This is a genomic window from Vogesella oryzagri (assembly GCF_040148885.1).
GTDB lineage: Bacteria > Pseudomonadota > Gammaproteobacteria > Burkholderiales > Chromobacteriaceae > Vogesella > Vogesella oryzagri.
This window is the reverse complement of the sequence record NZ_JBEFLD010000001.1, coordinates 189679-246497: the sequence shown is the minus strand read 5'-3', so window position 1 is coordinate 246497 and position 56819 is coordinate 189679. Positions and strand designations below refer to the sequence as shown.

Genomic DNA, 56819 nt, shown 5'->3' with positions numbered 1-56819 from the left:
GCCATGTCGACCATGAAGTAGGCGCCGCATTTCTTGGCGATCTGGCCCATGCGCTCGAAGTCGAAGCGCAACGCAAAGGCGGAAGCACCGCCGATGATCAGCTTCGGCTTGGTTTCCATCGCTACACGCTCCATGTCGTCGTAGTCGATTTCTTCCTTGTCGTTCAGACCGTAAGCCACGATGTTGAACAACTTGCCGGACAGGTTGGCCGGGGAGCCGTGGGTCAGGTGACCGCCGTGGCCCAGGTTCATGCCCATCACGGTGTCGCCCGGCTTCAGGATCGAGAAGTACACCGCCTGGTTGGCCTGCGAGCCGGAGTGCGGCTGCACGTTGGCGTACTCGGCGCCGAACAGTTGCTTCACGCGGTCGATGGCCAGCTGCTCTACCACGTCAACGTATTCGCAACCGCCGTAGAAACGCTTGGCCGGGTAGCCTTCGGCGTACTTGTTGGTCAGCTGGGAGCCCTGGGCTTCCATCACCGCCGGACTGGTGTAGTTTTCCGAGGCGATCAGCTCGATGTGATCTTCCTGGCGCTGCACTTCGCCGGCGATGGCGGCGGCGAGTTCCGGGTCGTACTGGGCGATTTTGATATCAGCAAACATCGTTGACTTTCCATCAATGGGTTATGGATCGGGAAATTCTACTGCATTCCGGAGGTAGCCCGAAATGAACAAATGGCGAACGGAGCATGAATCTGTTTCATCTTCCGTTCGCCATTTCAAATACTTATTGCAAGGTACGCTGCACCGGCCAGTCGTCGGCGGTAAAGAACAGCGGGATGCCATTCTGCTGCTCAGGCTGCAGCTGCGGCACCACGCGCACATCGTTGACCTGGCATTCCAGCATCAGGATACGGAAGGTGGTTTCGATCTGCCCCACCACGTCCTGCGCAGCCAGCGGCCACACGAAGCCCCCCCAGTCCTTCTCGTTGCCGGCGGCGGAGATAGTGAAGTGCAGTTCGCCATTGTCGTGGGCAGAGATGATGGCCACCGGTTCCTCGCCCTGGTCGCGCAGCTTGCGGATCTGCGTGCTGGCAAACACCTGCAGCGCTACTTCCAGTCGCGCCTGGTTGGCCGCAACGATAGCCTGCATCAGCGGCATCGGCACGCGCGGAATCGGGAATAGCGTCACGCCGTCGGCTTTCAGCTCTTCGCCGAGAAACTTCATCAGCGGCACGCCCCAGGCACCGACGCTGCCACCCAGCTTCACCGGCGGCTCGGCGCCGTCTTCGCGGATCGCCACACCCAGCAGGTAGCGCAGGAACACGCCTTCGTCCTTGGCGGTAATGGCCGCGGCCGGCAACTCCAGCGGCAGGCCGCGCGCGGCATCGGCCAGCTGGCGGCTGTAGCGGTAGATTTGTGGGGAGCTGATGGCCACCACCGAGTCCGGATGCAGCAGCTTGCCGGACAGGAACACCTCGGCCCCCGGCGCAAACACGCCGTGCTCGCGGAAGATGGCGTTCAGGCCATCCACGTCGGCAATACGCTCCGGCAGGGTGACCTTGCTCTTGCTGCCGATCACCAGCACCACCGGCACCGCGAACACCACCGCATGGCGACCACTGTCCGGACGCTCGGCGGCATCGCGCAGCGCATCCCACAGGATCTGGTAGATCTGCTGCGAGGACACCATCGCCAGCGCCACCGACAGCGACAACAGCTCTTCACGCTCCAGCAGCTCAACCAGGCGCGCACGCAGGTTGTCGCGCCACAGCTCGCGGTCGTCCTCGGTCACTGCCTTGGCAATCGCCTCGGCGTGATGGATCAACATATTAGAAGGAGAAGATTCGGGATACTGGCGCGGATCGGGCAAAACCGGAGTGAAATCGCTCATTGCAGGGCCAAGGAATGTCGGATTCGGCAAAGGCGATATTGTCGCACAGCTTGCCGGCAGAGGGGAGGCAAGCCTCCGAATTTGCCGCACAAGCAAGCGCTCGATTTTCACTTTCAAACAAATTTGTGTTCACGGCGCGACAAAATGTTATGTTTTTTGCGCTTGTGTAAATTGTATACATTGACACCATGCACCATGATCGGGATAATCCGAACTCGTTGAGATGCAGCAATTGCTTCTTGATAGTTTCTCCTCTATTTCTCCTTTGTAGACTTGGCGCGGGCATAAAACCCCGCGCATTTTTTTTGCCTGCCATCCTGGCACCATCCATTTCAAGCACTTAGCAGACACCTGCGCCACTGTCGTTACCCGGCATCAAGCTTTTCTCCCCACCGCCATTCTCTCGCAGCAGCCTCAGCACGCACCAATGCGGCGCAGCAACATACGCCATGCACCATGCCATGACGTTGTTTCGCTTTCACAAGCAAATTTTCTAAAGTGAACAAAAAAGAACGCCGAACCCGCGCACGGGTCCGGCCAAATGCATGAAACGATCAGGGGAGGAAACGTCTGAACGACGTCCGGGTGATTGGTCAGCCGCCGTGCGGCAAAGTTCCATGCGCCGCTGATGCGGCCAACGTTGGCCGCAATATTGGCCGCCGCCGGACGGCAATGCGACAATCGGTGTTTCGCTCACGCCGCTCTTGCCGCCATGACCCAGCCCACCTTCTTCTGGCTTGATTACGAGACCTTTGGCGCGGTACCGCGCAGCGATCGCCCGTCGCAGTTTGCCGGCATCCGTACCGATGCCGAGCTGAACGAAATCGGCGAGCCGGTAATGCTGTACTGCCAACCGACCCCGGATTACCTGCCGGCGCCGGAGGCCTGCCTGCTCACCGGCATCACCCCGCAGCTGTGCGCCGAACGCGGCGTGCCGGAACACCAGTTTGCCGCCGCCATCGAACAGGAACTGGCCACCCCGGGCACCATCGGCGTGGGCTACAACTCCATCCGCTTCGACGATGAGGTGACGCGCTTCATGTTCTGGCGCAACCTGATCGACCCGTACGCGCGCGAATGGCAGCACGGCTGCAGCCGCTGGGACTTGCTGGACGTGGTGCGCGCCACCTACGCGCTGCGTCCGGACGGCATCGCCTGGCCGCGGCACGAAGACGGCCAGGTAAGCTTTAAGCTGGAGCACCTGTCGGCCGCCAACGGCCTGCTGCACGAGGCGGCACACGATGCGCTGTCCGATGTACGCGCCACCATCGCACTGGCGCGCCTGATCCGCCAACACCACCCCAAGCTGTTTGCCTTCTGCCTGTCACTGCGGCAGAAAGACAGCGTGCGCCACCAGCTGTCGCTGCATGCGCCGCGGCCGCTGATCCACGTTTCCGGCATGTTTGGCACCGCCCGCGGCAACCTGGCCATCGTGTGGCCGCTGGGCGAGCACCCCAGCAACAAGAACGAAGTCCTGGTGTGGGATCTGGCACACGACCCGTCCGAGTTGCTGGGCCTGAGCGCGGATGAGGCGCGCCTGCGCATGTTCACTCGCAACGATGCGCTGCCGGAAGGTGTGACTCGGCTCCCAGTGAAAGGACTGCACGTCAACAAATCGCCGTTCGTGGTCAGCGATCTGCGCGTGCTCAGCCCGGCCCGTGCCGCAGAACTGGGTATCGACATGGCGCAGATCGAACGCCACGCCGCCATCGCCGCCACCCTACCCCGGCTGGATGCGCTGTGGCAGCAGGTGTACCAGCGCGAAGCCGCCGCCATCCCCGACGTCGACGAAAACCTGTACGGCGGCTTTGTCAGCAACCACGACCGTCGCCAGCTGAACCGCCTGCGCCAGCTATCGGCGCCGCAGTTGGCCGCAGAACAACCCGCGTTTGACGACAGCCAGCTCAGCCGCCTGCTGTGGCGCTACCGCGCGCGCAATTTCCCGCACAGCCTGTCGGCCGCCGAAGCGCAACACTGGCAGGCCTGGTGTGCGCACAAACTAAGCAGTGGTCAGCCTGGCGGCCGCAGCCATGCCGACTTCCAGGCCGAACTGGCTCGCCTCGGCGAGCAGGCCACGCCAGCGCAGCAGGATATTCTGCAGGCGCTGGCGCAGTGGGCGGCACAGCTCCCCGGCGCCTGAGCAGCAACGAACAGCGTACAGGCCGGCAACGTTATTCATTTTCTGGATAAGCAATCTCTAAATTCGTCTAAAGAGGAATAACGCCATCAGTTAGCATGGCTGCCAGTTTATGAATCAGGCAGAAAGCACGGCATGGAGCTGGGATACGTAATTGCAGGTCTGACGGTAGGCTTTATCGTGGGCCTTACCGGTGTGGGTGGCGGGTCGCTGATGACCCCCATTCTGCTGTGGTTCGGCATCAATCCGGCCACCGCGGTGGGCACCGACCTGCTGTACGCCTGCATCACCAAGATGGGCGGCGTGGCGGTGCACCAGAAGCACAAGCAGATCGACTGGCGCATCACCGGCTATCTGGCCGCTGGCAGCATCCCGGCCTCGCTGCTGACGCTACTGGCCCTGCATGTCATGAAACTGGATACCCAGGCCGCCAACAGCCTGATCAAGGTGATGCTGGGCTTTGCGCTGATGCTCACTGCGCTGGCGATCCTGTTCAAGCCCATCATCCTGCGCCAGCTTACCCGCATGCTGCCGCAACGGCCGGCAGGCTATATGCCGGTAAAAGCCACCGTGTTTACCGGCGTGGTACTGGGCGTGATCGTCACCCTCAGCTCCATCGGCGCCGGCGCGCTGGGCACGCTGGCCATTTTTGCACTGTACCCGCTACTGCCCACCGCCCGCCTGGTGGGTACCGAGATCGCTCACGCCGTACCGCTGACGCTGGTAGCCGGCCTGGGCCATGCCAGCATGGGCAATATGGATTACGGCCTGCTGAGCCAGCTGCTGATCGGCTCGCTGCCGGGCATCTGGCTGGGCAGCCACATGACCCGCCGCGTCGCCGAGCAATGGCTGCGCCCGGCGCTGGCCATCATGATGGCGCTGATCGGCGCCAAGCTGGTGATGTAAGCGCTAGCCTACATTCCGAGAGCAAAGTATGTTCGACAAGGCCCGGCACTGCCGGGCCTTGTCGCTTTTTGCCGCCGATACTTGCCACGGAGTCGCCATGCACCACAGCCCCAGCCTGTCCGAACTATTACAGCAGGAAACCGAACTGCAACTGCCCCGCTTCAGCCACGACGCTGCCTGGCAGCTGGGCAGCCTGCTGCGCACCTTGGCCGCAGCGCAGCAGGCGGCAGTCGCCATCGAGGTCTACGCCTACGGCCAGCAGCTATTCGGCTGTGCCATGGCCGGCACCAGCGTGGACAACCTGCACTGGATCGCACGCAAGCGCAACAGCGTGCTGCGCTTCGGCCACAGCTCGCTGTACCTCGGCGAATACCAGCGCGACAAGGGCCACGAATTCGAACTACAGCCGCACATCGATGCCAGCCAGTACTGCGCACATGGCGGCAGCTTCCCGTTGCGGCTGCACGGCGGCGGGCTGATCGGCGCCGTCACCGTGTCCGGCCTGCCACAGCGGGAGGACCACCAGCTGGTGATCAGCGCGCTACGCCAGTTGCTGGCCGGCAGCTAAGCCGGCGGCCAACTGTGGCCGCGCCCGCGGCTGTGCGACAATAGCGCCCTGACTTTTTCGTGTTTGCCCTCATGAGCTCTTCTTTGCGTGCCGCGCTGCTGATGGGCCCCACCGCCTGCGGCAAGACCGGCCTGGCGCTGGCGCTGGCGCAGCACTTTCCGGTGGAGATCGTCAGCGTGGATTCGGCGCTGGTCTATCGCGACATGGACATCGGCACCGCCAAGCCGACCGCCGCCGAAATGGCCAGCTGCCCGCACCACCTGATCGACATCATCGACCCCACCGACAGCTACTCGGCGGCGCAGTTCCATGCCGATGCCAACCGGCTGATTGCCGACATCTGTGCCCGCGGCAATATTCCGCTGCTGGTCGGCGGCACCATGCTGTATTACAAGGCGCTGCTGGAAGGGCTGTCCGACCTGCCGCAGGCCGATGCCGCGCTGCGGGCAGAACTGGAAGCCCAGGCCGCCGCCATCGGCTGGCCGGCGATGCACCAGCAGTTGGCCGCGGTCGACCCCGTCACCGCCGCACGACTGGCGCCCAATGATTCGCAACGCATCGGCCGCGCGCTGGAAGTCTATCGTCTGGCCGGCGTGCCGATGTCGCAGCTGATCGCCCGTGGCCGCGACGCGGCGGCCAACTTTGCCAGCCTGCGGCTGGCGCTGGTACCGCCAGAACGGCAATGGCTGCACGATCGCATCGCGCTGCGCTTCGAACAGATGCTGGAACAGGGTTTTCTGGACGAGGTCTCCCGCGTGCGCAGCCGCTACCCCGGCCTATCGCTGGAGCTGCCGTCGATGCGCTGCGTCGGTTATCGCCAGGCCTGGGAATATCAGGACGGACAGTACGACTACGACCAGCTGCGCTATCGCGGCATTGCCGCCACCCGCCAGCTGGCCAAGCGCCAGCTGACCTGGCTGCGCGCGATGCCGGAAAACACGGTGCTGGATTGCCAGCAGCCAGATTTGCTCACCCCGGCCGCCCGGCAACTGCAGCAGTGGCTGGCTACTTGCCCAAATTAGTAACGCACGTTACTATATCGTCCATGCAAGAAAACCGCCCCGCCTGCCAGAGCTTCAATGCTTGTGAGCAGGCCACCGACACCATCGCCCGCAAGCTGCCTGGCGCGCCGCGGGAAGAAGTGCTGCTGACGCGCCTGATCCTGCACATCCAGCCCTATCTGCTTGGTTACTTCAACGAGTCGTTGAAACCGTTCGACATGAACGAAACCACCTGGATGGCGCTGCTGGTGCTGTACTCGCGGCCAGAGCAGCGCATCAACCCGTCCGAGCTGTCGGATGCGCTGGCGTTTTCGCGCACCAACGCCACCCGCGTGGTGGACGACCTGTGCCAGCGCGGCCTGATCCAGCGCCTGTCCTGCGCCGACGACCGCCGCAAGACCATCCTGATGCTGACCGAGGCCGGGCAGGCTTTTATCGCCGCGGCGATGCCGCCGCAGCGCCAGCGCATGCGCGAGCTGTGGCAGGACTTCAGCGTCGAGGAGAAGGGCCAGCTGGACAGCCTGCTACGCAAGCTGCTGTCCAAGCTGGAAAACTAGCCGGCAGGTTGGCCGCACGTACAGACGGAAACAGGACAAACGTTTGATGCGTGTCATCATGCCGCAGTAACTCAGGCAAGCCTTGCGCTTGCCTTTTTCACCCACCAATAGTAACGCAGGTGATCATTACATGCGTAAGTATAACCCGCAACGCACATTGCTTGCCGTCGCCGCCAGCCTGCTGCTGGCCGCCTGCGCCACGCCGCAGGTCGCCGCGCCGACCAGCTCGCCACTGACGGCCGAATCGCTCGGCGGCAGCATGGCGCCACAGCCCGTCGCCGCCAACTGGTGGCAGAGCATCCCGGATGCCCAGCTACAGCAACTGCTGTCCCGCGCGCTGGCCGAACACCCGTCCCTGGCGCAGGCCGATGCCCGCCTGCGCAGCGCGCGCGCCGGCAGCGAGCTGGTAGCCAGCAGCGACGGCCTGCACATCAACGGCAGCGCCAACTTCGCCCGCGAGCGCATCTCCGAGCACGCCAACCTGCCCAGCTCCATGACCGGCATCTGGACCAACCTGACCACGGTGGGCGCCGACCTGTCCTACCGCTTCGACTTCTGGGGCAAGACCCGCGCCCAGCTGGCCGCCAGCCGCGGCCAGGCGCGCGCCGCCGCGCTGGAAGCCGATGATGCCCGCCAATGGCTGGCGTGGGCGGTGAGCAGCCAGTACCTGGAATGGCGCAGCGCGCAGCAGAGCCAGCAGCTGCTGCAGGAAGATCAGCAACTGGCGCGCAAGCAACTGGCCCAGGCCGAGCAGCGACTGAAAAGCGGCCTCAGCGCCGGCGACGAGCTGGCGCAGTTCCGCGCGCAGCAGGCCGAGATTGACGAGCGCGTGCAGCGCGCCGCCATGCGCGAAGCGCAGGCACGCCACGCGCTGGCGGCACTGAGCGCGCAGCCGCAAAGCGCGATCGACGGCCTGAGCGCCGCCGGCCTGCCGCAATGGCCACTGGCCCTGCCCGCGCTGGGCACCGGCCAGCTTGGCCTGCGCGCCGACATCCTGGCCGCGCGCGAGCGGGTGGAAGCCAGCGCCCAGACGGTGAAAGCCGCCAAGGCCGACTTCTACCCGGACATCCGCCTGAATGCGTTGGCGGCGCTGTCGTCCAACGAACTGAGCGACCTGTTCAGCTACGGCGCCCGTAGCCTGCGCCTGCTGCCGGCCATCACCCTGCCGATCTTCAGCAATGGCGAACTGAACGCGCGGCTGGACGCCCGCACCGCGGACTACGACTACGCGGTGGCCAGCTACAACCAGACCCTGCTCGCCGCCATCCGCGACACCGCCGATCGCAGCAGCAATCTGCAGGCGCTGCAGCAGGCCGAAACCGCCGCTGCGGCCAACCTTGCCGCGCGCAGCGATGCCGCCCGCTCGGTACAAGGCCGCGTCAATGCCGGCCTGGCCGCACCGACGCAGGGCCTGGCCGAGCAGCGCCGCCTGCTGCAGGCACGCCAGAGCACACTCGATACCCGCACCCAACGCCTGCAAGCCCAGGCTGCGCTGCTGCGCGCCCTGGGCAGCCTCCCGGCCGACAAGGAATAAGCACATGGAACAACAAGCCACCCCCAATAACGCCCGCCGCACCGCCCTTACCCGCCTGACCGCCGTACTGGTGGTCGCCGGCATCGTCGGTGCCGGTTACTGGTTCTTTGCCCTGCGCAACACCCAGAGCACCGATGACGCCTACGTGGCTGGCAACCTGGTGCCGGTATCCAGCCAGATCGCCGGCAACGTGGTTGCCGTGCATGCCGACGATACCCAGCAGGTGGCCGCCGGCGACCTGCTGGTCAAGCTGGAGCAAAGCGATACCCGCCTGGCTTTCCAGCGCGCCCAGGCCGAACTGGCGCAGGCCGTGCGCCAGAGCCGGCAGCTGATCTCCACCAGCAGCAAGGCCGATGCGCTGCTGGCGCAGCGCGAAGCCGATCTGCAACGCGCGCGCAGCGATCTGTCCCGCGCCGAAGGCGATCTGGCGCGGCGTGAACAGGCCGCCCGCGAACAGGCCATCGCCCAGGAAGAAGTGCAGCACGCGCGTGATGCGGTAAATACCGCACGCGCCAATCTGGCGGCGGCAGAAGCCGCGCTGCTGGCCGGCCGCGAGGAAAAGAACGCCAGCCACGCGCTGGTGCTGGGCAGCAGTGTCGAGCAGCAACCGGCGGTGGCACGTGCCGCTGCCGCCGTGCGCGAAAGCTGGCTGGCGCTGTCGCGTACCGAAATCCGCGCCCCGATCGCCGGCACCATCGCCCGCCGCAGCGTGCAGCCGGGCAGCCGCCTGCAAGCCGGCACCCCGCTGCTGGCCATCGCTGCGCTGGACAGCGCCTGGGTAGATGCCAACTTCAAGGAAGTGCAGCTGAAGGATCTGCGCATCGGCCAGCCGGTAACGCTGCACGCCGACCTGTACGGCAGCGATGTCACCTACCACGGCAAGGTGGCCGGTCTGGGCGCCGGCACCGGCAGCGTGTTCTCGCTGCTGCCGCCGCAGAACGCCACCGGCAACTGGATCAAGGTGGTGCAGCGCGTACCGGTGCGCATCAGCCTGCAGCCGAGTGAGCTGCAGACCCACCCGCTGCGCCTGGGCCTGTCGATGAGCGTGGAAGTGAACACCCAGCAGAAGGATGGCCCGCTGCTGCAGAGCGCGCCGAAGGGCAAGCCGGTGCTGGCCACCAACGTGTTCGACCAGCGCCTGCAGGAAGCCGACCGCGTGGTAGCCGGCATCATTGCGGCCAACCTGGGCAAGTAAGGGAGCATCCGCATGGCTCATCCTCCGCTGGAAGGCCGTTCGCGCACGCTGGTCACGCTGGCGTTGTCGCTGGCCACCTTCATGCAGGTGCTGGACACCACCATCGCCAACGTCGCCATTCCCACCATCTCCGGCGATCTGGGCGCCTCCACCAGCCAGGGCACCTGGGTGATCACCTCGTTCGGCGTCGCCAACGCCATCGCGGTGCCGATCACCGGCTGGCTGGCCAAGCGCCTGGGCGAGGTGCGGCTGTTCATGATCGCCACCATCGGCTTCGTGCTGGCCTCGCTGCTGTGCGGCATCGCGCCCAGCCTGGAGCTGCTGATCCTGTTCCGCGTGCTGCAAGGCGCGCTGGCCGGGCCGATGATTCCGCTGTCGCAAAGCCTGCTGCTGCAGAGCTACCCGCCGGACAAGCGCGCCATCGCCATGGCGCTGTGGACCATGACCATCATCGTGGCGCCGATCTTCGGCCCGATTCTGGGCGGCTGGCTGTCCGACAACTGGCACTGGAGCTGGATCTTCTTCATCAACGTGCCGGTGGGGGTGGTGGCGATGCTGCTGACCTGGCGCGAGCTGCGCCACCGCGAAACCACCATCCTGCAGCTGCCGATCGACAAGGTTGGCCTCACCCTGCTGGTGCTGGGCGTGGGCTGCCTGCAGATGATGCTGGACCGCGGCAAGGAGCTGGACTGGTTCCACTCCGGCGAGATTGTGCTGTACGGCGTGGTGGCAGCGCTGAGCCTGTCCTATCTGGTGGTGTGGGAGCTGACCGACAAGCATCCGGTGATCGACCTGTCGCTGTTCAAGGACCGCAACTTCAGCGTCGGCGTGGTATCGGTCAGCCTCAGCTTCATGCTGTACTTCGGCGCCATCGTGCTGATGCCGCTGTTGATGCAGACCCAGCTGGGCTACACCGCCACCGAAGCCGGCCTGGCCACCGCGCCGATCGGCATCCTGCCGGTGCTGCTGTCGCCACTGATCGGCAAGAATGCGCACCGGCTGGACATGCGCGTGGTGGTGACCATCAGCCTGCTGATGTTCGCGTTCTGCTTCTGGTGGCGCTTTGAAACCTTCAACCCGGACATGACCTTTGCCGACATGGCCTGGCCGCAGTTCGTGCAGGGTATCGCCATCGCCGGCTTCTTCATGCCGCTGACCACCATCACGCTGTCCAATATGAAGCCGCAGCAACTGGCCAGCGCCTCCAGCCTGTCCAATTTCCTGCGCACACTGGCCGGCTCCATCGGTGCCTCGCTGTTTACCTGGCAGTGGGAACACCGCGAAGCGGTGCATCACGTGCAGTTCACCGACCGCATCAGCCAGTACGACGAAGGCACGCGCCAGACGCTGGCCAATATGCAGCAGCTGGGCATGAGCGCGGAGCAAGCGGCCGGGGTGATTGCCCGCGATGTGACACGACAGGGCATGTTCATCGGCGCCAACGAGATCTTCTGGCTGTGCGCCATCCTGTTCGTGATCGTCACCGGCCTGGTGTGGTTCTCGCGCCCGCCCAAGCCGGGTGCCGCTGCCGCACCGGTGGTAGACGCCGGGCATTGATCACACCTTGCGGCCAACGTTGGCCGCAAAAACAAAACAGGGCAAGGTCTGCAACCTTGCCCTGTTTTTTTTACGCTGCCGCCTGGCTTACACCGCGGCGACGATGCGGATTTCCAGTTTCCAGTCCGGGTGCGCCAGCTTGGCGCCGACGGTGCAGCGCACCGGGGCGTGGCCTTCGGCCACCCAGGCGTCCCACGCCTCGTTCATCTGGTCGAATTCGTTCAGGTCCGGCATGAAGATGGTGGCTTCGATGATGCGACTCTTGTCGCTGCCCAGCTCGGCCAGCACCTTGTCCACCAGCGCCAGTGTCTCGGCGGTCTGTGCGCGGGCGTCGCCCTGGCCGCTTTCCGGTACCTGCACGGTGTAAATCAGGCCATTGACGATGACGGCTTCGGACATGCGTTTGCCCGGAAGGTGACGGTGAATGCTCATGGGTTAGGCTCCTTGTCTGGTTGGCCGCATTGTACGCAATAAAAAAACGCCGGCAACCAGTGCCGGCGTTGTCGCAACCCTGCCGCGCTCAGGCGGCGGCTACGTTACGCAGATTGTGCGCGAAGCGTTGCAGCGCCTCGATGCCGCTGGCCTCGGCGCGGTTGCACCAGTCCTGCAGATCGGCCAGCAGTTCGTCGCGGGTACGCGACGAACGCTCCCACAGCCGGGTCAGTTCTTGGCGCATGGTGTACACGGTGTGCAGCACCTGGCTGCTGGCCAGTACCGCGGCCAACTGTTCGCGCTCCGCCGCCGGGGTGTCCTTGGCGTCCTGCTTCAGCCAGATCTTCATCTTGCGCGCCAGATCGGTGTTGCCCAGTTCCGGCAGGTGCAGCTTGTCCACCTCGGCGTGATACACCGCCTTCAGTTCACGCGCATAGCGCGAGGCCACGGCGTAACGGTTGGCGATGATGGCCTGCAGGTGCTCCAGGTCCAGCTGGCCGCGCGATACGCCCTGCACCAGCTTGGGTGCCACCTTGCGTACCTTGGCCAGGCCGGCGATCTCCAGCATGCGGATGTACATCCAGCCGATGTCGAACTCGTACCATTTGTACGACAGCTTGGCGGAAGTGCCGAAGGTGTGGTGGTTGTTGTGCAGCTCTTCGCCGCCGATCAGGATGCCCCACGGCAGCACGTTGGTGGCGGCGTCTTCGTTCTCGAAGTTGCGGTAGCCCCAGAAGTGGCCGATGCCGTTGATGACGCCAGCGGCAAAGAACGGAATCCAGATCATCTGCACCGCCCACACCGACAGGCCGGCAAAGCCGAACAGCGCCACGTCGATGCCCAGCATCAGCAGAATGCCCCTGCCGCTGTGTGCGGTGTAGACATGCTGTTCCAGCCAGTCATCCGGCGTGCCGTGGCCAAACTTGTCCATGATGGACTGGTCCTTGCAGGCGGCACGGTACAGCTCGGCACCTTCCCACAATACTTTCTTGATACCCAGTACTTGCGGGCTGTGCGGGTCTTCGGCAGTTTCGCAGCGTGCATGGTGCTTGCGGTGGATTGCGGCCCACTGCTTGGTCACCATGCCAGTGGTCAGCCACAACCAGAAACGGAAGAAGTGGCTGGGAATCGGGTGCAGATCCAGTGCGCGGTGCGCCTGGTGGCGATGCAGGAAGATGGTGACGGAAGCAATGGTGATGTGGGTCAGCACCAGCGCAACCACGATGTAGCCCCACCACGGCAGGTCGATCAGACCATTAAGCCATTCCATGTGATAGTCAAACCTCAGGGTTTACAGACGATTGATCATTTTACACGCAATGAAGCGGTAAAAACCAACCCAATTTCAGTGACTTGCAGTCATGACGGCCGGGCGATCATGCATAAGCCGCCGCAGGTAGGGTAAGATGCCGCTTCATTCGTCTATCCAGGCCGGACCGTGAACGTCTCCAAGCATCATCTCATTCTGGGTGGTGGCGCCCTTGTCGCCACTTTTGCGCTGTACAGCGGCTTTGCCTACTGGGCCGGCCTCAAGGCCGAGGAAACCCTGGCCGAGCAGCACCGCATGATTGCGCAATCGTCGGTGTTCACCATCAAGTCGCACAGCTACCAGCGCGGCTGGTTTTCGTCCGAGGAAACCACCGAGCTGGAACTGAACAAACAGCTGCTGGGCCCCTATCTGGGCCTGCTGCCGGAAAACCTGCGCCCGCTGCTGGCCGGCACCCTGCGCTATCACCACAAGGTGAAGCATGGCCTGCTGCCCGGCCTGTTCGATTTCGACCTGCGCCCGGCGCGCGCCATCGTGCGCACCGAGTTCGACATGAGCGACAGCACCCGCAAGACGCTGCAGCGCTTCTTCGGCGATGCCGAACCGATCACCGTGATCAACCGCCTGGGGCTGACCGGCGGTGGCGAACTGACCGTCAGCGTGCCCAAGTTCGACTACGAAGAAACCCTGGCCGGGGTGAAGATGAACTGGCAGGGCTTCAACCTGAAGGTGGATTACCAGAGCGGCTACCGCGAGTACAACGTCGAATCCACCACCCCGGGCTTTGTGCTGCAGGCCGGCCCTAAGGGCCGCTTCGCCTTCAGCGGCATCAAATACCTGTCGCAGGTGCGCCCGGGCAATACCGGCGTCAAACTGGGCACCAGCGAGCTGACGGTGGACAACATCAAGCTCAACTGGAACGAAGCCATCCCCTACAGCATCAAGCTCAATGAGCTGATCTACCTGGTTGGCCGCGTACGCGTGGGCGAATTCATCAACCCGTCCGGCGAGTTCCGCCCGTCGCACGTGGAGCTGTCCAAGCTGGGTTACCAGATCGTGACCAGCGAACAGGACGAATACGTCAACACCCGTGGCAAGCTGGACTTTGACCGCTTTGCCTACAACGACAGCGTGTACGGCCCGCTGAAGCTGGATGTGTCCGCCAGCCACCTGCACGGCCCCACGCTGGTGAAACTGGACGATGCGCTGTCGCGTCTGCCGTTCGAAGGCAAGGACCCGGCACAGCTGCGCAAGCGCTACATCGATACCATCATGCAGCAGGGCCTGCCGCTGTTGAAGAACAACCCCAAGCTGATGGTGAACACCTTCTACCTGCGCATGCCCAATGGCGAAGTGAAAGCCAACGGTAGCCTGACGCTGGCTGGGTTGCAGGATGCCGATCTGAAGAACCCGATTGCCTTCCTCAAGCGCTTTACTGCCCAGGCCAGCATCGAGCTGCCGGAGCAGACGCTGCAGAATCTGGTGGTGGCGCAGGCGCGCAACCTGTTCACCGTGGATGCCAGCGCCGAAGAGCAGCCGAACATGGACGAGGTGGACAACCTGGCACGCAGCCTGCTGGATGCCCAGCTGTCCGAGTGGGAACACCTGCAGCTGATCAAGCGCAACGGCGGCCAACTGGCCACCTCGCTGCGCTTTACCGGTGGCGAGCTGCGCGTGAACCAGCAGAAGGTGGCACTGCCGTGGCAGGAAACCGAAGAAGCACCGCCGGCGGATGCCTCGGCCGCACAGTAATCCACCCGGCAAACAAAAACCCCACCAAGTTTGGTGGGGTTTTTTGTTGCCGCCGCGCGCAGATCAGTCGGCCATCATGCTTTGCAGATAGTTCTGCAGGCCCAGCTTCTCGATTAGCCCCAGCTGGGTTTCCAGCCAGTCCACGTGCTCTTCTTCGCCCTCCAGAATGTCTTCCAGCAGATCGCGGGTCACGTAGTCCTTGGCCGATTCGCAGTAGTGGATGGCCTCGCGCAACAGCGGAATACCTTCCATCTCCAGCTTCAGGTCACACTCCAGCATTTCCTTGGTGTGTTCGCCGATGTACAGCTTGCCCAGGTCCTGCAGATTGGGCAGCCCTTCCAGGAACAGAATGCGCTCGATCAGGCGATCGGCATGCTTCATCTCGTCGATGGACTCGTGGTACTCGTGCTCGTTCAGCTCCTTCAGGCCCCAGTTCTTGTACATGCGGGCGTGCAGGAAATACTGGTTGATGGCGGTGAGTTCGTTTCTGAGAATCTGGTTCAGGTACTTGATGACCTTCTTGTCGCCTTGCATGGACGCAGCTCCTGAGGGGATTGAGTGCGTGGATTATGGCACATAGTCATGCCAGTACAAGGCGAGCGGATGCGCTGAAAATGCAGAAAGAATGAACTAAAAAGGCGTGAAGAGACTCAGGCAGCAGCCAGTTCCGGCTCGCTGATCTGCAGCAGGGTCTGCTTGCGCAGCTGGTTGGCCGCACAGGCACAGCGGCCGCAGTCGGTGGCCACACCCAGCTCTTTTGCCAGGTCACTCATACGGGTGGCACCATTGCAGACGGCAGCGCGGATGTCGCGGTCGGTGACACCGTGGCAGAGGCAGACGTACATGAATGACACCCGTATCAAGAATTAATCGCAGTACGGAAATCATAAAAGTAGATGATAACGATTGTCAATTAATATTCGAAAGCACAGCATGCAATGGAAACCGAATACCACAGTTGCCGCCATCATCGAGCGTGACGGCCGCTTTCTGATGGTGCGCGAACACACCCCGCACGGGGTGCGCCTGAACCAGCCCGCCGGTCACCTGGAATACGGCGAGACCCTGCCCGCCGCCGTGGCGCGCGAGGCTCTGGAAGAAACCGGCTACCCAGCCACCGCCACCGCGCTGGTGGGCATCTACCTCGCCGACAAGGAAGACAGCGCCGATATCACCTACCTGCGCTTTGCCTTCGCCTGCGACGCGGCGGCCGAGCCGGACGACCGCCAGCTCGACGCCGGCATCATCGAGGCGGTGTGGCTGAGCGCGGACGAGATCCGTGCCCAGCAGGCCAGCTGGCGCAGCCCGCTGGTGGGTCGCTGCGTAGACGACTACCTGGCCGGCCAGCGTCTGCCGCTATCCGTGCTGCACCACCACGGCCACTAGATCATGCGTCGGGCGTGGCTGTGGCTGCTATGGCTGGTGCTGTACGCGCTGCCGGCCGGTGCGGCCGAGCTAACCCTCTGTTACCATTACGGTTGCGATCAGCAGCGCCGGCTTGAACTGGGCGAGGATGCCCTCAGCTGGATGCAACAGCGCTTGCAGGCGGCGGACTCCGCCAGCGACGAGCGCAACGCACTGCAGGACGTGGTGCTGGCGTTCTACCAGCTGGCAGCCCAGCAGGCTCCCGTCGCCGCCGACCGTGGCGGCAACCACGAAGATGCCCGCATCCTCGGACGCATGGACTGTATCGATCACAGCCACAATGTCGCGCAGCTGCTGCAGCTGCTGGATGCGCGGCAGTGGCTGCACTACCACCATCTTGCCGGGGCCGTATTCCGCGCCCCGCTGCTGTTCAACCAGCACTACGCCGTCGGCCTGGATGCCATCGACGCCCCCGAACACTGGGTGATCGATGCCTGGCCGCGAGATTTCGGGGCACCACCACTGGTGGTGCCTCTTGCACTCTGGAAGGAAGGATTTTCCCCGTGACGGGTAAAAAACGCATTGTCGTCGGCATGTCCGGCGGTGTGGATTCGTCGGTAACCGCCTGGCTGCTGAAGCAGCAGGGCCACGAAGTGATCGGCGTGTTCATGCAGAACTGGGAAGACGACAACGACGACGAATACTGCTCCATCAAGCAGGACGCCCTGGACGCCATGAGCGTGGCCGACATCGTCGGTATCGACATGGAGATCGTCAACTTCGCCAAGGAATACAAGGACCGCGTGTTCTCGTACTTCCTCAAGGAATACTCCGCCGGCCGCACCCCCAACCCGGACGTGCTGTGCAATGCCGAGATCAAGTTCAAGGCCTTCCTCGACTACGCCATGGAGCTGGGCGCCGACTGCATCGCCACCGGCCACTACGCGCGCAAGCTGGAAAAAGACGGCATCCATTACCTGATGAAGGGCGTGGATCAAAGCAAGGACCAGAGCTACTTCCTGTACCGCCTGCAGCAGCACCAGCTGGCTCGCGCGCTGTTTCCGCTGGGCGACATCCACAAGACCGAGGTGCGCCGCCTGGCCGAGGAAGCCGGCCTGCCCACCGCCGCCAAGAAAGACTCCACCGGTATCTGCTTCATCGGCGAGCGTCCGTTCCGCGAGTTCCTGCAACGCTACCTGCCCACCAAGCCGGGCGAGATGGTCACCCCGGACGGCAAAGTGGTCGGTGAACATGTCGGGCTGATGTTCTACACCCTGGGCCAACGTAAGGGGCTGAACATCGGCGGCAGCAAGGACAGCAACGGCGAGCCGTGGTTTGTCGGCGGCAAGGACATGGCCGGCAACAAGCTGATCGTGGTGCAGGGGCACGACCACTCGCTGCTGCTGAAACCGGCGCTGCAGATGGACGACCTGTCGTGGACGCTGCCGCAGCCGCCAGCCGCCGGCGACTACGCCGCCAAGAACCGCTACCGCATGGCCGACGCCGACTGCAGCCTGTCGCCCATCGTCGACGGCAAGGCCACGCTGACCTTCCGCGACAAGCAGTGGGCAGTTACCCCCGGCCAGTCCGCCGTGCTGTACGACGGCGATATCTGCCTCGGCGGCGGCATCATCCAGTAAGCCCTGCCCTGCGGCCAACGTTGGCCGCAACGCATACGCCCAAGGCCCCGCTACGCGGGGCCTTGTTCCTTATAACGATAGCGCCGCCGATGCCAGCAGCGTGCTCCAAAAGCATAAAGGCTGTCAAAGCTAGCAATAGCAAAGGTTCTAGACCTATGGCGTAATTTTCTGTAGCGACAAATGCTCGTGATACAGGGTACTCCTCGACAGCCTTGTAGATACGACCGCTGCCGACCCATTGCTGCCGGTCAAGCAATTACCGTTAAAACGACAGTTGTCAGAGCAGTCACCAAAGTAGATAGTTCTAGTGTGCCAGCTCAGCCGTAACCGTTATTCGTCAAATTTTCGTGACGATTTGAAACGAACTCCATTCGATAGGGCCGTTAGACAGAACGAGTCTCAGCACGAAAATTTTCCCGCGCAGAATATGTCAACCGCGAAAAACAAGCAAACGCTAATTATAGCTGGCAATATGGTTAATCCAATGCCAATAAAATATTGTTGAGCGTTTTGTGCTTTATTGCCGAAGATATATTTCGCACCAAATAGGACACCACCTGGGTATGCCCAGATAGAATAAAACAGCATCCATGTAATGAAGCTACCTGTTGAGCGGGGCGAGTCAAATAACATTATCGAAAAAAGTGCCACGAACAGCCAAGGAAGCAAGGAAATAATCGCCAATAATGAAACGGCCACTGAGAGAAGCTTCAGAATAGTTCTGGATGCAGCTTGCTCATTCATTTTGTATTCCTTGTGACACAAAAGATGCAAGGTGGTCTGGTTCGCTTAAGGTAGCTAGTGAAATAGACAGCCTACATACCAGTACCTATCGAGACAACACCACTAGGTTTATGACCGCTTTTACCTATTTGAATGCGTAGATAGTTCGACTGGTTTTCGCGTAGACAGCGTTAGTTGGCTACATTGCGGACCGCTTCATGGACTGTGTCTGCCCCACTGTATTATTGTAGCACAATGGCATTAAATATATTTTGATTGAGTCATATTCGTAGTGCACACGGTAGGATATGGCCAGTTGCCGCCGAAGGTCATTGACTGTTTCCGGCCCTATGGTGCCTTTGGGGCTGAAAGATGAGCTGAGCCTCTTGTGTGCCACCAGCATAAATATGCAGCGAATAGAGCGCCAGGAAGTGCGAGAAGGCTTAATCGCTCAAAAGGCATAGCTCCGACAACCGCGCAGACTGTAGCAATTACTGGAATCGCTCTTCCAATTCGCTTTTCTATAATCCACGCCATATCCATAGCCACTAGCAATGCCCAGGCAATGACTCCGAATGGGAGAGAATATTCAAGGTAGCCAACATTTGTAGATGTTGAGGGGTCACTTCGGAATGGTCCGGCACCTGTTGCAACCAAAGCAATTGCGTTCACCGCGGCCAGATATAGCAAAATGGCGGGGTAACACAGCGCCCAAATCAAGAAAGAAACGACAAGGCGAGTAATCATCTCAAAAGTACATTTTCCTGTTAGTGAGGCGTCTGCTAATGGCCGTCAGCTGTCATGCCAGCACAATGACATGACAACGTGCTTCGGCTGAGTAGAATGCGTTAGGCTCGCGCCAGGTATCGACCCAAAGCAGCCCATGCTAAAGCCGAGAAGCAGACAGTCATCGTCGAGTTGTTCTGCTCTCGGTAACGGACGCCGGTGGTTGAACTAATTGTATGGAGGCGTGACGAGTTTTTTCAGAGCCATAATCTGCTGAGTATGGTTCTGCTCAAATGGACTGATAAGCAATGCTTCTGAGCCGCCTCGTTGGAGCGCCGTAACGGTGATAGAAGGGTTGGAGTATCGTTGGAGGAATGGGATACCGACTCCATTGAACTCCGCTACGAGCGACTTCGCAGACTCTGCCGCCGTTGCGAGCGAGCGAACGGAATGCCGTGTTTGGCCGACTCCTACGATGTTGCCTAATTGCGCGCCGACGATAGCTACCCGCTTCTTGGCGACAATAAACTCCACAGCGACGTTCCCGACTACATCGAAGTCACACTCGTGGTTCACGAACGCCAAATGAAATAGCCAGTTGGCCTGACCATCGACGCGTTTGAAGCCACGCTGGCTGGCAACGAACGTCCACCCTGGAAGAAGGGGGGCGAGCTCCTTCAGGAATGCCGCATGTAGTTCGGAAACTTTCATAGTCACCAAAAAATTAATAGTTAATTGACTGACAGTTCTGTAAATACAGCTTTAACGATTCGGGCAGAGCAAAGTTGCCAAGTTCTTCACACTATTGTCCACTATTCGGAATGACGCTCGCCCGTCCGCTACTGGCCGACAGCTGCCATGCTAACACATTGGCATCATCACCAACTTTGGCCACAAACGCCCCCTCAAACCTTGCCCTTCTGCATCATCAAACCAGGCAATCTCAAACCAAAAGAGGCCCCTCCTCCCGGGCCTCTTTGTTTAGCGCTATTGGCAACGAGCAAATAATGCCATAGCCATTACCGACTTCATTACCTCGTGACAGACTTTATTCGTTGCCGATCAAGCGTCAGCAGCGCATCGGTCATCGCCTCGGCCAGGTAGTACAGCGAGAAGATGCCGCCATAGCTCCAGGTGGCGCGCACTGCGGCAAAGCGCTGCTGCGCCACGAAGGGCATCGCCCGCCACAGCGGGGTGCCGAACAGCTTGCCGGCCTGCTCGAACGGCTGCTGGTACAGCACCACGCTGTCGCGCAGCTGCCCCAGCTGCACCACCTTCTGCTGCGTCACCCCCCAGATCGACGCCGCCGGCTGCGGCGTACCGGCGATGCCCAGCCGCTGCAGCGCGTGCAGCGGCATCGAGTTGCTGCCGTACACGTACACCACCGCCGGGCTGGCGAAGCGAATCACGTCCACCCGCGGCAGTTGCGCGCCGAAACGCTGCTGCAGCCGGCCGCGCAGGCGGGCAAAGCCCTGCTCCATGCCGGCCAGCCGCCGCTCGGCCAGCGCCGTGCGCCCGAACAGCCCGGCCAGCTGCCGGTAGATGTCGCGCGCCACCTGGGCGTTGTCGTGGTCATGGCGGTAGGCGTCGAAGTACAGCACCGGGGCGATGCGCGCCAGCTGCGGCCGCATGTCCAGCAGGCTGGGGCTGATGATGATCAGATCCGGCTTCAGGCTGGCCAACAGCTCCAGATTCGGCTCCAGCCGACCGCCGGCCGGCAGCACCGACGGCGGCAGCGCCGGGCGCACCACCCACTTGCGATAGTCGGCGGCATCGGCCACCGCCAGCGGGGTGATGCCCAGCTCCAACAGCTGCTCCGCCGCCTCCCAGCTCAGCGCCACCACCCGCTGCGGCGCACGCGCGAAGTGATGCACGCCGTCGCTATCGCTCACCGCCACCCCTGCAGCCATCCCCGCCGCCAATCCCGAACACAGCAGCAACGCTGCGGCCAACATTGTCCACACCGCCCGCGCCATCACGCCCTCCCCCGGCGCAAACGCTGCGCCAGCAACAACAAGATGAAATACCCCCCGCACAGCACCGAGGCCAGGATGCCCACCGGCACCTGCAGCGGGAAGATCAGCACCCGCCCCAGCCAGTCCGCCACCAGCAGCAGCACGCTACCCAGCAACGCCGCCAGCAGCAGCTGCGGCAGCACGCGGCGCGCGCCGAGCATGGCCGCCATGTGCGGCGCCAGCAGGCCGAGGAAGGCCACCGGCCCCAGCACGCTGGTGACCAGCGCGGTGAGCAACGCCACCAGCGTCAGCCAGCCCAGCCGACTGCGCGCCAGATGCAGGCCGCGCCCCTGCGCCACGCCGTCGCCGATGGACAGCAAAGTCAGCGCACGTTGGCCGCACAGCATCGGCAGCGCCAGCAGCAGCACGCCGCCGGAGAGCAGCAGCGCCTGTTGGCCCGACACGCGGTAAGTGGAACCGGCCAGCCAGCCGAGGATGGCGAAAGTGTCGGCGCTGCCCTTGGCCAGCGCGAACTGCAGTACCGCCTCCAGCAAGGCCGCCAGCGAGATGCCGACCAGCGCCATCATCCCCGGCGCGTACCGCTGGCGCCGTCCCAGCCACAGCAGCAGACCCAGCACCGCCAGGCTGCCGCCAAAGGCCATGAGCGGCCCGCCCTGCTGCAGCGGTCGGCCCAGCCACAGCGACGCCGCCAGCAGCGCCAGCGTGGCGCCGGCGGACAGGCCAAGGATGTCGGGGCTCGCCAGCGGGTTGCGCAGCAGCCGCTGCAGCACCAGCCCGGCCAGCGCCAGCCCGGCGCCGGCGGCGATGGCGGTGAGCGTGCGCGGCCAGCGGAACGACCACAGCAGCGCGTCCGGCCACGCCAGTTGCCAGCCGTGCACGCCCGGCGCCAGCGTCAGGCTCAGCATGGCCACCATCAGCAGGCCGGCCAGCAGCAGCGCCCAGCCCCACGGCCGCAGCGGGCGCGCCGCCGCTGTCAGCGCCAGACTCTGCTGACTGCCGCCCGGCAACGGGCGGCGGGTGAACCACAGCAGCGCCGGCGCGCCGATCAGTGCCGCCGCCGCACCGCTGGGCACCAGCTCGGCCGACCAGCCGCTGGCCAGCAGCGCCACCGCGTCGGTCGCCAGCAGCAGCAGCGCCCCCAGCAGCGCGCTGTAGAGCAGCTCGTCGCGGGCGCCGCGCGCGCCCAGCAAGCGGGCGAAGTTGGGGGTCAACAGGCCGATAAAACCGATCAGCCCCACCGCGGTGATCGCCACCGAACTCAGCCACAGTGCGGCCAACAGCATCAGCAGCAGCGCCGGCCACAGGCTCAACCCCCGGCCCTGCGCACCGCTGGCGCCCAGCCGCAGCAGGGTGAGCGGGCGCGGCGCCAGCCACAGCAGCAGCAACATCGGCGCCAGCCGCGGCAGCAGCCATTGCAGCCAGTGCCAGTCGTGCTGCGTCAGGTCGCCGGCGCCCCAGATGAACAGGTTGCGGCTGTACTGGTCGTGCAGCATCACGATGGCGGAGGCCAGCGCGCCCAGCAGCAGATTGAGCGCCATGCCACCCAGCACCAGCGGCAAGCCGCCGATGCCGTGCGGGCCGGCAATCAGCAACACCAGCAGCAGCGCCAGCATGGCGCCGGCCAATGCCGGCCACTCGCCATGGTTGGCCGCAATGTCCGGCAGCCAGATGCTGGCGCACACCAGCCCCAGCCAGGCGCCGGCGCTGGCGCCCAGCGTCATTGGCGACACCAGCCGGTTCTGCGTCAGCTGCTGCAGCAGGCTGCCGGCAAAGCCCAGCGCGGCGCCGACCAGCAGCGCCATCGCCAGTCGCGGCAAGGCGGCGAACACAAACTGCAGCTCGGTGAAATCGATAGGGGCGCGGCTCAGCAGCGCCCATTGCGTGGCCGCCGGCAGCGGGTTGCCGATCTGCAGCTGCAGCAGCGCCAGCAGCACGATGGCCAGCACGGTAAGCGGGTAGCGCCGCGGCCAAGCTTGCGGCAGCACGGCCAGTTTCAGCGTCGCCAGCATCTCAGGCCACCACCGCGACCGGACGACCGCCCTCGGCCGGCGGCAGCAGGCGGATATCGATGTCGTACAGCGCCGACAGCCGCGGCGAATCCAGCAGCTCATCCGGTGTGCCGTCGAAGAACAGCTCGCCGCGCTTCAGCGCCACGATGCGGTCGGCGTAGCGTGCCGCCAAATTGACGTCGTGCAGGATGACGACGATGCCGCGCCCCTGCTCGCGGTTCAGCGCGCGCAGCAGCGCCATCAGTTCGTACTGGTGCGCCAGATCCAGCGCCGAGGTCGGCTCGTCCAGCAGCAGCAGCGGCGACTGCTGCGCCAGCAGCATGGCGATCCACGCGCGCTGGCGTTCGCCGCCGGACAGCAGGTCGGCCAGGTGACCGGCGTGGTGGCCGATGTCGGTGTCGCGCATCGCCTGCTGCACGATGGCGGCGTCGGCCGCCTGCCAGCGCCCCAGCAGCCCGCGCCACGGGTAGCGGCCGAGGCGCACCAGCTCGGCCACGGTCAGGCCGGCCACCTCCGGCAGCCGCTGCGGCAGGAAGGCGACGCGGCGGGCGAAGTCGCGGCTGGAGTATGCGGCCAACGTTTGGCCGTCGAGGCGGATGTGGCCGCTGTCCGGCGGCAACTGTCGCGCCAGCAGGTTCAGCAGCGTGGACTTGCCGGAGCCGTTGTGGCCGAGGATCACGGTAAAACGGTGCGGGTCCAGATCCAGCGCCGGCAACGCCAGGATGGTACGGCCATCGCGACAGACGCGAATGTCACGCAGTGACAGCATCGTGGGACAACTCCTGTTTCAGCAGCGCCAGACGCGCCGCGGGTTTCAGTTTCGGGCAGCTGCTGCACAGCTCGCCGTCGCAGCGGCGGAAGTGCTGGCAGCACACCTTGCGTTCCAGCGCCAGCTTGTGGCGGCCGTCGTCCAGTGCCACCGTCATCAGCGCGCTGGCGTCGGGCTGCGCCAGGGCCGCCAACCATTGCGGCGCCAGCGCCAGCAGCCGCGCGTTGTCGAGACGCGCATCGCAGCGCTGCGCGTGCAGCAGCGCCGCCAGCAGGCAGTCGGCCAGTAGCCGGCCGGCCATCTTCGGGTGCAGCTTCACCTGCTGGTTCACCAGCGCTAGCAGCGGCTGGCTCAGCGCCTGCAGTTGGGCGCCGGCGCTGGCGATCAGCGCCGCCTCGCTGCCGCGCTGCAGCCCGGCATCCGGCAGCGCAAAACCGGCGACGAAGCCGCCGTGCTGCCGCTGCGCCATGCCGCTCAGCCGTGGCAGGCAGCCGGCCAGCTGCACCGCCAGCACCGCCAGATACACTGGCTGCCACACCAGCAGCGTCCAGCTGCGGCTGCCCCAGTAGTGCGGGCCAGCCTCGGGGTGTGCCTGCTGCCAGTGCGCGACCAGTTGCCGCACCGGCGCGGGGTTGGCCGCATCGGCGGTGATGGCGTCCGCCGCCGCGGCGGCGATGACGCCGTCCAGCCCTGGCAGCGCCCGGCTGATGGCAGCCAGCAGGCTGGTGCTGTCGGTAACGGAAAACAGTGGTGACATGCGGGCATCCGGCAATGCCGCCGCCACACCGCGCCGGCCCTCCCCCTGCCAAGCAGCAGCAGGTTGGCCGCAACGGCGTGGCGGCGGGCGGGGTTAACGCGGGGCGTAACGGGCGATCGGGTTCTGCAGCGTGCCGGCGAACTTGAGGTTCTTCGCCGGGTCGGCCAGGTCAATCATCTGCTGGTTGTTACCCAGCTGCAGCCGGTTCAGGCACGAGCGGGTGAATGCGGGCGCAAACAGGTCGTAGCGAGCAAACTTGGCCGCCAGCTGCGGCTGGCTGGCCTGGTAGTCCAGCACGCACTGCGCCACTTCGCGCCAGAAGTCCTGCTCCGGCAGCATGCCGTCCTGATCCAGAATGGCGCCGATGAAGCGGAAGATGCAGTCGAACACGTCGGTGAACAGCGACAGGATTTTCAGCGCCTCCGGCACCTCCACCGCCAGCCGCTGCACCCCGGCCGGCAGTACCGCGTCCGGGTTGAGGATGGCGCACTCCTCGGCGATGTCCTTCATGATGGCGCGCAGCGGCACATTGTTTTCCAGTTGCAGGATCAGGTTTTCGCCGTGCGGCATGAACACCAGATCGTGCGCGTAGAAGCAATGCAGCAGCGGCGTGAGGTAGGCCGTCAGGTAGCGCCGCAGCCAGCTCTTTGCGTCCAGCCCGGAGGAGCGGATCAGCGCCGGCAGCAGCGCGCGGCCATCGGCATCGACATGCAGCAGCGAGGCCATGGTCATCAGCCGCTGCCCCGGCTGCAGCAGCGGCAGCGGGCTTTCGCGCCACAGCGCCGACAGCATCTTCTTGTACGGCGTGTCCTTGGTAATGCCCTGCTCGTAGTAATGGTTGCGGAAGCCGATGGCCGCCACCTCGCGCAGGATGGTGAAGCCATTGGCCGCCAGCAGCGGGTCGCTGGCGATATGGTGCTTGATCCACTCGTTGATGGCCGGGGTGGCCAGCATGTAGTACGGCGACAGTCCACGCATGAAGCCCATGTTGAGGATGGACAGCGCGGTCTTCACGTAGCGCTTGGTGGGCTGGCTGAGGTTGAAGAAGGTGCGGATCGACTGCTGCGCCTGATAGGCATCGCTGCCGTAGCCCAGGCAGACGATGTTCTGCTGCGCGACATCGGCGGCGAAGGCGATGGCCAGCTTGTTGAACCACTGCCACGGGTGCGCCGGCATCAGCAGGTAGTCGTCGGCCTTCAGGCCACGCGCCGCCAGCTGCTGCGCGAATGCGGCCAACGTTTCCGCCCCCAGCTCCTCGTCCAGCAGCCGTTGGTAGGACAGATCGCTGATGCTGGAGAAGGTGGCCTTGTCCTTGTGCACCGCCAGCCAGATCAGCCGCAGCGGCGAGGCGGCCTCCGGCGCGTAGTTGCCGTAGTCGGCGGCGTCGAAACCGATGCGGCCGTTGTTGGCCACGAAGCACGGGTGGCCTTCCATCATCGAGGTTTCCACCGACTGGAAATCGGCGCGGGTCAGCTCGTCGGCACTGAGCGACGGCACGGTGTGCTTGTAGGCACTGCCGTACAGCGTGCTGCTGATTTCATCCAGGTACACCGGCATCATGTCGTCGCCGATGTTCAGCACCGCCTTGAACTCGATGATGAAGGCCAGCGCGTCCAGCGGCGCATCGCTGCCGGCGATCTGTTTGCCGATGGAGGCGGCGTCGATGTCCCAGTGTTCCAGCGCCAACAGCCGGGCGCGGAAGCGGTAGACGATGTCCTGCTGCGGCACCGGCAGCAAGTAATCGCCCCAGTCGCCTTGCTGCGCCTGCAGTTCGGGCTGCAGCAACAGCTCATGGGCGAATTCGGCGATGGCCTTACGCAGCAGCAGGCGGTTGACCTTGGCCCAGACCGCCGGTTGCAGGTGGGTGGCGGCGTGTTGCGGCTGCTCGAATACGGTGGTGTTCATGCAGGTTCCTTGCGTTGGCCGGCGCTTTGCCGCGCGGCCTGATGTTGTTCACGGGTGCAGAAGGCGAGATGGGCGCGCTTGTGCGGCAGATCGATCTCGTGCTGGTAGACGAAGCCGGCATGGCGGTTGATGGCGTGGATCTTGGCGTTGCGCACGTCCGGCTCCACCACCACGCGGTGGGTGGCCGAGTCGCGGAACAGGAAGTCCAGGATCACGCGCATCACCGCGCGGGTGAAACCGGGGATGCGCGTCTCGGCCGGCGCCACCAGGAAGTGCATGCCGATATCGCCGGCAGCCACCGGGTAATGCGCGGCCAGCGCGTCGTGCGCCGGCTGGTAGCACTCCAGCAGGAAGGCCGCTTCGCCGTGGTACAGCCCCAGGTAGCAGTCGGTGTGCACGCCCTGTTGCAGCGCGTGGTAGGCATCGCTCACCTCGGCCAGCGTGGCCTGCTGCATGCCCCAGTAGCGGGCATAGTCCTGCGTCACCCAGCGATGCAGCAGCGGCATGTCGTCGGGGACGGCCAGCGGGCGCAGGCTGAAATCGCCCACACCGGGCACCCGGGACTGGAACACGTTGGCCGCAGACGCGGCGCGACGTTCAGGGTTGGATAGCGTCATCAGAGGTTCCTCAGGCGGTGGCGAGCTTGCGCGGCGTCGCCGCCAGTAAGGGATAGGCCAGCGCGGTCAGCAGCAAGCCGCCGGCGGCCACCAGGAAAGGCGCGGCCAGGCCGTGACCGGCCACCAGCGTGCCGGCGGCGAACGACGAGAGCAGCACGCCCAGGTTCTGGCAGAAGTTGATCTTGCTGTAGTCGGCGGCGTAGCTCGCCGGCGTGCCGAGCTGGAACAGCTGCACATCCAGCTGCACGGTGAGCTGGAACAGCGCCCAGCCGAACAGGCAGCGGCCAAGCAGCAGCGGCAGCGTGTCCGGCAGTGCCTGCAGCAGCAGCCCGACCGTACCGAGCAGCAGCATCGCCGGCAGGCTGCCCAGCGGTGCCTGGCCGCTGCGCGCGCGGCGGCGGTTGTGCCACAGCCCCAGCAGTGCCATCGCGGCCGGCACGGCGAACACCACGGCGGCGAGCCGGCTATCGGCGATGCCGCTCACCGCCTGCCAATGCTGCGCGAAGAACGCGCGCACCAGGTAGGCGCTGAAGTAGAACAGCAGCATCAACCCTCCTAGCTGGTAGACGCGGCGCAGGCGTGCGGCATCGTCCGCTGTAGTGGCCGGCGCGGTCTGGGCCGCCGAAGCTGCCGCAACCCGCGGTTGCCGCCACAGCAGGTACAGGCAGATGGCGATCTGCAGCGCATCGCCGGCCGCCATCAGCAGGAACACCTGCCCGCCATCCATGCCCTGCAGCACCAGCCCGCCTAGCAGCGCACCGGCGATGCCGCCGAAGTGCACGATCACCGACAGCAGCCCGACCGTGGCGGTGTGCTCGCCCTCGTCCGACAGGCTCATCACGTAGGGGTAGACCAGCAGGTAGCTGCCCTTGAACGCGATCATGGCCAGCGACAGCAGCCAGAAGCCGGCCAGCGACGTGGTCCAGTAGCAGTACAGGCACAGCAGCCCGGCCGCCAGCTGGGTGAGCACCAAGAGCGGCAGCAGCGGCAGCAGCCGCGCCACCCGCGCCCACAGCGGCAGCGCGAACATCACCGTCAGGCACATCGCCGCCACGTAGGCGCCGACGTGCTGCGGGTCGTTCACACCGAAACGGGCGGTGAAGAACTGCGGATAGAACGGCAGCAGCATGGCGTCGCTGACCACCGCCAGCGCGGTGATCAACAGCAGGAACGGCTTCAGCTTCATGCGCTCAGCCGCTCCGCCACCCGTGGCGCCGCTTCCGGCACCGCGAACTGCTGGAAGGCGATCTGGCGCTCCACCGGGTAGTGCTCTACCCCGGTCATGGTGCGGATCAGCCACGAGTTGCGGTAGCACGCCATGCCCAGGTCCGGCGTCACCAGACCATGGCTGTGCAGCTCGGCGTTCTGCACGAAGATCTCGCTGCCGGCGTGGTCGACGCTGTAGTTGCGGCCAACGTCGAAACGGCCGCGGGCGTCGCGCTTGATGCGACTGGCGATGGGCTGCAGGAAGGCCGGCTCGCGGTAGCTGTAGCCGGTGGCCAGCACCAGTGCCTCGGTCGTGAGTTCGAAATGCGCATCCTGCTCCACCTGGTGCAGCGCCAGCCGGTACTGCCCGGCGTCTTCGTCGTAGCGGCACGCGGTCAGCGCGGTATTGGTCAGCAGCCGGGTGTCGACCTCGCCCTGCAGGCGCTTGTTGTAGAGCAGATCGTAGATGGCGTTGATCAGCGCAATGTTGATGCCCTTGTACAGCCCCTTCTGCTGCTGCATCAGCTTGTCGCGCTTGCTCAGCGGCAGGCGGTGGAAGTAGTCGATGTACTCCGGCGAGGTCATCTCCAGCGTCAGCTTGCTGTACTCCAGCGGGAAGAAGCGCGGCGAACGCGTCAGCCAGTTCAGCCGGTAGCCGAAGCGGTCGATGTCCTGCAGCAGATCGTAGTAGATCTCCGCCGCGCTCTGGCCGCTGCCGACCACGGTGATGCTGCGCTGCCGCTGCAGCTCGGCCTTGTCCGTCAGATAGCTGGCGGAATGACCGACGCGGTCGGCCACCGCGTGGCAGCACGCCGGCAGGTAGGGCACGGTGCCGGTCCCCAGCACCAGGTGGCGGCCCCGGTACTGCTCGCGCGCGCCGCTCTTGGTGTTGACGCCGTGTACCAGGTAGACACCGTCGACATACTCCACCTTCTCGACATAGCGCTGCCAGCGCAGGCTGGATAACTGGCTGGTCACCCACTGGCAGTACTGGTTGTACTCGTGGCGCATCATGAAGAAGTCTTCCTTGATGTAGAAGCCGTAGATGCGCCCGCTGGTCTTCAGATAGTTGAGGAAGCTGAAACGGCTGGTGGGATCGGCCAGTGTCACCAGATCGGCCAGGAACGGCGTCTGCAGCGTGGCGCTGTCCAGCAGCATGCCCGGGTGCCAGTTGAAACCGTCGGCCTTGTCGAGGAACACGCCGTCCAGATCGGCCAGCGGCGCGCTCAGGCACGCCAGCCCGAGGTTAAACGGGCCAATGCCGATGGCAACGAAGTCGTGAATCTTGCTGTTCATGCTGGCGTCCTCATGCAGAAAAGGCGGTTGCGGCCTGCGCGTCGCGCTGACCGGCCAGGTAGTGCTGCCCGTGGTGTTTGATCAGGCCGACGATGGCCAGCAGATCGTCGAGCGTGGTTTCCGGGTTCAGCAGGGTGAATTTCAGGTACTGGCGCCCGGCCACCTTGGTGCCGGCGATTACCGCCTGGCCGGAGCGAAAGATGGCCTTGCGGATGTAAACGTTGGCCGCATCGAGCACCGCGTCCGGCAACGCCTGCTGCGGCACAAAGCGGAACACCAGCGTGGACAGCTGCGGCGCGGCGGCGAACTGCAGTGCCGCGTCGCCGCGCAGCGTGGCGTAGGCCTGCCGGGTCAGCTCGATGACGTGGTCGAACATGGCGCCGATTTCGTCGGCCCCCATGCTGCGCAGCGTCAGCCACAACTTCAGCGCGTCGAAACGGCGCGTGGTCTGCAGGCTCTTGTTGACCAGATTGGGTGTGCCTTCCTGCGCTGCGCTCAGCGGGTTGAGGTAGTCGGCGTGGCAGGTGACATGAGCGAAGTGGCGGCGGTCGCGGGCGAAGAAGGCGCTGCAGCTCACCGGCTGGAAGAAGGATTTGTGATAGTCGACGGTGACCGAATCGGCCTGTTCGATGCCGGCCAGCCAATGGCGGTACTGCGGTGACACCAGCAGCGCGCCGCCGTAGGCGGCATCGACATGCAGCCAGATGCCGTGCTGGCGGCACAGCGCGGCGATGGCGGTGAGCGGATCGATGCTGCCGAAGTCGGTGGTGCCGGCGGTGGCCACCACCGCGATCGGCTGCAGGTTGTCGGCATGGCAGCGGGCAATTTCCTGCGCCAGCGCCGCGCTGTCCATGCGCTGCTGCGCGTCGCACGGCACGCTGATCACCGCGTCGTAGCCCAGGCCCAGCAAGGCGGCGGATTTCTGCACGCTGAAGTGGCTGGCGCTGGAGCACAGAATACGCAGGCGACCGAAGTCGGCCGGCAGGCCGTGCAGCTTGACGTTGCCGCCGGTCTGGCGTGCGCAGTGGCTGTCGCGCGCCAGCAAGAGCGCCATCAGGTTGGACTGGGTGCCGCCGCTGGTGAACACGCCGTCGGCTGCCGGGCCCAGGCCGATGCGGCCCAGCGTCCAGTCGATCAGCTTCTGCTCGATGAAGGTGCCGCCGGCGCTCTGGTCCCAGGTGTCCAGCGAGGAGTTGACCGCCGACAGGATCAGCTCCGCCATGATCGCCGGCAGCAACACCGGGCAGTTCAGGTGCGCCACGTAGCGTGGGTGGTGAAAGTAGACGGCATCGTCCAGATACAGGGTGGCCAGTTCGGCCAGCACCGCGGCGTGATCGCCGACGGCCTGATCCAGATCGATGCCGGCAAAAGCCGGGGCCAGCTCCTGCGGCAGCACGCCACTGAACGGCTGCGACACTGCGGCCAGGCGGTGGCTCACCAGTTGCAGACTCTGTTCGATGCCCTGGCGGAATGCCGCCAGGTTGTGCTGGTTGAAAAGGTGCCGCTTGCCCGGCACGTCCGCTCGCGACAGCACCGGGCTGTCGTTGCTAACGATTTGCTTGATGGACATGTTCAAGTCTCGCATGGCCTATCATCACGACAGGGTGGGTGGTCCATGCTTGCATCCGGCGCCACCGGCCGCAGCCGCAGCGCCGTGCTGACACAAGCCTGTTACACGCAGAGCCGTGGTATGGCACGGCCCATTTGCGTACAGGCGCCCTCGCCCGCGTCCGGAGTGGCCTGGGCCTGCTGGCAGCATCGGTTGCAGCGTTCCATCACTTCGCTCTCCTGTTTGGCATGATCCGCATCATATTGCCAATGATAATTATTATCAATATTATTCGCATCGTTGCCACACGGATCCACGCCTGCTGGCAGCACGCACCGGCAGCAGCGGCCGGCCCGGCCCTGCTTTCCCCACCGCATCGCAGCGCGATTCAACACACGGACATACACACATGCAGAACAGACAACAGGCCCGTCGCCGGCAGCCGGCCCACCCGCTAGGCAGCGCCCTGTGCATCGCCACCCTCGCCCTGGCGGTAAGCCAGGCCTTCGCCGCCGACGGCACCACGCTGGACACCGTGGTGGTAAGCGGCACGCAGGACGCCAGCGCCACGGCCCCCACCCGCGGCTACACGGTGAAATCGAGCAAGACTGCAACCAAGACCGACACCCCACTCACAGAGATTGCGCAGTCGGTGAGTGTGGTCACCCGGCAGCAGATCGAGGATCAGGGCGCACAGACGGTAGGCGAGGCACTGGGCTACAGCGCCGGCACCTTCAATGGCGGCCGTGGCGCATACGGCCAGTTCGATAACATCGTGCTGCGCGGTTTCAATGACGGCATGACCACCAACCAGTATCTGGACGGTTTGCGCCTGGTGTCGGACGGCTCCACGCTGGCGCAGATCCAGCTGGATCCGTACTTCATGGAGCGGGTGGAAGTGTTGAAAGGGCCAAGCTCGGTGGCGTACGGCACCACCGCCCCGGGTGGCCTGGTGTCCTCCAGCAGCAAGCAGCCGCTGGATAGCGCCTACCACGAGATCGAAGTGACGGTGGGCAACCACAACAAGCGGGCGGCCGCGTTCGACTATGCCGACAGCCTGAGCGACAACCTCAGCTACCGCGTGGTGGGCAAGGCCTACGCGTCGGATACGCAGCAGGATTACGGCCACGTCGAGCACTACACGCTGGCACCGTCGCTGCGCTGGAAGATAGACGGCGACAACCGGCTGCTGCTGCAGGCCTACCTGTCGCATGCCCCGGACAGCGGCACCAATGGCTCGCTGCCATACGAGGGCACCGTCATCGCCCGCAACGGCAAGACCCTGTCCAGCAGCTTTTACGATGGTGCGGCCAACGATGGCGTGATGCGCGAGCAGATGTTCTATGGCTACCAGTTCGAACACGATTTCAACGACAACTGGCAGTTCCGCCAGCATGCCCGTTACCAGGAAGTCGCCGTCGACGGCACCTACGCCTACCAGTACGGCTGGAGCGGCAACAGCAACCAGCTGATCCGCTACGCTACCGCCGAAGATGCCAACACCAAGACCCTGCTGCTCGATAACCAGCTGGCCGGCAAGTTCGGCACCGGGCCGCTCCGCCACACCTTGCTGGCCGGCATCGACTACCAGGACATGGACAGCAGCGACAACATCGGCTCTGCCGCACTCAGCAACCTGGATACCGACAACCCGAACTACAACGTCGCCTACGGCACCATCACCAAATATCATTACCAGCGCAGCAACCAGCAGCTGGGCAGCTATCTGCAGGATCAGCTGGCGTGGCAGGACTGGCGTGTCACCCTGGGGCTGCGCCACGACCACGCCGAGGTGTCGCCCTACAGCGAGAGCAACAACGGCAACAACAGCTGGCAAGGCAACAAGCTCAGCAAGCAACTGGGCATCAGCTATCTGCTGAACCAGGCCCTGGTGCCCTACTACAGCTATAGCGAAGGCTTCAAGGTCAGCGGCGCCGGCAACGCCGACCAGAACGGCAAGATCCTCAGCCCGTCCACCACCAAGCAGCACGAGCTGGGCATCAAATACCAGCCGGATGCCGACACCCTGCTGACCGCCGCCGTCTACCAGCTGGACCAGAGCAACGTGGCCTACTACGACGCCAGTGTTTTCTACTACAAACAGGTGGGTGATGTACGCTCCCGCGGCCTGGAGCTGGAAGCCAAAACCAAGCTCAACCGCAACCTGAGCGTCCTGGCCAGCTACACCCGCACCGACATGGAAATCGTCAACGGCCTGAGCAGTGCCACCACCGGCAACACCCCGGTAATGGCGCCGGAAAACATGGCCACGCTGTGGGCGGACTACAACTTCGGCAACGGCCTGGACCTGGGCGGCGGCGTGCGCTACGTCAGCAGCATGTGGGCAGACAACGAGAACACCGCCAAGCTACCGTCCTACACCCTGCTGGACCTGGCATTGCGCGTCGACCTGGCGCGTTTCAACGCCGGCCTGAAGGGCACCTCGCTGCGCCTGAACGTCAGCAACCTGCTGGACAAGGAGTACGTGGCCTCGTGCTATGACCTGAGCGGCTGCTACTACGGCGCCGGTCGTAGCGTCAGCGCCACCGTCAGCTACAAGTGGTAAACCGTTGCGGCCAACGTTGGCCGCCGCCGTAAACGCAACAGCCGGGCCAATGGCCCGGCTGTTTTATCGTGCGGAACGCACACTTACTACTGCGGAGCGTTGCACACCAGCGGCTGCGACAGCACCAGTTCCACCTCGCAGCGCAGCAACACGCCGAAACCGGGAATGGTCACCACCCCATCCGCCACGCCGATGGCAGCCAGATTGCGGCGCAGGCGATAGATCAGGTTGTAGTAGCTGGAATCGCCCACCGCCCGCCCGCGCCCGCCCCAGACCAGATCGACCAGCCGCTCTTTCTCCAGCCCTTCGCGCGGGATCGCCCGCAGCAGCCGGTATTCATTGGCGCTGACTTTTTGCTGCTGCCCGCTAAGCGGATTGATGATTTTGTACTGCGGCGACAACTGGATACGCGGTGACATGGACTGGCCTTTGCTGACCCCGGTGCCCCTGCAGACTGCGTAATGCAGCCGCTGCGGCAAACGGGTGCAGCCATCTTGCAGCAGCCAAAAATGTGTGGTCAATGCCTCAATAAATGATTTTGCTCTTTTGAATGATATGAACGATTTAATGCATGATATGCACACTTCTTGTCAAAGTCCGGCCATGGCAGTAGCATGGAGCGCTCCACTCCTTACCTCGCCTATCGCATGCCGGAACAAGAGTTCGTCACCACCCGCCAGGCCGCCGAAGTCATCGGCGTCAGCTACACCACCATCCAGCGCATGGTGGAGCAAGGCTTGCTGAAAGCCTGGAAGACCAACGGCGGCCACCGCCGCATCAGCCGCGCCTCGCTCAATGCCTATATCACCGGCAAAGCGGCACGCAAGATGCGGCCGCAGCTATTGGTCTATCACGTGGAAAAACAGGAAGCCAAACGCCAGCAACTGGCGCAGATGCTGGCCGGCTGGCAGCTGCCGCTGCAGGTGCGCGCCTTTGACGACGGTATCAGTGCGCTGGTGGCCATCGGCCAGGAGCGGCCGGATGTGCTGATCATCGACCTGCTGATGCCCGGCGTCAGCGCCTTTGATCTGCTGCAATTGCTGCAGCAGCCAAACCATCCGCTGGAAGGCATCGACATCGTGCTGACCAGCGACATGGACAACGCCATGGTGCAGCAGTGGGCCAGCCTGCCGGCCAATGTGGTGTTCTACGGCTACCCGCTGCCGCAGCAGCAGATGCAGGGCTATTTTCAGGCCAAGACGCAGGTACTGTAGCGCGCGCAGGGACCAAGGTTGGCCGCAGGCAGCCCACCGCGGCGTGCATTGCGAGGGCAGCAAAAACAAAACCCGCCAGCGGCGGGTTGGTGTATGGCTGTCACGGTGGCGCTCAGGCCGGCGTGCGCTTGGTGAGCTTGAGCTTGCCGGCCAGCCAGGTGTGATCATAGCTGACGATCTCGAACGGATTGCCGAACGGATCGACAAACGACAGCGAACAGAAAAAGCCGTGATCGCGCACGCTGTCGCGGGCAATGGTCTGCCCTTCGCTGTTCAGTACCCGCTCGCCGGCCAGCTGGTCGATCCATTCCAGGAAATCCTGGCCGCTCACCACGAAGGCGATGGCGCCGGAAAACGCGGCGGCGCCTTCTTCCTGACTGATGGCCAGCCGCACCGTGCCACTGGGATTGGCCATCATGATGACGCCGTGCGGGCCATCCTGCATATGGCGGTAGCGGGTATCCGCCGCCAGCCCAAGCACGCGGCTGTACCAGTCGGCGGCCTTGGCGGCGTCGCTGACCCGGATGTGGATGTGATCGATCTTGCCCAACGTAAGCATGCTTTCCCCTTGCTCGGGCGTCGCCGCGCGCCGCCCATATCTGATTCTAAACGGTTTTCCCGATAAAACCGCAACGACTATGTCCGTGGCAGCAACAACGGTGCCAGATAATGGCCGGTATGGCTGGCCGGATTGGCCGCCACCTGCTCCGGTGTGCCGCTGGCGATGATCTGGCCGCCACCGGCGCCGCCTTCCGGCCCCAGGTCGATCAGCCAGTCGGCGGTCTTGATCACGTCCAGGTTGTGCTCGATCACCACCACGGTGTTGCCGTTCTCGCGCAGGCGGTGCAGCACCTGCAGCAGCAGGTCGATGTCGTGGAAGTGCAGGCCGGTGGTCGGCTCGTCCAGGATGTATAGCGTGCGGCCGGTGTCACGCTTGGACAGCTCCAGCCCCAGCTTCACCCGCTGCGCCTCGCCGCCGGACAGCGTGGTGGCGCTCTGCCCCAGGCGGATATAGCCCAGACCGACGTCCATCAGCGTATTCAGTTTGCGCGCCACGGTGGGCACCGCGCTGAAGAACGCCTGCGCCTGCTCCACCGTCATTTCCAGCACTTCGGTAATGTTCTTGCCCTTGTACTGCACTTCCAGCGTCTCGCGGTTGTAACGCTTGCCGTGACACACGTCGCACGGCACGTACACGTCCGGCAGGAAGTGCATTTCCACCTTGATCACGCCATCGCCCTGGCAGGCCTCGCAACGGCCGCCCTTGACGTTAAAGCTGAAGCGCCCCGGGCCGTAGCCGCGTTCGCGCGACAGCGGCACGCCGGCAAACAGCTCGCGGATCGGCGTGAACAGGCCGGTATAGGTGGCCGGGTTGGAACGCGGCGTGCGGCCGATCGGGCTTTGATCGACGTTGATCACCTTGTCCAGCTGCTCCAGCCCCAGCACGCGGCGGTACGGCGACGGCTCCTCGCTGGCGCCGTTCAGGTCGCGGGCGGCGATCTTGTACAGCGTGTCGTTGATCAGCGTGGACTTGCCGGAGCCGGACACGCCGGTGATGCACACCAGCATGCCCAGCGGCAGCTGCAGTGTGACATCCTTCAGATTGTTGCCGCTGGCGCCTTCCAGCATCAGCAGCCGCTCGGCGTTCACCGCGCGGCGCTCGCTCGGCAGCGCAATGCTGCGGCGACCGGACAGGAAGTCGCCGGTGACGGAATCGGTGCAGGCCGCCACTTCGTCCGGCGAGCCGGCCACCAGCACGTTGCCGCCGTGTTCGCCGGCGCCCGGACCCATGTCCACCAGGTAGTCGGCGGCGCGGATGGCGTCCTCGTCGTGCTCCACCACGATCACGCTGTTGCCCAGGTCGCGCAGTCGCATCAGCGTGGCCAGCAGGCGATCGTTGTCGCGCTGGTGCAGGCCGATGGACGGCTCGTCCAGCACGTACATCACGCCGGTGAGGCCGGAACCGATCTGGCTGGCCAGACGAATGCGCTGCGCCTCGCCGCCGGACAGGGTGTCGGCGGAACGCGCCAGGCACAGGTAGTCCAGGCCGACGTTATTCAGGAACGACACCCGCTCGCTGATTTCCTTGACGATCTTCTCCGCCACTGCCTGCTTGTGACCGACGAACTGCAGCCCGGCAAAGAAGTTGGCCGCCTCTTTCAGCGCCATCTGGTTGATCTGGTGCAGCGTCTTGCGGCCGATGAAGATGTGGCGCGCCTCCAGCCGCAAGCGCGAGCCGCTGCAGGACGGGCAGCACTGGTTGTTCTGGTATTTGGCCAGCTCTTCGCGCACGGTGCTGGAGTCGGTCTCGCGGTAGCGGCGTTCCAGGTTGGGGATGATGCCCTCGAAGCTGTGCGCGCGCTGGAACTTGGTGCCGCGCTCCGACTGGTAGGTAAACTGGATTTCCTCGCGCCCGGAGCCGTGCAGCACCACGTGCTGCACCCGCTGCGGCAGGTCTTCGAACGCCAGCTCCAGCGAGAAATCGTAGTGCTCGGCCAGCGCCTGCAGCATCTGGTAGTAGAACTGGTTGCGACGGTCCCAGCCTTTGATGGCGCCGGCGGCCAGCGTCAGCTCCGGGTGCGCCACTACGCGCTTGGGGTCGAAGAAGGTGATCTCGCCCAGGCCGTCGCACTTGGGGCAGGCACCCATCGGGTTGTTGAAGGAGAACAGTCGCGGCTCCAGCTCCGGCAAGCTGTAGCTGCACACCGGGCAAGCGAACTTGGCGGAAAACCAGTGCTCCTGGTTGCTGTCCATCTCCACCGCGATGGCGCGGCCGTCGGCATGGCGCAGCGCGGTCTCGAAGCTTTCTGCCAGCCGCTGCTGCATGTCCTCGCGCACCTTGAGGCGGTCGATCACCACCTCGATGGTGTGCTTCTTGTTCTTGTCGAGCTTGGGCACCGCCTCCAGCTCGTACACCTCGCCGTCCACCCGCACGCGCACGAAACCCTGCGCGCGCAAGTCTTCGAACAGGTCGACGTTCTCGCCCTTGCGGCCAACGATCACCGGCGCCAGGATCATCACCCGCGTCTCGGCCGGCAGCGCCAGCACGTGGTCTACCATCTGGCTCACCGTCTGCGACGCCAGCGGCACGTCGTGCTCCGGGCAGTGCGGATCGCCGACGCGGGCAAACAGCAGGCGCAGGTAGTCGTGGATTTCGGTAACGGTGCCCACGGTGGAACGCGGGTTGTGGCTGGTGGCCTTCTGCTCGATGGAAATCGCCGGCGACAGGCCTTCAATCAGGTCCACATCCGGCTTTTCCATCAGTTGCAGGAACTGCCGCGCATAGGCGGACAGGCTTTCCACGTAGCGGCGCTGCCCTTCGGCGTACAGCGTATCGAAAGCCAGCGACGACTTGCCGGAGCCGGACAGCCCGGTGATTACCACCAGCTGATGCCGTGGCAGGTCGAGGTTGACGTTCTTGAGGTTGTGCGTACGCGCGCCGCGGATGCGGATGGAGTCCATGCCTGTCTCACCGTGATTCGGGGAACCTGCTACTATACCGGACTTGGCGTACCGCGCTCTACCCGCTTGGCGATGCAGGTATCGCGCCGTCGTTACCTGTTGAAACGTAAAGTAGAACCCGCCCGCGCTACACTGCGCCGGCAGCTTGTCCATCGCGTTGCTGCCCGCTTAGCCTGAACACATTCCGAATGACTGCACTCGAACTGCGCGCCAGCCTTGGGCTGGCCGGTATCTACGCCCTGCGCATGCTGGGCATGTTTCTCATCCTGCCGGTATTCGCCCTGTATGCCACCACGCTGCAAGGCGCCGACAACCACGCCTTGATCGGCCTGGCGCTGGGCAGTTACGGCCTGGTGCAGGCGCTGCTGCAACTGCCGCTAGGCATGCTGTCCGACAAGGTTGGCCGCAAGAAGGTGATCTACTTCGGCCTGCTGCTGTTCGCCGCCGGCAGCTTTGTCGCTGCCAACGCCCATGACATCACCTGGCTGATCATCGGCCGGGTGATCCAGGGCTCCGGCGCCATCTCCGCCGCCATCACCGCACTACTGGCCGACCTGACCCGCGAAGAAAACCGCACCCGCGCCATGGCGATGATCGGCATGAGCATCGGTACCACCTTTGCCGTCAGCCTGGTGCTGGGGCCGCTGCTGGCCAAGCATATCGGCGTGGACGGTATCTTCACCCTCACCGGCGTGCTGTCGCTGCTGGCCTTGCTGGGCGTGTGGCGGGTGATTCCGGACCCGGTGGTGTCGCGCTTCCATTCCGATGCCGAGGCCAACACCAAGCGCCTGCCGGCGGTGCTGAAACACCCGGAACTGTTGCGGCTGAACTACGGCATCTTTGCGCTGCACGCGGCGCAGATGGCAATGTTCGTCACCATCCCGTTTGCGCTGACCAGCACCGGTCACCTGGACAAGGCCGACCACTGGCAGGTGTATCTGCCGGTGGTGGTGGCCGGCTTCTTCCTGATGGTGCCGGCCATCATCTACGGCGAGAAAAAGGCCAAACTCAAGCAAGTGTTCGTCGCCGCCGTGGCGCTGATGACCGCCGCGCAGCTGGGCATGGCGCTGGCGCTGTCCAGCTTCTGGATGATCGTCATCTGGCTGACGCTGTACTTCATCGCCTTCAATATCCTGGAAGCCACCCTGCCGTCGCTGATCTCCAAGATCGCACCGGCCGACGCCAAGGGCACCGCCATCGGCGTGTATAATACCGCCCAGTCTGTCGGCCTGTTCCTTGGCGCCGCGCTCGGCGGCTGGCTGTATGGCCGCTTCGGCGCCGCCGGCGTATTCGGCTTTACCAGCGTGCTGATGGCCAGCTGGCTGCTGCTGGCCATCACCATGACGCCGCCCAAGGCGGTGAAAACCCAGATGTTCCACCTGGACGACAACTGGCGCGGCGACAGCAGCGCCCTGTCCAGCCGCCTGCTGGCACTGAATGGCATCAGCGAAGTGGTGATCATGCCGGACGAAGGCGTGGCCTATCTCAAGGTAGCGCAGCAAGGCTGGGATGAGGCCGGCGTACGCCGCCTGCTGCCCATCGCCAAGCCATAGTCATGAACAGGCCTTACCGCTACACTGCGCAGGCGTGCCGGAAAACGGCGCCCTGTTCGATTGAATTTTCCGGAGAACTCCATGAACAGCATTAGTTTTGATGGCCGCCTGGCCGCCGACGCCGAGCTGCGTTACACCCCCAGCGGCGAGCCGGTGCTGAGCTTCCGCGTTGCCAGCGACATCGGCTTTGGCGAGCGCAAGACCACCAACTGGTTCAGCTGCCAGGTATGGGGCAAACGCGGCGAATCGCTGAAGAATTACCTGGCCAAGGGCCAGCAAGTTACCGTCTACGGCCAACTTACCCTGCGCGAATGGACCGACAAGGAAGGCGTCAAGCGCACCTCGCCGGACGTGCGCGTGAACGAGCTGTCGCTGCAAGGCGGCCGCCGCGACGACATGCCGCCGATGGACGACGGCTACAGCGCCCCGGCACCGCGCGCGGAAGCTCCATCCGCCCCGCCGGCCGCACCGCGCCGCATGGATCCGAAACCGGCTCCGCGCATGGACGACATGGACGACGACATTCCGTTCTAAAACAGAACAATTCATGCCCTTAGCGTCAACGGAGCCATTCACCATGGCTCCGTTTTTTGTTGGTACTTTCCGCCGCCAAGTGCCGCTTGTGATCCACATGCGGCAAAGTGCGCTGCCAAATGGCAAAATCGCCCGCCAGATAGACCGGCGAGCGATTTGCGGTGTAGCCGAGCAGCTTACAGTGCTACCAGCTGCCCGTTCTTGAAGGTGTAAACGCTGATCGGCGAGTTTTTCAAGTCATGCTTGTCGTCAAACTCGTACATACCGGCTACCCCCTGGTACTTGATGGTGGCCAGCACCGGCTTGTACTTCTTGGGATCAATGGAATTGGCTTTCTGCATGGACTTAGCCAGCAGGATCAGGCCATCGTACATGGATGCCGCGTAGGTCAGCGGTTCGGAATTGAAGCGTTTTCTGTAGGCGGCCTTGAAGCTCTTGCCGGCGCTGCTCTGCTCCAGTACCGGGCCACCCTGCGGGCAGAACACCTTGTCGTCTACCGTCTTGCCACCCAGCTTGAACATTTCCTCGTTGCAAATGCCGTCGCCGCCAAGCAGGTAGGCGTTGATGCCCAGCTGGGACATTTGCTTGCGCAGCGGGCCGCCCTGCGCGTGATAGCCAGCATAAAACACACCATCCACTTTCATACCCTTGATCCTGGTGAGAATCGCGGTGAAGTCGGTAGCCTTGTCATTGGTGTATTCACGGGTGGCAATCTGCACCCCGCTGCCTTTCGCCGCACGTTCAAACTCATCCGCCAGGCCCTGGCCATAAGCCGTACGGTCGTCAATCACCGCGAATTTCTTCGCCTTGATGTTCTTGGCCGCAAACATCGCCATGCGAGTGCCGGACTGGCTGTCGGTGCTGCCGATGCGGAACACATACTGATAGCCGCCTTGGGTCACCTTGGGGTTGGAGGCAACGGTAGCCATAACGATTTCTGCATCGTTCAGCAGTTTGGAAATAGGAATGGCAACACCGGAGTTATACGGGCCGAGTACAGCGTTGACGCCGGCATCGACAAAGCGCTGTGCCACCAGCATGCCGGTGCGCGGATCCGCCGAATCATCTTCCGATACCAGTTCGAAACGGGTTTTTTTACCACCAATCACCAGGCCTTGTGCATTGATGTAGTCCAGCGCCATCCTGGCCCCGTTTTCATCATCCTTGCCAGTGGCAGCCTGCGGCCCGGTGAGTGGTCCGGTCAGACCAATTTTCACAACCTGATCGCCGGCAAGCGCAACACTGGGAACCATGCAGCCAAAGGCAAATGCGATACAGCTGACCAGCAGCTTCTTGGAAGTTTGCATTTCTATTCTCCGGATTGGTTTTTGGTAGTAGTTTTTATATGCGCAGGCTGTTCATTACTTGCGATTTTGCAAGATGACACACGGGGAATTAACGCTTGCGCGGCAAGAGACCGCCACAAAATGTAAATACAATTCCTGTGGCAGACATTATTGCTTCGCTGAATATTGAATAATCAGTGCCACTATCCTTTGCCAAACGCGACAGACCTGGGGATGAACGCGACATTACCGTTATCTTATTGGCATATTCCAAAATTGATGGCACACCGCAAAAAGCAACACTGGAAAACGCCACCAGGCACAAATGCACACCATTTCACCGCCATGTGCGCTAACACAGCTGCAAACCGCCACTATTGGTCTGTTTCGGGTTCGGTGAACAGTAAGAGAAGGTAAAGGCTGCTTTACAGGACAAAACAGCCGATGTCTGGGCACAAGCGAATTGCCGCATGGGCAAAACAGCTACTGCCCAAGGGGAGCAGGCAGATCGTCGGACACAGCCGCTTTTATGAGAGGCTAACAGGCAACATCTGGATACCTCGCGCGCGCGACGTACCTCAATCTGACTGGGTAGTGCCTGGTATCTGAACTTGTGAGTATTCCGTGAACTCCCGTCAAAACTCGCCCCCAATCTTGCGTGCAAGGATAGTCGATTTTTTCTCCCTGCAACCCCATCGAGCATGCTGATTTCTTCGAGCAAAACTGTTCACTCGTTCAGAGGTTTTTTCTTAATGATTAATCACCAATCACAATAGAAAAGACTAAAAGCAAAAGAAACTTGTCGACTGAAAAGGTGTCAATAGAAAATGGCGCCCTCTTGACATCACCGCACACATTGACATCCAGCATTCAAATGTAATTTCCATAAGAATATTCTTCATGTCTCTGGCTAAGTTTCTTTTCCGCCAGACATGCCATTACCATCATCTGGGGTTATTTTGTTCGGCACGTTCGTGCCTTTTTGTGGAGCAATCTCACTGCCCTGCTCTCCAGAGCAGTCTGACCAATTAATCTAGCATTAGATTAATGATAACCATCGCTGCGATGGCCGTTCACCCTATTGGAGGATTGAAAATGCGCTATCTCATTCTTGCGTTGTCTTTGCTGCTTTACCCAGCAGCCTCAACTTATGCTCAGGTCACTATCGGTATTGGCGTGGCACTTCCGAGCATCAATATCGGTATCAACCTACCCATGTACCCATATCTGGTCAGGGTACCTGGCTATCCTGTCTATTACGCACCTCAGCTGGAGGTGAACTTCTTCTTTTACGATGGCCTGTATTGGGTATATGAGGACGACCGCTGGTATGCGGGCAGTTGGTATAACGGGCCTTGGGTAGAAGTGGTACCCGAATATGTTCCGCTCTTTGTATTACGGATTCCTGTACGTTATTACCGCAGACCACCGGCGTATTTCAGCAATTGGCGTCTAGATCGACCACCTCGTTGGGGGGACTATTGGGGGCCCAACTGGGAAAGACACCATAGCGGATGGGACCGCTGGAGTCGCCCTTCCATCCCACCACCTGCTCCGTTACCCAACTACCAGCGTGATTACTCGGGTAGCCGCTATCCGGGTTCTGTAGAGCAGCAAGATACGATTAGATCTCGAAGTTACCGTTATCAGCCACATGAGCCGGCAATACACCAGCATTTCCAGCCGAGAAATCAGCAGCAGGAGCGCCCTCAATGGCAACGGCAACAAGAGCCGCCATGGCAACAGCAGCAAGCGCCACAGCAGTCACAACAACAGCAAGGGCCGCAGTGGCAACAACAGCAACAGCCCCGGTGGCAACAACAACAGCCGCAGCAGAATAATCATCATGGCAGATCGCGTGCCGAACAACGTCAGCCGGCACCCGATACGCAGTACTCTCCGATGCCACATCAGCAAAAAAAGCAACCCACGAAACGCTCGCCTAATATCTGGCTCCCCGAAACAGAGCAGTAAGGCAGGAGGGCTGAAGAGCAAATGGGCTGACACAGATATGTGGACAGATACGATATAGCTGCTTGATCTGTGCCAGCCAGGAAGGACATTGAGATAAGGCGGCGTGAATCGCCCCAGCTTCTCTAGACACTCTTGAGCGGCAGGAAAACCAGCGCATTCGGCCTGTAGATATGAAAGAACGCGCCAGCCGGCGGCGAGTGCAGCATTGATCGTGCGCCGGGCCGTTGTACGCCATTGATACCGCGTGCGTGAAGTGCGCCACAACCGGGGCTGCTAAATGCTCGCCATCTGCTATCGTCCTATCTATGCAGCCCATCATTTCCATATCGAATCTCTCCAAGTCCTACGCTTCCGGTTTCCAGGCACTGAAACAGGTCAACCTGGACATCCGGCGCGGGGAAATCTTCGCCTTGCTGGGCCCGAACGGCGCCGGCAAGACCACGCTGATCAGCACCATCTGCGGCATCGTCAATCCGAGCAAAGGCCGGATTCTGGTGGATGGCCACGATATCGTGACGGACTACCGCGCGGCCCGCGCCATGATTGGCCTGGTGCCGCAGGAACTGACCACCGATGCCTTCGAATCGGTGTGGGCCACGGTGTCGTTCAGCCGTGGCCTGTTCGGCAAGCCGAAAAACCCGGCCTACATCGAAGAGGTGCTCCGGGCGCTATCGCTGTGGGACAAGAAGGACAACCGCATCATGACGCTATCCGGCGGCATGAAGCGGCGCGTGCTGATTGCCAAGGCGCTGTCGCACGAGCCATCCATCCTGTTTCTGGATGAGCCGACGGCTGGCGTCGACGTCACGCTGCGGCAGGACATGTGGCGACTGGTGCGCTCGCTGCAAACGCGCGGCGCCACCATCATTCTGACCACCCATTACATCGACGAAGCCGAGGAGATGGCCGACCGTATCGGGGTGATCAGCAAGGGCGAAATCATCCTGGTGGACGAGAAAGCCGAGCTGATGCGCAAACTCGGCAAGAAGCAGCTGACACTGCAGCTGGAGACGCCGCTGGAACGCATCCCGCCGGCACTGGCCGGCTACAGGCTGGATCTGGCAACTGGCGGCAGCGAGCTGGTCTATACCTACGACGCGCAAGGGGAGCGCTCCGGCATCCTCGCCTTGCTGCAGGCACTCAACGCGGCGGGCATCTCCTTCAAGGACCTGCAAACCACGCAAAACTCGCTGGAAGACATTTTCGTCAGCCTGGTGAGGGCAAAAGAATGAACCTGTACGCAGTCCGCGCGATTTACCGCTTCGAAATGGCCCGCACCGCGCGCACGCTGATGCAGAGCATCATTTCGCCGGTCATTTCGACTTCGCTCTATTTTGTGGTGTTCGGCGCCGCCATCGGCTCGCGCATCCCCGAGACCCACGGCATCAGCTACGGCGCCTTCCTGGTGCCGGGCTTGATCATGCTGTCGCTGCTGACGCAAAGCATCGCCAACGCCTCGTTCGGCATCTACTTTCCCAGGTTCTCCGGGACGATCTACGAGCTGCTGTCGGCGCCGGTTTCCTACCTGGAACTGGTGGTGAGCTATGTCGGGGCGGCGGCGACCAAGTCCGTGGTCCTCGGCTTGATCATTCTGGCGACGGCGGGGTTGTTTGTGCCGCTGCAGGTGGCCCACCCGGTGTGGATGCTGCTGTTCCTGGTGCTGACCTCGGTCACCTTCAGCCTGTTCGGCTTCATCATCGGCATCTGGGCGGATGGCTTCGAAAAACTGCAGGTCATTCCGCTGCTGATCATCACGCCGCTGACGTTTCTTGGTGGCAGCTTTTACTCCATCGATATCCTGCCGCCGTTCTGGCAGACCGCCGCGCTATTCAACCCGGTGGTCTACCTGATCAGCGGCTTTCGCTGGAGTTTCTACAATATTGCCGACGTCAGCGTCGGTATCAGCCTCGCCATGACTGTCGGCTTTCTGGCGCTGTTCACCGCGGTTGTGGCGTGGATTTTCAAGACCGGCTATCGCATCAAAGCCTAGCCGTGTAGCGCCGTCGGTTGGTCGAATGCCGGGAGGCGGCCCATTCCGGCAATCAAGAATTGCACTGGGGCCGACTGGCATGGCAGCAAAGCATACGTCGCGCCGCCAATGCCATGAACGCAACGATTCGGTCCGGCAAAGACCGGCAAGGAGCGCGTGATGAGCAAGGAGCAGGCGGCACCGGAGACCACGGGCGTGACGGTACAGTTACTCGCTACCGTTGATCTGGGTCCGGAAATCGAGGGCATGGCGGGACGGCAGCTGCGCATGCGCATGGTGACTATCGCGCCCGGCGGAGTGTTCGGCCCGCTGCACAGCCATCAAGACCGGCCAGGCACCGTCTACATTCTGCAGGGCACCATCACCGATCATCGCGATGGGGTAGCCACCGACTACGGCCCGGGCGTTGGCTGGCCAGAAGACCGCCACACCACGCACTGGCTTGAAAACCGGGGAAGCGTGCCGGCGGTGGAAATCTCGGTCGACATCGTCCGGTCGGATTGAGCGGTCAGCGCCACCTGGTTTGCTGTTGGCCGCCCGCGGGCAAATGGGCTGCCACGTAAGTCCCCACACGTCATCCGCCCGCGGTGCCACCCGGCAAGCCATCAACACCGACCTTGGCGCGCATCTGGGCGCGCAACGACAGCGGGCACCGGGCGTCGGAAACCGGCCGGTACTGCGGCCAACGTTGGCCGCATGCAATATGGCGACGCGGTTGCCCGCCTCTGTTTCCCACCCTGTATTACCCGCCCGCGGCAGGCGGCCAGCTGTCACTTGCCGGCCGCGCAGCGAATGCCGCAACCTGCCGCCAGAACAGCTGGCAGCCGTCGTCAACACCGCTGCTGGCCCGCCCCCGACAAAGCGCCCCCGCCCCTGTCTATTAAGCACGCCTGCAACCTGCAATTGCTGCAATTGCTGCAATTGCTGCAAAGCATGCACGAATAAACTGCAAAGCCACCAGATTGATAAAGAAATACCGAGTTCTCATCCTGTCCCTAAACGCAGGCCATACAACGCATGGAGGCAGAATGAACACGGAAATCAGACTTACGCAGAGTGGCAGCCCGGCAGTGTTGCAGCTTGCCCACCCGGAAACCGCGGCCCCGGCAGCGGGAGACGTCTGGCTGGAGCAAGCAGCCATCGGGGTGAACTACCTGGATGTGATGCAGCGCAATGGTGCAGTGCCGATTCCCTTGCCATCCGGCCTCGGCCTGGAAGGCGCCGGCCGCGTGACAGCGGTGGGAGATGGCGTCAGCACTGTCCGGGCCGGCGACCGGGTGGCCTAGCCACCGGCCTGCTGGGCGCCTATGCCAGCGGCCGCATCTACCCGGCCGAGCGGCTGCTCCGGCTGCCGGACAGCCTGTCGTATGAAGACGCCGCAGCGGTCATGTTCAAGGGCATCACCGCCCAGTACCTGCTCAAGAGCACCTACCCTGTCGCCCCGGGCACCACCATGCTGCTCTATGGCGTGGCAGGTGGCGTGGGCGCCATCATGGCGCAGTGGGCCAAACAGCTGGGCGCCTACGTGATCGGCGTCGTGTCGAAAGCCAGCAGCGTGCCCAAGGTCGAGGCGCTGGGCTGCGATGCCGTGCTGGTATTCAACCCGGCCACCTTGGCGACCGAGGTTGGCCGCATCACCGGCGGCCACAAGGTGGATGTGGTGTACGACCCGATCGGCCTGCTGTCGTTTGCGGCCTCGCTGGACTGCCTGCGCCCGCGCGGGCTGATGGTGTCGTTCGGCGCATCGTCCGGTGTGCCGGCCGCGGTTGAGCTGGCCACGCTGAATGCCAAAGGCTCGCTGTTCCTCACCCGGCCCTCCCTGGCGGCGCATACCGCCACGGCGGCGGAATACCAGGCCCGGGCGCAAGACGTGCTGGCCGCCGTGACCAGCGGCGCGATCACGCCACGCATCTGGGGGCGTTATGCCTTGAGCGATGTGGCGGCCGCGCACGCCGATCTCGAAGCCGGGCGTTCCGCCGGCAGCATTATCCTGCAGCCATGATGCAAGACTTGTTCGACAACCAGCACAGCGACGAAATCGCCGCCCTGCTCGCCGTGGCCGCCGAGGGCTCGTTCGTCGCCGCCGGCCGCCGGTTGCAGCGCCATCCCAGCGTGCTGTCCAAACGGGTGGCGGCGCTAGAAGCACGGCTGGGTATCCGGCTGCTCGAACGCACCACCCGACAGCTGCGCCTGACGGCTGCCGGTGTCCAGCTGGAGCAGAAGCTGCGCGCCACCATCACGCTGATTAGCGAGGCGGAGCAGGAAGCCGCCGCCGGCGCCGCGGAAGTCCGTGGCCTGTTGCGGGTGGCCTTTCCCGCCGCCATGGGGCGGCAATGGCTGGCGCCGCTGCTGCCGGCCTTTCTGGCAGCCTATCCGCAGGTGTCCCTGGTGGCCGACTACAGCGAACGCTTCGTGGACATCATCACCGAAGGGTTCGATCTGGCCATACGCATCGGTGAATTGCACGACAGCCGGCTGATCGCCAAGAAGCTTGGCGACCAGCGCCGCATCCTGTGCGCCGCCCCGGCCTATCTCGCGGCGCACCCGGCGCCGGATAGCCCGCAGGCGCTGCTCGACCACAACTGCCTGCGCTTTAGCGGCTTCGCCTCGTTTCCGGAATGGCGGCTGACCAATGGCGAGCGGCAGCAAAGCGTGCTGGTATCCGGATCGATGACCAGCAATGACAGCGAGGCGCTGCTGGCGGCGGCGCGGGCCGGACTGGGCATCCTGGCCGCCGGCGAATGGCTGCTGAACCGCGATATCGCCGCCGGCAAACTGGTGCGTGTGCTACCGGATTGGCAGCTGGACGCCCAGGGTGGCATCTACCTGGTACGCCCATCTGCCCGGTTTGCCGCCGCCAGCACCCTAGCCTTCAAATCCTGGCTCGAAGACCAATTCAGCGCCGGCCCGCCCTGGCAAATCGGCGGGCGCTGAGATCACGACACAGCGGCCGGCATCGGCCGCCCGTAGCGCGGCGCGACCCTGCCGGCCACCATTGCCCGCCGGCTGGCAGGCCATCAGCCGGCGATAAAATCGGTGATCTGCTGCCACATGAACAGCGGGTTGGAGTACATCGGAAAGTGGCCGCAATGCGGCACTTCGCAAAGCCGCACCCCGTGCCGCCCGATATGCGGCAGATAGCTGAGGCCGGCATTCTGCGCGCCGTACATGAACATCTTGCGGCACGGCAGCGCCAGAAACTGTTCCATTAGCCGGCCGTGGTCCGACAACTCGACCATGGAACTGAAAATGCCGCGCACCGCCGCGGCGCGCACCTTGTGGCGCAGGCTGGCGGCGTACAGGGCGCTGGCGTAGGCCGGGGCGTGGCGGGTGCGCTCGATGAAGTCATCGAAGAACGCCTCGGCGTCGGTATTCGGGTAGGCGACGATCTGGCGACTCAGAAAGCAGTCTTCCGGCGCGATATTGCCTTCGATATCGGTAAAGCTGAGCACGCGTTCGCCCAGCTGGCTGGCCAGCAGCAAGGCGGTCAACCCGCCCATGGAGTGGCCGACCAGATGGAAGCGTTCCACCCGGTAGTGCGCCAGCACCCGCAGTGCGGTTTGCAGCTGCAGGCCGATCGACACCTGCGCCAGATCGGCGCAAACCGTGTCGCCGCAGCCGGGGGCGTCGTAGGCGATGAACGGATGCCCGTCGAAGACGGCATGCTGCACGATGTCGGCGTAGTCCTCCTTGCTCGAGCCGAAGCCGTGCAGAAACAGGATCGGCGCCTTGTCGCCGTCGCGGTGAATCGCGGCGATGTCGACGGCCACGCCATCGATGTCGAACGCCAGCCGCTGGCTGGCAAATTGTTGGTTTGTCATGCGGTGTTCCAATCAGTCGCGGCACTGCGGCCAACCTTGAGCCCAGGGTTGGCCGCAGTGCCGGGTTGCAATTAACGGGCGGTCATCACCGCGCTACAGAACTCGCCGATCGCCGTGCACGCCTGCTGCAGCGCGGCGTCGTCCAGTGCATAGGCGATGCGGAGATAGGGCGCCAGGCCAAAGGCGCTGCCCTGTACCACCGCCACGCCGGCTTCATTCAGCAGCGCCAGCGCCACGTCTTCGTCGCTGGCCAGCAATTTGCCGGCCGGACTGGTCTTGCCCAGCAGTTCCTCGCAGCAAGCAAACACGTAGAACGCGCCGCCGGGCCGGGCGCAGGACAGTCCGGGCGTGGCGTTGAGCTGGCGCAGCATGCGGTCGCGGCGGGTCTCGAACACCTCGCGCGAACGGCTGATGAAGTCCTGCGGCCCGGTCAGCGCGGCCAACGCCGCCTGCTGCGAGATGGCGCAGGCGCCGGAGGTCTGCTGCCCCTGCAGTTTTTCCATCGCCTGCAGCAGCCAGCGCGGGCCGGTGGCGTAGCCGATGCGCCAGCCGGTCATCGCGTAGGCCTTGGACACCCCGTTCATGGTCAGGGTGCGTGGCTGCAGCCGCGGTTCGACCTGCGCCAGGGTGAAGAACGGCTGACCGTCGAACAGCAGGTGTTCGTAGATGTCGTCGGCCAGCACCAGCACCTGCGGGTGATCCAGCAGCACCTGCGCCAGCGCCTGCAGCTCGTCGCGGCCATACACCGCGCCGGTGGGGTTGGATGGCGAGTTCAGGATCAGCCAGCGCGTCTGCGGGGTGATGGCGGCGGCCAACGTTGCCGCCGTCAGCTTGAAGCCGCTGTCGTGGCCGCAGGCCACCACCACCGGCCGTGCGCCGCACAGCTGCACGATTTCCGGGTAACTCACCCAGTACGGCGCCGGCACGATCACCTCGTCGCCCTCGTTCAGGGTGGCGGCCAGCGCGTTGAAGATCACCTGCTTGCCGCCGGAGCAGACAATGGTGTCCTGCCATTGCACATCCAGACCGTTTTCGCGGCGGAACTTGCTGGCCACCGCCTCGCGCAGCGCACGGGTGCCGGCCACCTGGGTGTAGCGGGTGTGGCCGCCGTTGATGGCGGCGATGGCGGCGGCGCGGATGTGTTGCGGGGTGTCGAAATCCGGTTCGCCGGCACACAGCGAGATGATGTTGATGCCGGCGGCACGCAGCGCGGCCACGCGGTCCATCACCTTGTAGGTGGCGGAGGGTTTGGCCGTGGCCAGGTGTTTGTTCAGGTATTGGCTAGTCATGGTCATGCCCTCTCGCGCCAGTGGTCCAGGCCCATCAGCTGCAGGGTGGTCGCGCCCTGGCTCAGCTGGCTCATCATCACGCTTTCCTTGGCAGCACGCGCTTCACCGGCCTGCAACGTGGCGGCTACCGCGGCGGCGGGCACGATGATCACGCCGTCGTCGTCGGCCACCAGCAGATCGCCGGCGGCCACCGCGACGCCGCCAAAAATCATCGGCAGCCCGACCGCCGGCGCGCTGGCCTTCACCGTGCCGCGCACCGACACGCCGCGGGCAAACACCGGGAAGCGGCGCTTGCCGATGGCGGCGACATCGCGCACACCGCCGTTGATCACCAGCCCGGCGATGCCGGCGGCCTCGGCGGCGACGGTCAGCACCTCGCCCCAGTAGCCGGCGATGAAGTCGCCGGTATCCACCACCAGCACGCTGCCGCGCGGCGCGCGCTCCAGCGCGATGTGGATGGACAGGTTGTCACCGGGGGAGCAGACCAGCGGGTAGGCCGCCGCGGCGATGAAGGCGCCGGGCCACAGGCTGCGAATCTGCGGGTCCACCGCGCAAGGTTGGCCGCAGGCCTCGTACAGCGTGGCGCTGCCCAGCACGGCGCAGCGTGCGGCCAACGTTGGCTTGTGTTCAGCAGTGTTCATCACGCTTTCCTTTGCAGTGTGTGGTAACCCAGCGCCGCACGCACGGCGGCCAGGGTGCTGCCCTGCGCCAGCTGCTGGCGGATCGCCGCTTCCACCGTCTCGATCTGCTGCGCCAGCGCCGCCACCTCGGCGGCGCGCTCGCGCGGCACCACCACCACGCCGTTGGCGTCGGCCACCACGATGTCGCGGGCGGCGACACGCGCCGTGCCGATCGACACCGTGCCACCCACCGCCTCCACCTGCACCCGGTCCTTGCCGGTACGCATGAAGCGGCCCCTGGAGAACATCGGATAGCCGTCATCCAGCACCTTGTTGACGTCGCGGCACACGCCGTCGATCACGGTGCCGGCGATCTGCCGCAGCCCGGCGTACTGGGTCATGATGTCGCCCCATACCGTGCAATCCGTGCGGCCATCGTTGTCGATCACCACCACATCGCCGGCGGCGACCTCGTCGATGAAATCGCCGACGCTGCCGGCCGGGCTGCTGGCGGCCACATACTTGACGGTAAACGCCGGCCCCACCACCACCTGGCGGTAGTCATCCAGCGGCATGATGCCTAGGCACTGCCCCGCCAGGCCCAGCTTGTCCATGGCATCGGATACGCCGGCGCTATCCAGCCCGGCAAACAGGGCCACCAGTTCGCGATCTGCCGCGTTCATTTGCCGCCCTCCTGCTGAATGGCGTCGAATTGCCGGTCGTGCATCACCTCTGCCACCGAGCGGCCGCTGCGCACCGCCGCCACCATGCCGTGCTGGCGCGCCGCGATGCGCTCGGCCAGATCCAGCACCGTCTCGATATGTGCCGCCGGCACAAACACCGTGCCGCAGCGATCGGCCAGCACGTAGTCGCCTTCTTCGACTTGCACACCGGCCATGTTCACCGGCTGGCCGGACGACAGCTGGATCACGCGGTTGCGCGCGCTGATCATGGTGACGCCGCGACCATACAGCGGGTAGCCGATGTCAGCGCTGCCGTCGATGTCGCGGCTGAGGCCGTCGATCACCGTGCCGCGCACACCCTTCACCTGCGCGGCATTGGCCAGGATGTCACCCCAGCAGGAAATGCCGTCCACGCCGCCGGCGATCACCAGCACGCGCTCCGTGCTGTCGATGGCGGCGATCACCGGCGAGATCAGGTGCACCGTCGGCGCCGCATCGGTCTTTCGGCCCAGCTGCACGGTGCTGGCGTGGCCAACCAGCTTGGGGCAGTCCCACAGCGGGCGCAGGCCATAGCTGGCGCCGGGCAGATTGAGGAAATCGAGCGCGTCGGACAGCGTGTTGCTGTCCTGCTGCTGCAAACGTGCGAGTAAAGAAGGCTGGCTCATCGGACTCTCCTGTTGGGGACTTGTGTGCCGCTACTTTCCGCCCTACAGTTCGATAGGTAAATTCCGAAATTTGTAACGTTTACATACGCCAAACCTATCAAAAACATGATCAACTTTCGTCTCATCCGCCACCTGTGGCTGTTCCTGGCCGTGGCCGAGGAACAGCACTTCGGCCGCGCCGCCAAGCGCCTCGGCATGTCGCAACCGCCGCTGACAGAGCAGATCCAGATCCTGGAGCAGGCACTGAAGGTGAAGCTGTTCGAGCGCTCGCGCCGCGGCGCGCAGCTGACGGCGGTGGGACAGGCGATCCTGCCGGCGATGAAGAAATTCGCCGAGCAGCTGGAAAGCCTGGAGCTGGCGGTACGCGAAGCGGCCGCCGGGCAGATCGGCACCATCACCATCGGCGCGATCACCTCGGCGATTCTGGACGTGCTGCCGGGGCTGATCGAACAGATCAAGCAGCAGCACCCGGGACTGACGGTGGCGGTAAAGGAAATCGACAGCTACGAGGCGCTGCCGGCGCTGCTCAGCGGCGATATCGACCTGGCATTTGCGCGGCTGGAAGGCGATCTGGGCGAGCACATCAGCGCGCTGCCGCTACGAGAAGACAAGTTGGCCGTGGCCTTGCCGGCCACGCACCCGCTGTGCAGCCAGGCGCAGCTGGCGCTGCACGATCTGGCCGGCGAGGATTTCATCATGTTCGCGCGCAAGGTCAGCCCGATCTCGTTCGACCGGCTGACCGCGGCCTGCCACAGCAGCGGCTTTTCACCGCGCATCCTGCACGAGGTGCGCTCGGTGACGTCGCAGATTGCGTTTGTCGGCTGCAATCAGGGCGTGGCGCTGGTGCCGGCGTCGGTGCAGGGCATGGCGCCGCCGAGCGTGGTGATCCGGCCGCTGGCGGACGAGCTGCACGTGGTCACCACCGCCATGGCCTGGAACACGCAGCGGCAGAACCATCTGCTTGCCGCGGTAATCGACACCATCAGCCGGCAACCCGGCACTCAGGGCTGATACACGGCGATTTCCACCAGGTTGCGGTCCGGGTCGCGCTCATAGATGGAGCTGATGCGCCCGCGCGCGCCGGTGCGCGCCACCGGCCCTTCCTCGATCACCACCCTGTGCACACGCAACTGCGCCGCTACCGCCTCCAGCGGCTGCTCCGTCAGGAAACACAGGTCCAGCGCCCCCGGCGTTGGCCGCAGCGCCTTGGGTTCGAATTCATGCCCCTGCAGGTGGAGATTGATTTTCTGGCTGCCGAATTTCAGCGCCAGTCGCTCCAACGGCGGCGTGCCGCCAATGAAGGTTTCCAGCGTCATGCCCAGCACATCGCGATAGAACGCTACGCAGCGCGCCAGATCGGCCGTGGTCAATACAATGTGGTCGATCGCGGTAATCATGTCTTCCCTTCCCCGAGTCAACGCCGGCTGGCCAACAACACCCCGGCAATCACCAGCAGCGTGCCGGCCAGCTGCGCCAGCGACACCGGCTCGTCCAGCAGCCACCAGCCAAAGAAAATGGTCAGCACCGGCCCCAGCATGCCGATCAGCACCGAGCGCGCGGCGCCGATGTGGCGGATGGCGGCGGACTGCCAGAAGATCGGCAAAATGGTGGAAAACAGCGCCATGCCCAGGCCGTAGCCATATACCGGCAACGGCAACTGCAGCGCCTGCCACGGCCGCAGCAGCACGAAATGCAGCAGGATGGCGGCGGTGGACACCAGGATGGCCAGCAGCGAAAAGCGCATCGCGCCCAGGCTGCGGATCGCCAGCTCCGAACCGGCACTGTACAGCGCGTACAGCACCGCGCAGGCAAACACGAAACCGGCGCCGATGAATACCCGCTGCACATCGGCACTGTGGCCCAGATCGTGCACGAAGGCCACCGCGATGCCGGCGTAGGACAGCAAGGCCGCCAGCACGATGCCACGCTCGGCCCGCTTGCCCATGAACAGGATGCCGATCAGGATGGTGAGCGTGGGATAGGTGAACAGGATCAGCCGTTCCAGCCCGGCGGAGATGTACTGCAGGCCGTAGAAATCCAGCATGCTGGAGCCGTAATAACCCGCCACACCCAGGCCCAGCAACAAGCCGACATCACGCCGCGTCAGTCGCGGCATGCCGCGCAGTACCGGCAGCGCCGCCAGCAGCACGAACGGCAGGCACAGCCCCATGCGCAGCGTCAGCAGGGTAACGGCATCCACCGCGGTGGCGGCGTAAGCCAGTTTGACAAAGATGGCCTTGAAGGAGAAACCGAAGGCGGCCAGGAAGGCAAACATGACGCCACGGCTGGCAGGCGTGGACAGGAGGGTTTTCAATTGCGACTTTCAACAAGCAGAGGTACGCCATGCTGCTGCCGGGCGCGGCAACAGTGAAATACTTTCCGCCTAGGGCTGTGATATGCGCAGGCTATCAATATTTGGCAGCAGTACCTCCACCGCTGCCACATTCGGTCATCCCAATCAATGTGGTGCTGGCCAGCTGACCACCACAGCGGCAGCCTCTACCCACATCTGATGTGGATATGACGCCACAAAAAAAAACACCAATTACTCATTTTGCAATGACTTTCATTTTAATAAATGAAATTAGCATTGCCCTGAAGGGCAATAGCCCGTTAGTACAATAAAAACGCCCTGGCGCTACTTCTAGAGTGATGACTACTAGTCCCACTCATCATGGAGTATCGATCATGGCTGCCGCATCCAATATCGCCCAAGGCAAAGTTGTCGCCCTTACCGGCAAGATCATCGCCATCATGCCCGATGGCTCGCAGCACACCGTTCAGCTGGGCGAAATTGTTGCCAGCGGCACCCGCCTGATCATTCCCCAGGATGCCTACATCGAGATGCAATCTGCCAATGGCGACATCGTGCGCATTGCAGAAGCTCGTGACCTGACCATCACCGACGACGTCTTTGGCACTACTCAGGCCAGCGCCACCGATGCCACCGACGCGGCACTGGCACCGCTGCAGCCGGAAGCCCAGCAAGTGTTGGCCCAGCTCAACAACGGGCTTGACCCGCTGACACAGCTGGAAGCCACCGCCGCCGGTCTGGGCGGTGCAGGCGGGGCGGAAGATGGCGGCAACAGCTACGTCATCCTTGGCCGCATCTCGGAAGGCATTACCACCACTACACTCGATCTGGGGCTGGATACCACCGCAGCCACGCCGACCGATGCCGGCACCAGCAACTTGAACCCGACCCCGACTATTGAAGTGGGCGCGGCAGGCACTGCCGTTGGCGATATCGTCATCAATGAAGGTGAAAACGCCGTCTTTGGCGTCAATATCACCAATGCCGCGCCAGGCAGCACCCTGGTGCTCACTTTTGCGGACGGCACGGCACTGTCTCCAGCCGATTACAGCAGCGGCACCTTCCAGTACAGCACCGATGGTGGCGCCACTTGGACCACGTACAGTGGCAGCATTGCGATTGCCGCCGGCGACTCCCTGCTGCAAGTACGCACCACAACCGTTGCCGACACCGTTGACGAACCGAATGAAACTTTCAACCTCAGCGCAACCCTGACCAGCAATGGCGTGAACTACAGCGATGGCGCGACTGCCACCATCCTTGATGACGACGTACCAGTCTTCTCCCTGACCGGGGATGCCTCTGTTGCCGAAGGCAGTGCCGCCAGCTATAGCATCAACCTCAGCGGCGCATCGCTGGTTGCCGGTCAGTCGGTCACCTTCCAGATCGGCACTGGCCTCCAGGTCGACACCGCTACCGAAGGGGTCGACTACAACTCCGAAGACGGCACCCTGACTGTGACGGCGCCGGCTGGTGGCTGGGCGGCTGGCACAACCGTCGCCACGTTCTCGGTCACCACTGTCAATGACACGCTCTACGACCCGAGCGAGAAATTTACGGTCGAGCTGCTC

Annotated in this window: 53 protein-coding genes (1 of these 53 running past the window's edge); 25 read left to right on the top strand and 28 right to left on the bottom strand. The window is 63.7% G+C overall.

The window, feature by feature from the left end; all coding sequences use genetic code 11:
- Both glyA and ABNW52_RS01225 read right to left on the bottom strand, forming a co-directional pair.
- Positions 1-602, bottom strand: the start of a protein-coding gene (gene glyA, locus ABNW52_RS01230; RefSeq protein WP_349582903.1) for a serine hydroxymethyltransferase. The gene continues 643 nt to the left of window position 1, outside the view; the window shows 602 of its 1245 coding nt (coding positions 1-602); its start codon is at positions 600-602; its stop codon lies off the left edge, out of view.
- Between the two features lie 124 nt (positions 603-726).
- Positions 727-1770 (bottom strand): hypothetical protein, encoded by a 1044-nt coding sequence (locus ABNW52_RS01225; protein WP_349582900.1) that lies wholly within the window; start codon positions 1768-1770, stop codon positions 727-729.
- A gap of 775 nt (positions 1771-2545) precedes the next feature.
- Here ABNW52_RS01225 and sbcB point away from each other — a divergent pair.
- From sbcB to ABNW52_RS01185, 8 genes are all read left to right on the top strand, one after another.
- Positions 2546-3973 (top strand): exodeoxyribonuclease I, encoded by a 1428-nt coding sequence (gene sbcB / locus ABNW52_RS01220; RefSeq protein ID WP_349582898.1) that lies wholly within the window; start codon positions 2546-2548, stop codon positions 3971-3973.
- A gap of 132 nt (positions 3974-4105) precedes the next feature.
- Positions 4106-4876, top strand: a complete 771-nt coding sequence (locus ABNW52_RS01215; RefSeq protein WP_349582896.1) for a sulfite exporter TauE/SafE family protein — start codon at positions 4106-4108, stop codon at positions 4874-4876.
- A gap of 97 nt (positions 4877-4973) precedes the next feature.
- Positions 4974-5444, top strand: coding sequence for a heme-degrading domain-containing protein (locus ABNW52_RS01210; RefSeq protein WP_349582893.1), 471 nt, complete (start codon positions 4974-4976; stop codon positions 5442-5444).
- A gap of 71 nt (positions 5445-5515) precedes the next feature.
- Positions 5516-6466, top strand: coding sequence for a tRNA (adenosine(37)-N6)-dimethylallyltransferase MiaA (miaA, locus tag ABNW52_RS01205; RefSeq protein WP_349582890.1), 951 nt, complete (start codon positions 5516-5518; stop codon positions 6464-6466).
- A gap of 23 nt (positions 6467-6489) precedes the next feature.
- Positions 6490-7002, top strand: coding sequence for a MarR family transcriptional regulator (locus ABNW52_RS01200; protein WP_349582887.1), 513 nt, complete (start codon positions 6490-6492; stop codon positions 7000-7002).
- A 130-nt stretch (positions 7003-7132) separates the two neighbouring features.
- Positions 7133-8536 carry an efflux transporter outer membrane subunit gene (locus ABNW52_RS01195; RefSeq protein WP_349582884.1) on the top strand — a complete coding sequence of 468 codons (1404 nt, stop codon included), beginning with the start codon at positions 7133-7135 and terminating at the stop codon, positions 8534-8536.
- Positions 8537-8540: 4 nt separating this feature from the next.
- A complete protein-coding gene (locus tag ABNW52_RS01190) occupies positions 8541-9731 on the top strand; it encodes an HlyD family secretion protein (protein WP_349582883.1) in 1191 nt (396 codons plus the stop codon).
- 12 nt (positions 9732-9743) lie between these two features.
- Positions 9744-11288 carry a DHA2 family efflux MFS transporter permease subunit gene (locus tag ABNW52_RS01185; RefSeq protein ID WP_349582880.1) on the top strand — a complete coding sequence of 515 codons (1545 nt, stop codon included), beginning with the start codon at positions 9744-9746 and terminating at the stop codon, positions 11286-11288.
- 87 nt (positions 11289-11375) lie between these two features.
- On the opposite strand, the gene ABNW52_RS01180 is transcribed toward ABNW52_RS01185, so the two are convergent.
- Both ABNW52_RS01180 and ABNW52_RS01175 read right to left on the bottom strand, forming a co-directional pair.
- Positions 11376-11720 (bottom strand): RidA family protein, encoded by a 345-nt coding sequence (locus ABNW52_RS01180; protein WP_349582878.1) that lies wholly within the window; start codon positions 11718-11720, stop codon positions 11376-11378.
- An 88-nt stretch (positions 11721-11808) separates the two neighbouring features.
- Complete coding sequence (locus tag ABNW52_RS01175; protein ID WP_349582876.1) at positions 11809-12990, bottom strand: DesA family fatty acid desaturase; 1182 nt, start codon at positions 12988-12990, stop codon at positions 11809-11811.
- Between the two features lie 168 nt (positions 12991-13158).
- Here ABNW52_RS01175 and ABNW52_RS01170 point away from each other — a divergent pair, with 168 nt between their 5' ends.
- A complete protein-coding gene (locus ABNW52_RS01170) occupies positions 13159-14739 on the top strand; it encodes a YdgA family protein (RefSeq protein ID WP_349582873.1) in 1581 nt (526 codons plus the stop codon).
- Positions 14740-14802: 63 nt separating this feature from the next.
- Here ABNW52_RS01170 and bfr read toward each other — a convergent pair whose 3' ends face one another.
- Both bfr and ABNW52_RS01160 read right to left on the bottom strand, forming a co-directional pair.
- On the bottom strand, positions 14803-15273 hold the full coding sequence (gene bfr, locus ABNW52_RS01165) for a bacterioferritin (protein ID WP_349582870.1): 471 nt from the start codon (positions 15271-15273) through the stop codon (positions 14803-14805).
- A 116-nt stretch (positions 15274-15389) separates the two neighbouring features.
- Positions 15390-15584, bottom strand: a complete 195-nt coding sequence (locus ABNW52_RS01160) for a (2Fe-2S)-binding protein (RefSeq protein WP_349582867.1) — start codon at positions 15582-15584, stop codon at positions 15390-15392.
- An 88-nt stretch (positions 15585-15672) separates the two neighbouring features.
- Between ABNW52_RS01160 and ABNW52_RS01155 the strand changes: the two genes are divergently transcribed.
- From ABNW52_RS01155 to mnmA, 3 genes are read left to right on the top strand one after another with little or no spacing between them, the layout of a single operon-like run.
- A complete protein-coding gene (locus ABNW52_RS01155) occupies positions 15673-16125 on the top strand; it encodes an NUDIX hydrolase (protein ID WP_349582865.1) in 453 nt (150 codons plus the stop codon).
- Positions 16126-16128: 3 nt separating this feature from the next.
- Entirely contained in the window at positions 16129-16671 is a 543-nt protein-coding gene (locus tag ABNW52_RS01150; RefSeq protein ID WP_349582862.1) for a hypothetical protein, read from the top strand.
- A complete protein-coding gene (gene mnmA / locus ABNW52_RS01145; protein WP_349582859.1) occupies positions 16668-17744 on the top strand; it encodes a tRNA 2-thiouridine(34) synthase MnmA in 1077 nt (358 codons plus the stop codon). The genes ABNW52_RS01150 and mnmA overlap by 4 nt, the downstream gene beginning before the upstream one ends.
- A 399-nt stretch (positions 17745-18143) precedes the next feature.
- Here mnmA and ABNW52_RS01140 read toward each other — a convergent pair whose 3' ends face one another.
- From ABNW52_RS01140 to ABNW52_RS01090, 11 genes are all read right to left on the bottom strand, one after another.
- Positions 18144-18488 (bottom strand): hypothetical protein, encoded by a 345-nt coding sequence (locus tag ABNW52_RS01140; RefSeq protein WP_349582858.1) that lies wholly within the window; start codon positions 18486-18488, stop codon positions 18144-18146.
- Positions 18489-19421: 933 nt separating this feature from the next.
- Positions 19422-19904 carry a hypothetical protein gene (locus ABNW52_RS01135; protein WP_349582855.1) on the bottom strand — a complete coding sequence of 161 codons (483 nt, stop codon included), beginning with the start codon at positions 19902-19904 and terminating at the stop codon, positions 19422-19424.
- 320 nt (positions 19905-20224) lie between these two features.
- The gene (locus ABNW52_RS01130; RefSeq protein WP_349582852.1) at positions 20225-21103 is read right to left on the bottom strand and encodes an iron-siderophore ABC transporter substrate-binding protein; all 879 of its coding nucleotides are present in this window, start codon (positions 21101-21103) and stop codon (positions 20225-20227) included.
- Positions 21104-21168: 65 nt separating this feature from the next.
- Positions 21169-23178 (bottom strand): Fe(3+)-hydroxamate ABC transporter permease FhuB, encoded by a 2010-nt coding sequence (gene fhuB / locus ABNW52_RS01125; RefSeq protein ID WP_349582849.1) that lies wholly within the window; start codon positions 23176-23178, stop codon positions 21169-21171.
- A gap of 1 nt (position 23179) precedes the next feature.
- Positions 23180-23947 carry an ABC transporter ATP-binding protein gene (locus ABNW52_RS01120; protein WP_349582847.1) on the bottom strand — a complete coding sequence of 256 codons (768 nt, stop codon included), beginning with the start codon at positions 23945-23947 and terminating at the stop codon, positions 23180-23182.
- A complete protein-coding gene (locus ABNW52_RS01115; protein WP_349582844.1) occupies positions 23931-24704 on the bottom strand; it encodes a siderophore ferric iron reductase in 774 nt (257 codons plus the stop codon). The genes ABNW52_RS01120 and ABNW52_RS01115 overlap by 17 nt, the downstream gene beginning before the upstream one ends.
- A 93-nt stretch (positions 24705-24797) precedes the next feature.
- The gene (locus ABNW52_RS01110) at positions 24798-26609 is read right to left on the bottom strand and encodes an IucA/IucC family protein (RefSeq protein WP_349582841.1); all 1812 of its coding nucleotides are present in this window, start codon (positions 26607-26609) and stop codon (positions 24798-24800) included.
- Positions 26606-27226, bottom strand: coding sequence for a GNAT family N-acetyltransferase (locus tag ABNW52_RS01105; protein ID WP_349582838.1), 621 nt, complete (start codon positions 27224-27226; stop codon positions 26606-26608). Before ABNW52_RS01105 ends, ABNW52_RS01110 begins: the two co-directional genes overlap by 4 nt.
- A 10-nt stretch (positions 27227-27236) precedes the next feature.
- Complete coding sequence (locus ABNW52_RS01100; RefSeq protein WP_349582835.1) at positions 27237-28412, bottom strand: MFS transporter; 1176 nt, start codon at positions 28410-28412, stop codon at positions 27237-27239.
- Positions 28409-29728, bottom strand: coding sequence for a lysine N(6)-hydroxylase/L-ornithine N(5)-oxygenase family protein (locus ABNW52_RS01095; protein ID WP_349582832.1), 1320 nt, complete (start codon positions 29726-29728; stop codon positions 28409-28411). Before ABNW52_RS01095 ends, ABNW52_RS01100 begins: the two co-directional genes overlap by 4 nt.
- Positions 29729-29738: 10 nt before the next feature.
- The gene (locus tag ABNW52_RS01090; RefSeq protein ID WP_349582829.1) at positions 29739-31298 is read right to left on the bottom strand and encodes a pyridoxal phosphate-dependent decarboxylase family protein; all 1560 of its coding nucleotides are present in this window, start codon (positions 31296-31298) and stop codon (positions 29739-29741) included.
- 388 nt (positions 31299-31686) lie between these two features.
- Between ABNW52_RS01090 and ABNW52_RS01085 the strand changes: the two genes are divergently transcribed.
- Positions 31687-33843 carry a TonB-dependent siderophore receptor gene (locus ABNW52_RS01085; protein WP_349582826.1) on the top strand — a complete coding sequence of 719 codons (2157 nt, stop codon included), beginning with the start codon at positions 31687-31689 and terminating at the stop codon, positions 33841-33843.
- A gap of 86 nt (positions 33844-33929) precedes the next feature.
- Here the strand turns inward: ABNW52_RS01085 and ABNW52_RS01080 are convergent, their stop codons facing one another.
- Entirely contained in the window at positions 33930-34262 is a 333-nt protein-coding gene (locus ABNW52_RS01080) for a winged helix-turn-helix domain-containing protein (protein ID WP_349582823.1), read from the bottom strand.
- 195 nt (positions 34263-34457) lie between these two features.
- Between ABNW52_RS01080 and ABNW52_RS01075 the strand changes: the two genes are divergently transcribed.
- The gene (locus ABNW52_RS01075; RefSeq protein ID WP_349582820.1) at positions 34458-35057 is read left to right on the top strand and encodes an excisionase family DNA-binding protein; all 600 of its coding nucleotides are present in this window, start codon (positions 34458-34460) and stop codon (positions 35055-35057) included.
- A gap of 112 nt (positions 35058-35169) precedes the next feature.
- On the opposite strand, the gene ABNW52_RS01070 is transcribed toward ABNW52_RS01075, so the two are convergent.
- Together ABNW52_RS01070 and uvrA are read right to left on the bottom strand one after the other, a co-directional pair.
- Positions 35170-35616, bottom strand: coding sequence for a VOC family protein (locus ABNW52_RS01070; protein WP_349582817.1), 447 nt, complete (start codon positions 35614-35616; stop codon positions 35170-35172).
- Positions 35617-35693: 77 nt separating this feature from the next.
- Positions 35694-38519: an excinuclease ABC subunit UvrA gene (uvrA, locus tag ABNW52_RS01065; protein ID WP_349582814.1), complete on the bottom strand. Its 2826-nt coding sequence runs from the start codon at positions 38517-38519 to the stop codon at positions 35694-35696.
- Between the two features lie 188 nt (positions 38520-38707).
- Here uvrA and ABNW52_RS01060 point away from each other — a divergent pair, with 188 nt between their 5' ends.
- Together ABNW52_RS01060 and ABNW52_RS01055 are read left to right on the top strand one after the other, a co-directional pair.
- Entirely contained in the window at positions 38708-40072 is a 1365-nt protein-coding gene (locus ABNW52_RS01060) for an MFS transporter (RefSeq protein ID WP_349582811.1), read from the top strand.
- A gap of 81 nt (positions 40073-40153) precedes the next feature.
- The gene (locus tag ABNW52_RS01055) at positions 40154-40606 is read left to right on the top strand and encodes a single-stranded DNA-binding protein (protein ID WP_349582808.1); all 453 of its coding nucleotides are present in this window, start codon (positions 40154-40156) and stop codon (positions 40604-40606) included.
- A 176-nt stretch (positions 40607-40782) separates the two neighbouring features.
- Here the strand turns inward: ABNW52_RS01055 and ABNW52_RS01050 are convergent, their stop codons facing one another.
- The gene (locus ABNW52_RS01050) at positions 40783-41913 is read right to left on the bottom strand and encodes a branched-chain amino acid ABC transporter substrate-binding protein (protein ID WP_349582805.1); all 1131 of its coding nucleotides are present in this window, start codon (positions 41911-41913) and stop codon (positions 40783-40785) included.
- 1026 nt (positions 41914-42939) lie between these two features.
- On the opposite strand from ABNW52_RS01050, the gene ABNW52_RS01045 reads away from it, so the two are divergent.
- The 7 genes from ABNW52_RS01045 to ABNW52_RS01015 all read left to right on the top strand — a co-directional run bounded on the left by ABNW52_RS01045 (position 42940) and on the right by ABNW52_RS01015 (position 48790).
- On the top strand, positions 42940-43866 hold the full coding sequence (locus tag ABNW52_RS01045; RefSeq protein WP_349582803.1) for a hypothetical protein: 927 nt from the start codon (positions 42940-42942) through the stop codon (positions 43864-43866).
- A 305-nt stretch (positions 43867-44171) separates the two neighbouring features.
- Positions 44172-45098, top strand: a complete 927-nt coding sequence (locus ABNW52_RS01040; RefSeq protein WP_349582801.1) for an ABC transporter ATP-binding protein — start codon at positions 44172-44174, stop codon at positions 45096-45098.
- The gene (locus tag ABNW52_RS01035; protein ID WP_349582798.1) at positions 45095-45856 is read left to right on the top strand and encodes an ABC transporter permease; all 762 of its coding nucleotides are present in this window, start codon (positions 45095-45097) and stop codon (positions 45854-45856) included. The genes ABNW52_RS01040 and ABNW52_RS01035 overlap by 4 nt, the downstream gene beginning before the upstream one ends.
- A gap of 159 nt (positions 45857-46015) precedes the next feature.
- On the top strand, positions 46016-46360 hold the full coding sequence (locus ABNW52_RS01030) for a cupin domain-containing protein (RefSeq protein WP_349582795.1): 345 nt from the start codon (positions 46016-46018) through the stop codon (positions 46358-46360).
- Between the two features lie 524 nt (positions 46361-46884).
- A complete protein-coding gene (locus ABNW52_RS01025; protein WP_349582792.1) occupies positions 46885-47142 on the top strand; it encodes an alcohol dehydrogenase catalytic domain-containing protein in 258 nt (85 codons plus the stop codon).
- Between the two features lie 101 nt (positions 47143-47243).
- On the top strand, positions 47244-47858 hold the full coding sequence (locus tag ABNW52_RS01020; protein ID WP_349582789.1) for a zinc-binding dehydrogenase: 615 nt from the start codon (positions 47244-47246) through the stop codon (positions 47856-47858).
- A complete protein-coding gene (locus ABNW52_RS01015) occupies positions 47855-48790 on the top strand; it encodes a LysR family transcriptional regulator (protein ID WP_349582786.1) in 936 nt (311 codons plus the stop codon). The genes ABNW52_RS01020 and ABNW52_RS01015 overlap by 4 nt, the downstream gene beginning before the upstream one ends.
- Before the next feature lie 83 nt (positions 48791-48873).
- Here ABNW52_RS01015 and ABNW52_RS01010 read toward each other — a convergent pair whose 3' ends face one another.
- From ABNW52_RS01010 to ABNW52_RS00990, 5 genes are all read right to left on the bottom strand, one after another.
- Positions 48874-49677 (bottom strand): alpha/beta fold hydrolase, encoded by an 804-nt coding sequence (locus ABNW52_RS01010; RefSeq protein ID WP_349582783.1) that lies wholly within the window; start codon positions 49675-49677, stop codon positions 48874-48876.
- A gap of 71 nt (positions 49678-49748) precedes the next feature.
- Positions 49749-50972 (bottom strand): pyridoxal phosphate-dependent aminotransferase, encoded by a 1224-nt coding sequence (locus tag ABNW52_RS01005; protein ID WP_349582780.1) that lies wholly within the window; start codon positions 50970-50972, stop codon positions 49749-49751.
- Positions 50969-51607, bottom strand: coding sequence for an RraA family protein (locus ABNW52_RS01000; RefSeq protein WP_349582777.1), 639 nt, complete (start codon positions 51605-51607; stop codon positions 50969-50971). Before ABNW52_RS01000 ends, ABNW52_RS01005 begins: the two co-directional genes overlap by 4 nt.
- Positions 51607-52269, bottom strand: a complete 663-nt coding sequence (locus tag ABNW52_RS00995; RefSeq protein WP_349582774.1) for an RraA family protein — start codon at positions 52267-52269, stop codon at positions 51607-51609. Before ABNW52_RS00995 ends, ABNW52_RS01000 begins: the two co-directional genes overlap by 1 nt.
- Positions 52266-52934: an RraA family protein gene (locus ABNW52_RS00990; protein WP_349582772.1), complete on the bottom strand. Its 669-nt coding sequence runs from the start codon at positions 52932-52934 to the stop codon at positions 52266-52268. The genes ABNW52_RS00995 and ABNW52_RS00990 overlap by 4 nt, the downstream gene beginning before the upstream one ends.
- Before the next feature lie 105 nt (positions 52935-53039).
- Here ABNW52_RS00990 and ABNW52_RS00985 point away from each other — a divergent pair, with 105 nt between their 5' ends.
- Entirely contained in the window at positions 53040-53945 is a 906-nt protein-coding gene (locus tag ABNW52_RS00985; protein ID WP_349582769.1) for a LysR family transcriptional regulator, read from the top strand.
- On the opposite strand, the gene ABNW52_RS00980 is transcribed toward ABNW52_RS00985, so the two are convergent.
- The gene (locus tag ABNW52_RS00980) at positions 53936-54331 is read right to left on the bottom strand and encodes a VOC family protein (protein ID WP_349582767.1); all 396 of its coding nucleotides are present in this window, start codon (positions 54329-54331) and stop codon (positions 53936-53938) included. The genes ABNW52_RS00985 and ABNW52_RS00980 overlap by 10 nt on opposite strands.
- A gap of 17 nt (positions 54332-54348) precedes the next feature.
- Positions 54349-55248: a DMT family transporter gene (locus ABNW52_RS00975; RefSeq protein WP_349582764.1), complete on the bottom strand. Its 900-nt coding sequence runs from the start codon at positions 55246-55248 to the stop codon at positions 54349-54351.
- Positions 55249-55622: 374 nt separating this feature from the next.
- Between ABNW52_RS00975 and ABNW52_RS00970 the strand changes: the two genes are divergently transcribed.
- Positions 55623-56819: retention module-containing protein (locus ABNW52_RS00970; protein WP_349582761.1), on the top strand; the 1197-nt coding region annotated here is incomplete at its 3' end.

Coding starts and splice junctions, on each gene's coding strand:
- uvrA (WP_349582814.1), bottom strand. CDS start 38,519: ATGGACTCCATCCGCATCCGCGGCGCGCGTACGCACAACCTCAAGAAC.
- ABNW52_RS01020 (WP_349582789.1), top strand. CDS start 47,244: ATGTTCAAGGGCATCACCGCCCAGTACCTGCTCAAGAGCACCTACCCT.
- ABNW52_RS01055 (WP_349582808.1), top strand. CDS start 40,154: ATGAACAGCATTAGTTTTGATGGCCGCCTGGCCGCCGACGCCGAGCTG.
- ABNW52_RS01155 (WP_349582865.1), top strand. CDS start 15,673: ATGCAATGGAAACCGAATACCACAGTTGCCGCCATCATCGAGCGTGAC.
- ABNW52_RS01010 (WP_349582783.1), bottom strand. CDS start 49,677: ATGACAAACCAACAATTTGCCAGCCAGCGGCTGGCGTTCGACATCGAT.
- ABNW52_RS01035 (WP_349582798.1), top strand. CDS start 45,095: ATGAACCTGTACGCAGTCCGCGCGATTTACCGCTTCGAAATGGCCCGC.
- ABNW52_RS01060 (WP_349582811.1), top strand. CDS start 38,708: ATGACTGCACTCGAACTGCGCGCCAGCCTTGGGCTGGCCGGTATCTAC.
- ABNW52_RS01005 (WP_349582780.1), bottom strand. CDS start 50,972: ATGACCATGACTAGCCAATACCTGAACAAACACCTGGCCACGGCCAAA.
- ABNW52_RS01075 (WP_349582820.1), top strand. CDS start 34,458: ATGGAGCGCTCCACTCCTTACCTCGCCTATCGCATGCCGGAACAAGAG.
- ABNW52_RS01100 (WP_349582835.1), bottom strand. CDS start 28,412: ATGAAGCTGAAGCCGTTCCTGCTGTTGATCACCGCGCTGGCGGTGGTC.
- miaA (WP_349582890.1), top strand. CDS start 5,516: ATGAGCTCTTCTTTGCGTGCCGCGCTGCTGATGGGCCCCACCGCCTGC.
- ABNW52_RS01140 (WP_349582858.1), bottom strand. CDS start 18,488: ATGAATGAGCAAGCTGCATCCAGAACTATTCTGAAGCTTCTCTCAGTG.
- ABNW52_RS00980 (WP_349582767.1), bottom strand. CDS start 54,331: ATGATTACCGCGATCGACCACATTGTATTGACCACGGCCGATCTGGCG.
- ABNW52_RS01195 (WP_349582884.1), top strand. CDS start 7,133: ATGCGTAAGTATAACCCGCAACGCACATTGCTTGCCGTCGCCGCCAGC.
- ABNW52_RS01040 (WP_349582801.1), top strand. CDS start 44,172: ATGCAGCCCATCATTTCCATATCGAATCTCTCCAAGTCCTACGCTTCC.
- ABNW52_RS01200 (WP_349582887.1), top strand. CDS start 6,490: ATGCAAGAAAACCGCCCCGCCTGCCAGAGCTTCAATGCTTGTGAGCAG.
- ABNW52_RS01215 (WP_349582896.1), top strand. CDS start 4,106: ATGGAGCTGGGATACGTAATTGCAGGTCTGACGGTAGGCTTTATCGTG.
- ABNW52_RS01185 (WP_349582880.1), top strand. CDS start 9,744: ATGGCTCATCCTCCGCTGGAAGGCCGTTCGCGCACGCTGGTCACGCTG.
- ABNW52_RS01210 (WP_349582893.1), top strand. CDS start 4,974: ATGCACCACAGCCCCAGCCTGTCCGAACTATTACAGCAGGAAACCGAA.
- ABNW52_RS01090 (WP_349582829.1), bottom strand. CDS start 31,298: ATGTCCATCAAGCAAATCGTTAGCAACGACAGCCCGGTGCTGTCGCGA.
- ABNW52_RS01120 (WP_349582847.1), bottom strand. CDS start 23,947: ATGCTGTCACTGCGTGACATTCGCGTCTGTCGCGATGGCCGTACCATC.
- ABNW52_RS01175 (WP_349582876.1), bottom strand. CDS start 12,990: ATGGAATGGCTTAATGGTCTGATCGACCTGCCGTGGTGGGGCTACATC.
- ABNW52_RS01025 (WP_349582792.1), top strand. CDS start 46,885: ATGAACACGGAAATCAGACTTACGCAGAGTGGCAGCCCGGCAGTGTTG.
- ABNW52_RS01080 (WP_349582823.1), bottom strand. CDS start 34,262: ATGTCACCGCGTATCCAGTTGTCGCCGCAGTACAAAATCATCAATCCG.
- ABNW52_RS01045 (WP_349582803.1), top strand. CDS start 42,940: ATGATAACCATCGCTGCGATGGCCGTTCACCCTATTGGAGGATTGAAA.
- ABNW52_RS01150 (WP_349582862.1), top strand. CDS start 16,129: ATGCGTCGGGCGTGGCTGTGGCTGCTATGGCTGGTGCTGTACGCGCTG.
- ABNW52_RS00990 (WP_349582772.1), bottom strand. CDS start 52,934: ATGAGCCAGCCTTCTTTACTCGCACGTTTGCAGCAGCAGGACAGCAAC.
- ABNW52_RS01190 (WP_349582883.1), top strand. CDS start 8,541: ATGGAACAACAAGCCACCCCCAATAACGCCCGCCGCACCGCCCTTACC.
- ABNW52_RS01000 (WP_349582777.1), bottom strand. CDS start 51,607: ATGAACACTGCTGAACACAAGCCAACGTTGGCCGCACGCTGCGCCGTG.
- ABNW52_RS01070 (WP_349582817.1), bottom strand. CDS start 35,616: ATGCTTACGTTGGGCAAGATCGATCACATCCACATCCGGGTCAGCGAC.
- ABNW52_RS01110 (WP_349582841.1), bottom strand. CDS start 26,609: ATGAACACCACCGTATTCGAGCAGCCGCAACACGCCGCCACCCACCTG.
- ABNW52_RS01160 (WP_349582867.1), bottom strand. CDS start 15,584: ATGTACGTCTGCCTCTGCCACGGTGTCACCGACCGCGACATCCGCGCT.
- ABNW52_RS01225 (WP_349582900.1), bottom strand. CDS start 1,770: ATGTTGATCCATCACGCCGAGGCGATTGCCAAGGCAGTGACCGAGGAC.
- ABNW52_RS01115 (WP_349582844.1), bottom strand. CDS start 24,704: ATGTCACCACTGTTTTCCGTTACCGACAGCACCAGCCTGCTGGCTGCC.
- ABNW52_RS01030 (WP_349582795.1), top strand. CDS start 46,016: ATGAGCAAGGAGCAGGCGGCACCGGAGACCACGGGCGTGACGGTACAG.
- ABNW52_RS00995 (WP_349582774.1), bottom strand. CDS start 52,269: ATGAACGCGGCAGATCGCGAACTGGTGGCCCTGTTTGCCGGGCTGGAT.
- ABNW52_RS01085 (WP_349582826.1), top strand. CDS start 31,687: ATGCAGAACAGACAACAGGCCCGTCGCCGGCAGCCGGCCCACCCGCTA.
- ABNW52_RS01015 (WP_349582786.1), top strand. CDS start 47,855: ATGATGCAAGACTTGTTCGACAACCAGCACAGCGACGAAATCGCCGCC.
- ABNW52_RS01105 (WP_349582838.1), bottom strand. CDS start 27,226: ATGACGCTATCCAACCCTGAACGTCGCGCCGCGTCTGCGGCCAACGTG.
- ABNW52_RS01095 (WP_349582832.1), bottom strand. CDS start 29,728: ATGAACAGCAAGATTCACGACTTCGTTGCCATCGGCATTGGCCCGTTT.
- sbcB (WP_349582898.1), top strand. CDS start 2,546: ATGACCCAGCCCACCTTCTTCTGGCTTGATTACGAGACCTTTGGCGCG.
- ABNW52_RS01180 (WP_349582878.1), bottom strand. CDS start 11,720: ATGAGCATTCACCGTCACCTTCCGGGCAAACGCATGTCCGAAGCCGTC.
- ABNW52_RS01135 (WP_349582855.1), bottom strand. CDS start 19,904: ATGAAAGTTTCCGAACTACATGCGGCATTCCTGAAGGAGCTCGCCCCC.
- ABNW52_RS01130 (WP_349582852.1), bottom strand. CDS start 21,103: ATGGCTGCAGGGGTGGCGGTGAGCGATAGCGACGGCGTGCATCACTTC.
- ABNW52_RS00985 (WP_349582769.1), top strand. CDS start 53,040: ATGATCAACTTTCGTCTCATCCGCCACCTGTGGCTGTTCCTGGCCGTG.
- fhuB (WP_349582849.1), bottom strand. CDS start 23,178: ATGCTGGCGACGCTGAAACTGGCCGTGCTGCCGCAAGCTTGGCCGCGG.
- bfr (WP_349582870.1), bottom strand. CDS start 15,273: ATGCAAGGCGACAAGAAGGTCATCAAGTACCTGAACCAGATTCTCAGA.
- ABNW52_RS01050 (WP_349582805.1), bottom strand. CDS start 41,913: ATGCAAACTTCCAAGAAGCTGCTGGTCAGCTGTATCGCATTTGCCTTT.